Here is a 57671-nt window from a genome sequence, read left to right as displayed (position 1 = left end):
AAGGATCCAACGTAAAAAGACCAGACAGGGAACCGATGTGGCCATTAAATTTCTTAAAGAAGGGCAGCGTTTGCGTGAAGGTGATATTCTTTTCGAAGATACAGAAAAAGTAATAGTTGTCAATGTACTGGAAACAGAAGCTATTGTAATGGTACCAGGCTCTTTATTGGAAATGGGAACGGTATGCTACGAAATAGGAAACAAACATATTCCTCTTTTTATCCAGGAAGATAAAGTATTGCTTCCTTTCGAAATGCCCATGTTCAGATGGCTGGAGGCAAGTGGGTTTAAACCGGAAAAGCAATCCGTAAAACTGCTGAACCTTCTTAAATCCAATGTTGAACCTCACGGACACGGAAGTCTGGGTTCAACAATTTTTACCAAAATCTTAAAAATGGCTGCTCCAAAAGATGAATAATATAAACATAAACTTTTTGTCAGGATTGCTTCATCTTGCAGATCCTACACTTCCTATCGGTGGTTATACCCATTCCAACGGACTTGAAACTTATGTGCAGGAAAGGATTGTACATGACCTGCCAACAGCAAAAGAATTTGTACAGAATATGCTTCAGTACAATCTTAAATTCAATGATGGAGCTTTTGTAAAACTGGCATATAAAGCAGCAGAAAATGGAGATTTACAATTGTTGTTACATCTTGATAACGAATGTAATGCGATAAAATGTCCAAAGGAAATCCGTCAGGCCAGCCAAAAACTGGGATTGAGACTGATTAAAATTTTCAAAAGAAGAGAAAGCTTTCCTTTTATGGAAGAATTTGAAAAAGCAATTAAAAATAAAGAGGCCAATTCTCACTACTGTATTGTATTTGGGGTATATGCCTTTTTAATGAAAATTCCTTTATATGAAGCGCTGTTGGGATTCTATTATACTTCAGTAGCCGGAATGATTACCAATGCTGTGAAGCTGGTACCTCTGGGGCAGCTTGACGGGCAGGATATTCTCTTCTCTCTATATCCGGTTATGGAAAAAACAGTCTGGGAAACCATGGAGCTGGATAGAGATATGGTGGGACTGTGTAATACTGCTTTTGATATCAGGTGTATGCAGCATGAGAGACTGTATTCAAGACTTTATATGTCGTAATAAGCTGAAAAAGTAAAGTTAAATGGTTAGCGTGAAACACTTTTGTGATCTTAAAATGTCTCAGTCATAAAACTGTTGCCATTAGCATTAAAAAAACAGAAACAAACAAAGTAAAATTTAAAGAAAATGGAAAATAGAAAATATATAAAAGTAGGAGTGGCAGGACCTGTAGGATCAGGAAAAACTGCATTATTGGAACGTTTGAGCAGAAAATTATTCGGGAAATATGATCTTGGAGTCATTACCAATGATATTTATACCAAAGAAGATGCTGAATTTATGGCTAAAAACAGTCTTCTTCCCCATGAAAGAATTATTGGAGTGGAAACAGGAGGATGTCCTCACACTGCCATCCGTGAAGATGCAAGTATGAACCTTGAAGCAGTAGATGAGCTGGCCGCCCGTTTTCCGGATATCGAACTGGTGCTTATCGAAAGTGGAGGTGATAATCTTTCAGCAACTTTCAGCCCCGATCTTGCAGACGTTACGATTTTCATTATTGACGTTGCTGAAGGTGAAAAAATTCCCAGAAAAGGAGGTCCCGGTATTACAAGATCAGACTTGTTGATCATTAATAAAATTGACCTTGCCCCGCACGTAGGAGCAAGCCTTGAAGTGATGGAAAACGATGCCAGAAGAATGAGAAAAGGAAATCCTTTTGTATTCACGAATCTAAAAACGGATGAAGGTTTGGATAAAGTAATCGGCTGGATAAAAAAATATGCTCTTTTAGAAGAAATTGAAGAACCGAATTTGGTAAGATAAATGGATAGTCGTTTAAATATTATTGCAGGATTCAAGGGAGGGGAATCCTATGTGAAAGATCTTTATGTCTCACTTCCTTTCAGAGTGGTTTCTGTAGGGCAGCGAAAAAGTGACAAAAAGCTCTATCAGATGGTGATGAGCTCTTCTCCGGGAATTCTGGATGGTGACCATTACCATTTGGATGTAGCCCTGGAAAAAGGGGCTTCACTTCAGCTGCAGTCACAGTCGTATCAGAGACTTTTCAATATGAAAGATAAGGCTGTTCAGGAGCTTAATGTCACTATGGGAGATGAAACTTCCTTTGCCTACGTTCCTCATCCTATCGTTCCCCATGAAGATTCCAATTTTAAAAGTAAAGCCAATATTCAGATCGGGAAAAACAGCCAGATTATTATCAGTGAGATTATTACCTGTGGAAGAAAACACTATGGAGAGGTTTTCAAGCTGAAACGTTTTCAAAACCTTATGGAAATCTATCATGAAAATAAACTGGTAGTGAAGGATAATGTTGTGATTCAGCCTGACATGATCCCCATCAGTAGTATAGGAAATCTGGAACAGTATACCCATCAGGGAACTTTGATCTTTTATAGCACAAAGGAGAAGGTAGACAAAAACAGGCTTATTGAGGAGATTGTTGAGGCCGCAGAACAATACCGTGAAGAAATGGAAGTAGGTGTTTCAGCAATGGAAGATCATGGTTTTGTCGTAAGAGCTTTGGGACATGGTGGAGAACGGATGTATAATTTTTTTCTTCATGTTCAGGAAATTCTCTGGTCACTGGAATAAAAATTAAAATAATTCTTATTGAAGTTAGGTAGGTTGATTTTATCAATAGAAGTGGGCTTTAGCCCACGCTAACTAAAGAATATTTTTCAACTGGCTTTAGCCAAAACTTAATAAAAAGAATTAACAATAGATAAACAAAAATGGATAGTACAGTTTGGGCACTTCTTTTAAGTGCCGTTTCAATAAGTTTTATACATACAGCCTCAGGACCGGATCATTATCTGCCTTTTATTGTCCTCTCCAAATCTAAAAAATGGAGTGGAATGAAAACAGCAGTGCTCACTGTAGTCTGCGGATTGGGGCATGTATTGAGCTCTTTAATTTTAGGATTTATCGGAGTGTTTCTCGGTTGGCAGCTGAACAAGATCTCGTGGTTCCAGGATATAAGAGGAAATTTCTCCGGATGGGCACTGCTGGTTTTTGGAGGAGTCTACTTGGTATATGGATTGATCCAGGCCATCAGAAATAAACCTCACAAGCATTTTGATGTGATGGGGGATGATGTGTATGTCTATGAACACAATCACAGTGAAGTGGTCATGCCTCAAACAAGAATAAAAGTAACTCCGCTTGTCCTTTTTATGATTTTTGTAATGGGACCAAGTGAACCTCTGATTCCTTTGTTATTTTATTCAGGAGTAAAACATTCCATGTCAGAAATTGCAGTATTGGTGACTTCATTTACGGTTACAACCGTATTAACAATGCTTGGAATGGTTCTGCTGGGACGTTATGGATATTCAACATTGTTCAATACAGAAAAGCTGGAAAGATATATGGGAGTCGTAAGTGGAGCAGTGGTAACAGTTTGCGGAGTCGGAATGGTCTTTCTTGGTTGGTAGAACTTCTAGCGTACATGAGTCGAGGTAAACCCATGTTTTTGAATGATCAACCTTCCAGGTTTCTCTTCTCAAAGTCTCGTGTCTCTTATCTCCATATCTCGTGTCTCTAATCTGAAATCTAACATCTATTAAAAAATACATTATACAAAACTAACTATGAATAAATTTTTTGAAAAAATCCCTTTTATAGATAATATTTTAAAAGGAATCGGGCAGATCATGCTTCAGGAAAACAGATGGACCGGATTTCTGTTTCTTATAGGTATCTTTATGGGAAGCTGGCAATGTGGGGTTGCAGTATTGCTTTCAACAGCAGCCGGAACTTTTACTGCTATGAAGCTTAACTATAATAAATCTGAGATCAATGCCGGATTATATGGCTTCAGTGCAGCACTGGTAGGAGTAGCATTGGCTTTTCTCTTCGAAACAACAATATTGATTTGGGTTCTTATTGTATTGGGTGGAGCTTTGGCAGCTATTATTCAGCATTTTTTCATTCAAAAGAAAATTCCGGTGTTTACTTTTCCTTTCATCATCATTACATGGGTAATGGTATTTGCACTGCATCATTTTACCCACATTCCACCATCTGTTATGCTGAGTAGTGAAGTAGTACCTACAAAATATGATGATTTTCTTACCTGCACCAATGGTTTTGGAGAAGTGATATTTCAAGGTGGGGTACTTTCGGGAATGATTTTCTTCCTTGCTGTTTTTATCAGTTCACCGATAGCCGCTTTATATGGACTTACAGCCTCTATTCTTGGAGCAGGATTATCACAGTTGAATGGTGAACCTATCAAAGAAATCCATATGGGACTTTTTGGGTTCAATGCAGTACTTTCCGCAATTGTTTTTTCAGGATTCAAAAAAACAGACGGTATCTGGGTGCTTATTGCAGTTCTTTTAACAATTGTCGTCGATGATCTTTTAATAGATAACCATTATCTTGATGCTGTGGGAGGGGTATTTACTTTTCCGTTTGTAGCAGGAACTTGGATTACACTTTTAATTCAAAAGATTTTTTTAGAGTGAGAGCGTAACGTCGGAGAGCTTGATGGTTTTTGGGTGGAAGGCTAAGAACGTTTTAGGGTGGAAGGGTTTGAATGTTGAAGAGTTGCCCATGTTTTTGAATGATCAGTCTTCCAAATCTCCCACCTCAAGGTCTCTTGTCTCAAATCTCTTATCTCCAGTCTCTATGTCTCCAGTCTCAACCATTAATATTATACAACATACTTTTTACAAAAAGATAAAAAATGAAAATAACTAAAATAGCAGCAGCGTTTCTGATAATGGCTTTCAGCGGAAAGTTGGCGGCTCAGGAAGCCGAAAAGCAATTGCTGATCAAAGATGCTGATGACAAATTTCCTATTGCAGATGTTCTGATTAAATATGACCACGGAAACAGCCATACTCATACAGGAACAGACGGTACTTTTGCTATTCCTGTTCAGTCTCTTCCTGATACACTGGTGATCAGCCGTCAGGGATATGATGAGGTAAAATGGGTACTGGCCAACGATGAAGATAAAAACAAAGTTATTTTTTTACAGCATAAACCTTTTCAGATCTCTGAAGTGGCCATTAATCACAGCTCATTTTTATCGGCGATTACCAAAGTTGATTTGAATAAGTTTCCGGTGAATTCAGCACAGGACCTGCTGAGAAAAGTTCCGGGATTGTTTATTGCACAGCATGCAGGAGGAGGAAAGGCTGAGCAGCTTTTTTTAAGAGGTTTTGATGCTGATCATGGTACCGATGTAAGCGTAAATGTAGACGGAATGCCTGTGAATATTGTGTCACATGCCCATGGACAGGGGTATTCTGATCTTCATTTTGTGATTCCTGAAACGGTTAATAATATTGATTTCGGAAAAGGAGCGTATTATATGGATCGTGGAGATTTTAATACAGCGGGGTATGTTGATTTTCAAACTTATAATGGGTTGAAAAATAGTATGATCAAGCTGGAAGGAGGTTCATTTAATTCAAAAAGAGTACTGGGAATGTTCAATATTCTGCATGATGATTTGGGACGTAAAAATGCCTATGTAGCAGCAGAGTATAATTATACTGACGGTCCTTTTGATGTAAAACAAAACTTTAACAGAGTCAATATTTTTGGAAAATATAACCAATGGCTTACGGATAATGATTATTTCAATATCCAGTTTTCAACGTTCAATTCTTCATGGAATGCTTCCGGGCAGATTCCGGAGCGGGCTGTAGATGAAGGAATCATTGGAAGATGGGGCAGCATAGACCCTACTGAAGGAGGAAAAACATCCAGAACAAATCTTCAGATGAATTTTAAGCATATTATTTCTCCTTCTGAGCAGATTGATGCCATGGCTTTTTATTCCAGGTATAATTTTAATCTGTATTCTGATTTTACCTTTTATTTAAAAGATAAAGACCTTGGTGATGAAATTCAGCAGACAGACGGAAGAAATATATATGGAGCGGAAGTAAAATATACCAAAACCTTTTCTCTTGCCAACAGCTCATTAAACTGGATTTCAGGAATAGGGGTAAGAAACGATGATATTACTACTCTTCAGCTGAATCATGTGTATCACAGAGATCTGTTATTGAACAGAATGTCTGATGTAACGGGTACGGAAACCAACCTTCATGCCTATTCAGGATTACTGTGGAAAACAGGAAAATGGACCATTAATCCGGCTTTAAGAGTAGATCATTTTATCTTCAATATGCATAATTTGCTGGATGCCGAACAATTGCCATCCGGACAATCAAAAGAAGCAACAAGGCTAAGCCCTAAATTAAATTTCTCCTATGCTCAAAATGATAACGTCATGTGGTTTCTGAAAATGGGTATGGGATTCCATTCCAATGACCTGAGAGTTGTTGTTCCGACTAACGGTCAAAAAACACTGCCATATTCTATCGGTGGAGATTTCGGACTTAGGCTGCACCCTTTTAAGTCCCTTATCATTACACCGGCTATTTGGTTTATGGATCTACAGCAGGAATTTGTATACGTAGGAGATGATGCCGTAGTAGAACCTTCCGGGAAATCAAGACGTTTCGGGGCAGATCTGGGTATCCGTTTTCAGCCCTTGGAAAACTTTTACCTGAATGCGGATATCAATTATTCCCACGCAAGGTTTATTGAAGAGGAAAAAGGACAGGATTATATCCCGTTAGCGCCTGTTGTCACCAGTACCGGATCGGTAAACTGGGATTTCCTGAACGGCTTTTCTTTAGGACTCCAATATCGTTATCTTGGTACAAGACCGGCTGTAGAAGACAACAGTATCAGAACAAAATCCTATTTTGTAAATGATCTGGTATTGGCTTACAACCGCCAGAAATGGGGAGCTAACCTTCAGGTCAACAATCTTTTCAATGTACAATGGAACGAAGCGCAATTCGCTACAGAAACTCAGTTAAAAGGAGAAGCAGAACCAACTACAGACCTTACTTATACACCCGGAAGTCCTTTTGGGATAAGAGTGGGAGTGTATTATAAGTTTTGATGTACAAAGTATAATGTATAATGTCGGATGTATAAAGTATAATGTATAAAGTATAATGTATAATGTATAATGTATAATGTATAATGTATAATGTCGGATGTATAAAGTATAATGTATAATGTATAATGTATAATGTATAATGTATAATGTATAATGTGGAGAGGTATAGCTCTGTGTTAGAGCAAAGAGTTATACATTAATAATACAATTATCTTAACCATTACCCTACATTATACTTTATACATCCGACATTATACAAAAATATCCAAGTACTCAATAATGCAATGAGGGTTGTATTTCAGGCATTACCCTACATTATACTTTATACATCCGGCATTGTACAAAAATATCCAAATATTCAATTTCAGCACTAAATTTGTAATAACAATTCATTATGGAAGTATTATCCAATTTTCAATATAAAAAGCTCTTTTTACCCCAGATAACGGATAAGATATTGGCGAATAATGCTGATATACAGCTTTATAGGATAGAGAATTATCTTAAGGGGATTTTGATGCCGGTGATTCCATACCGTACCACCTTTAATTTCATTATTTTCATTACCAACGGCCATATTAAGCAGTATCTTGAAAATAAAGAGTATCATGCCGAAAAAGGTGGAGTTATCTTTATCAAGCAGGGAACAATTACGGCTACCGTAGAATTGTCAGACGATATTGAAGGTTTTTTTCTGGCTTATGAAAATAATATTCTCTCCGAACAGGAATTACCCAAACATAAAAGCAGCATCTTTTTCATGACTCCTTTTCTGAATCTGGACAGTCTGACCTATGGAACCATAACCCAGCTTCTCCCGATTATGGAGCAGGAATTGTGGTTGAATAATCTCAATGTAAATGATGTAGTGGTGACCATGCTCCACCTTATCCTGATCAAAATGTTGAGTACAGATTCTGATACCCATCATAAATCAGCAACACGCCCTATGGAGTTGTCTCTTCAGTTCAGGGACCTGCTGTTTAAATATCATGTTGGGGAAAAAAGAGTGGCTTTCTATGCTGATAAGCTGTCTGTGACAGAAAGTTATCTCAATAAATGCGTAAAAGGGGTAACCCAGAAATCTCCGAAACAATGGATCAATGAAATTGATATCAATTACAGCAAAGCATTGCTTCATTCCAGTAAAGATATTGCAGAAATAGCCTATGAGCTTAATTTTCATACAGCATCACATTTCACACAGCTTTTTAAAAAGATTGCAGGCATCACTCCAAAAGAGTACAGAATACAGTTTTTGAATAACAGAGTTCCGGTTTGATGAGTAAGATTATTTACATACCATAATGTCAATGGTCCATTTTGCTATGCAAGTCGATAAATTGACAATATTCATGTCTCCATATGTGAACCTATCAGAAAACTGTAATGAAGCTAAATTAGGAGCTAATGTACTGCAAAGCAAACTTACCATTCACCATTGACATATTTCCTTTACATCTTTTCATTTTCCAGGATTTTAAGAACAAGTTTTTCTTCCTGGGTAAGACCTGCTTTTCCATCATTCTCTTCAATGACATCTAACTCATCAAGATATTTTTTTATAGTATTGTTTTCGTAAAGATTGATGACCAAAGGATGTACGTAATACTTTCTGCAGACAGCGACAGTATTTCCCAAATGTTTGGCAACGATATCCAGCGCTTCTTTTACCATTTTTTTATATTGAGAATCATTTTCAGCATATCCTATTTCCTTAAAAGCAATTAATGCACTTACCGTTCCGGACCATGTTCTGAAGTCCTTTGCCGTAAAATCTTCACCACTTATTTCTTTGATATATTCGTTGACCATTCCGGAGTCTATAGAGTGACGGGTACCTTCATCATCAAAATATTGAAAAAGTTCCTTTCCCGGAATATCTTTACATTTTTGGACGAGTCTTGCCAGTTTTTTGCTCCTAAGGTCAATATGATGCTGAATACCTTTTTTTCCTTTAAATGAAAAACTGATTTTTTGCCCTTTTATTTCCACATGTTTATCCTTCAATGTGGTAAGTCCGAAAGACCCATATAGTTTTTCATATACATTATTGCCGATACGGATATTGGTCCGCTGCATTAGGCTGACAATTAATGCCAGGACCTTCCGCTTTTCAAAATTCCTTAAAGCCAGATCTTGTTCCAGCTGAAGACGGATATCCGGCAATGCATAGCCAAACTGAAGCATTCTATAGAATTTTGTGTGATTTCTTAAAGCACTCCAAAGAGGGTGGTAGCGGTATTGTTTTCTTTTTTTTACATCAAAACCGGTGGCCTGAAGATGACCATTGTCCAGCGCACAGATCCAAACGTTTTCCCAGGCAGGCGGAATAACCAGCTTATTAATTCTGGTAATCTCCTCTTTATCTTTGATTTTTTCTCCGTCTATATAATAAGAGTACTTCTTTCCTGTCTTTTTACGTGTAATTCCGGCAGTTTCTGCATCGGTGGTATATATAAGATGTACCGCCTTTGCAGATGCTTCCGGATCCTTCATGATTTTAACAATCTTTGAAGGCCTAAGGTGAGAAATGATTTCTAAATCTGTATTCTTCTCCATAAAACATGGTTAAGAGTTTTTACCCTTCGAAAAAATCAGTAAAAGAATCACTACTATTGCACAGACTAAGATAATTCCCCACCACATTCCTGCCTTAAAAATTGTTTCTACTGCTTCACAACTTGTGAGTGTTAACAAGCTTAATATCGCTATACTGTAAATGCTCCATTTTTTCATAAGTATATATTTTGGGGTGTTAGATTCTGAGAAGATCAGCTCTCCATCTTTTTATAGATCTTTTAATTTCATCACCAGAAATATTTTCCTGGAGAGCTTTTTCTAAAAGTTCTTTAAATTCATCATCATAAGTGAATCTTAATGCCGCGATTTGATCAAACTTTAATTGGTCAACAATTTCATCGGATCTTTTATTGAAAATTTCAAAATACCGCTGCTTAAACTCCAGAATAACCATTCTGTTCTGAAGTCCCAAGGCATAATGCTGTCTTGTCATAAATGCAAGATAGAAAAGCAGGAAAATTACAATGGAAAATAAAATCCAGGTCAGCTGATTTCCCGGATCATCTGTTATTTTATAAATTCCAAAAATCTCCAATACAATTAATATTGGAAGATAAATAAAATGATGAGGTGGATAAAATTTCCTGTGATTCCTGTAGTTCTGTTCTTTCATATAGGGAATACAGCAATAATCTTTCCAAAAAATTATATTATTAATAATAAATGACGTTTTGTGGTATGAAAATAATATTATAAACAAATTATAATAAATGTTTTAATGTGTCATTCCTGTTGAAAATTAGAACTTTATTGTTGAATTATCAGTTTCATCAATTTTTCTGGTAGATGGTTTCCATTAAAAAATCCTTAACTTTGAACTTCAATTTTAGAAATGGAAAATTTAGTTCAAGACACTACCGTTCAAAAACCAAAATGGATCCGCGTAAAACTTCCTACCGGAAAGAACTACCGGGAACTTAGAACTTTGGTTGATAAATATAAACTCAACACAATTTGCCAAAGCGGAAGCTGTCCCAATATGGGAGAATGCTGGGGAGAAGGTACCGCTACTTTCATGATTTTGGGAAATATTTGTACCAGAAGCTGCGGATTTTGTGGAGTAAAAACAGGAAAACCACTTGATGTAAACTGGGATGAACCTGAAAAAGTTGCCCGTTCCATCAAATTAATGAAAATCAAACACGCTGTTCTTACCTCTGTAGACCGTGACGATTTGAAAGATATGGGATCAATCCTTTGGGGTGAAACTGTAAATGCCGTAAGAAGAATTTCTCCGGGAACCACAATGGAAACATTAATTCCGGACTTCCAGGGACTTACCAAGCATCTTGACAGATTAGTGGATGTAGCTCCTGAAGTAATTTCTCATAATATGGAAACCGTAAAACGTTTAACCCGAGAAGTGAGAATTCAGGCAAAATATGAAAGAAGTCTTGAGGTTTTAAGATATCTGAAGGAAGCAGGACAGAGAAGAACCAAAACCGGTGTAATGCTTGGGTTGGGAGAAACCAGAGACGAGGTTTTTCAAACGATTGAAGACATCAGAAATGCAAATGTAGATGTCATTACTCTTGGACAATACCTGCAGCCTACTAAGAAACACCTTCCTGTAAAAAAATTCATTACTCCGGAAGAGTTTGATGAGTTTGGAGATTTTGCAAGAAGCTTAGGGTTCAGACACGTTGAAAGTTCACCTCTTGTAAGAAGTTCTTATCACGCAGAAAAACATATTCACTAGACAATATACAGCCGCTCAGAAATGAGCGGTTTTTTTATAGAGAAGGTGGCAGATAATAGGGAGTAGATTTTAGGCTACCCGGGGTGAATAATATGGGTTATTTATTTTTTTTAGAATAAAGAATAAAGAATGAACATGTTGTTATTAAAATTCAATAGGAACGGGCTTTAGCCCGTTTTTAAAAAGATTACCAGCCAATTCGGCTTTAGCCGAAACCTAAAAATCCGCGGGATTATTTATTACATGAAGATTCCTTGGTAATAATTCCGATCCTTCCATTAATTTCAATAGGTTTAAATTGTTTTTTCTTAAACTCAGACGGTGTTTCTCCGGTATGCTGTTTAAATAATTTATTAAAATAGGAAAGGCTCTCAAACCCTACCTGAAAACAAACTTCCGTTACAGAATAATCTTTCAGCAGAAATATTTTGGCCTGGTTGATTCTGTAATTATTCACAAAATCCGTGAAGGTCATGTTTGTTTGCTTTTTAAAATAACGACAGAAAGCAGGGGTGCTCAGGCTTACTATTTTTGCAATTTCATTCACATTAGGTTTCCTGTCATGGTTTTCATGGATGTAATCGTAAATGGTTCCCATTCTGATCTTGTCATTCAAAAACCATTTGATTCTGGTATCTTCTTTATTGAGTTCTTTTACATCTGTAGAATCTGCAAGGATCTGTAGAATTTCTATCAACCCGATAAGCGATGAAAAAGAATTTTTTTCTTTCATGGCCTGAAGTTTTTCTACGATTATTTTCTTCGTTTCCCCTGAAAAGGATAATCCAAGATAAGATCTCTCCAACAGATTTCTGATACTTTCAAATTCAGGAACAGGCAGAATAATATCCTGAAGAAAATTTTCGCGCATTTGCAGTACCAGCTGCTTGCATTCTGTCTGAATACCGTAATCAAAATTAAGATGAGGTACATTGGAACCTATCAACAGTAAATCACTTTCTGTAAAGGCGGAAATATCCTTTCCCACATGTCGGATTCCATTGTTTGCTTCTACATAAACAAGCTCTATTTCAGGATGATAATGCCAGAAAAAACAATTTTTCAAAGAAGGTGAAAAAAGCTTGAAAGATTTCCCTTTATCAAACGCTATAATTTCTTTCTGGATTTTCATTTTGTTCTGATTTGATTGTTTCTCGATTTAAAATTAAACAAAAAGGTTAATATGGAGCAAATTTTTATCATTTCAAGAGAGGTAAAATTCAATATTTCTTTCGATTTTTGCACTTTCATAAGTAAAGATGGAATACCATTTTTAATTTCTAAAAAATAATTTCAGAAAAAAGAACATATAATGAAGATTGATAAAAGGATAATCCCGTTAGCGATTGGTGGATTAGGAATAGGAACGACGGAGTTTACCGTGATGGGATTACTGCCGGATATTGCAAAGACATTGGAAATTACGATTCCTCAGGCGGGACATTTAATTTCTGCCTATGCAATGGGTGTGGTTATTGGTGCCCCTATTCTTATTGGATATTCGGTGAAATTCCCCCCGAAAAAGGTATTGATGGCCTTTATGATTCTGTTTACTTTATTCAACGGACTTTCTGCTATAGCTCCAAACTATACTACCATGCTGATTATAAGATTCATGTCCGGACTTCCGCATGGAGCATTCTTCGGAGTGGGAACAGTAGTGGCAGCTAAAATGGCTGGGAAGGGCAAAGAAGCATTTTATATATCGATGATGTTTACGGGCCTTACCGTAGCGAATCTCGTCATGGTTCCTCTGGTGACGTATATTGGACATACATTCCATTGGAGGCTGTATTTTGCTATTGTAGCTGTGATCGGGCTTTTTGCCATATTATTTTTAAAACTGTGGCTTCCCGCAATGGAATCCAATCAGAATACCCATTTCCTGGAGGAATTAAAATTCCTTAAGAATAAACAGTCGTGGTTGGTCCTTACCATTACAGCGATTGGATTTGGAGGGCTTTTCACATGGCTTAGCTACATTACTCCTTTAATGACGGTTGTTTCGGGGATCCAAAGCAGTCAGATGGCTTATGTAATGGTCCTTGCCGGAGCCGGAATGGTAGTGGGTAACCTTGTGGGCGGTGTAGTTTCAGATAAGCTTGGTCCGGAGAAAACCTGTGCATTATTGATTTTCCTGATGATGATCTCTTTAACAGGAGTCTTTTTCCTTTCAGAGCATCAGAATATAGCTCTTGTACTGACTTTCATGTGTGGAGCGTTGTCAATGTCTATTGCTTCACCCATCAATATTATGATGATGAAAGCGGCACCCAATAGTGAAATGATGGCTGCAGCTTTTATGCAGGCCGGTTTTAATATTGCCAATGCTATGGGCGCTTTCTTTGGAGGAATTCCATTAGAATATGGCTTACCTTTCAATTATCCTGCCCTGGTAGGAGTGGGAATGACCTTTATAGGTGTTGTCGTAAGCGTAAGATATATGTATTTGTACGGTAGGACACCTGCTGAAGAAGAAGCCGTCACAGAATGCGTTTCATGTGACAAATAAAAAGAAAAGATTTTATTCTTTATACAAAAAAAGCTGTTTCCAGATGGAAACAGCTTTTTGTTTACAATAGGTTTATACCTCTACCTCATCTCCGTTTTTACACCAGTAGAGCGCATTGTATAAGTTTTCTTTTGGAAAAGATTTAAATTCTCCCGGCATAACGACACTGAAAATGTCTGTAAAGTTCTGTACGCCTTCCTTGTCTGTGACAATAGCTGTACGGTTCCATTTGGTGAGGTTTTTTAATCCTAAAAGAACATCTTCAAGCCATGCCCCTATGGTAAATTTATCCAGATCAGTATCCAGGTACAGTAAATAATTAAGCTCGCCAAATTGATCTACTTTCTCTTTGACACGCGGAATTACCAGTCTTTCAAAATCCTCTCTCGTCACTTCTCCCGTTGCATTGAATGCCGCAACATTCTCCGGAGCTTCTGGAATAATTGTTATCATAGTAAAATATTTTATGGTGGTTTGATTTTAAGTGAAAGAACAATAATTAAACCATAAGTTGCCAATAAGTTGTTAAAATTCGCACAAATATTGTTATTTTTAATGTAAAATATTAATATGGATCTCAAATCAAATGAGCCTTTTTGGCTTTTAAAGAATGGATTAATGACATCATATCCTTCTCTGAAATCAGATGAAAAATGTGATGTTCTTATTATTGGTGGTGGAATTACGGGAAGCCTTATAGCCCATCAGATGGTAAGAGACGGATACGATACTCTTCTTATTGATAAGCGGGAGCTGTGTAACGGCAGTACTTCAGCTACTACTTCAATGCTGCAGTATGAAATAGATGTACCTCTTTTTGAATTAATAGACAAGATAGGAGAAAAGGGGGCCGTTTTAAGTTACAAAGCTTGCTCTGATGCTATTGATACTCTTGAGATGCTTTCCTCATTAATAAAATCAGATGCAGGATTCAAACGGAAAAAATCACTGTATTTTGCTTCCAGAAAGAAAGATGTCGAATGGCTGCAAAAAGAGTATAAAACCAGAAAAAAGGCCGGTTTTGAAGTGAAATGGGTAAGCGGAGCCCAGGTATTGGAAGAATTTGGATTTGAAAATACCTTTGGAGGAATTGTATCAAAACAAGGAGCCAGCATCGATGCTTTTCACTTTGCCCATGAATTATTCAGCCACAATGTAAAGAAAGGACTGAAAATATTTGATAAAACTGAAATGGTAAAAGTAGACTGTCATAAAGGGTTTAACCTGGTTACTGTCGATAGCGGATGTCAGATCAAAGCAAAGAAAATCATCTACTGTATTGGTTATGAAAGCAAAAGTATGATAAAGGAAAATTTTGTAAACCTGAAAAGTACATATGCCGTGGTTTCAGAAGTTGACACAGATAAATTTAAAAATATCAGCAATACATTAGTCTGGAATACTGATGATCCTTATCTGTATATGAGGACTACTGATGACGGGAGACTCTTAATAGGAGGTGGGGATGAAGATTTTTATGATGCCGGAAAAAGAGATGCAATATTGAATAAAAAAGAAAAAGAAATACTGAAAACCCTAAAGAAAATAAAACCGGATTATCATTTTTATACGGATTTCGTTTGGGCCGGAACTTTTGGGGAAACCAAAGACGGACTTCCCTATATTGGGGAACATAAAAAGTTCAGGAACTCCTATTTTGTTCTGGGATTTGGTGGAAATGGAATCACCTTTTCTGTAACAGGAATGGAAATGGCTTCTCTGTTTATGAAAAATAAAAAACATGCCTTATCGCGCTATTTTAAATTTGGAAGGTAATAAGGGAGGTCAATTGTTGTAAGACCACCCCGTCAAAAATTCTTTGAATTTTTGCCACCCCTCCGGAAGAGGGCAATATCACGTCTCCCATCGTAATATTCATCATAATCTCCATGAAAATTGCAGATTTTCAGAACTTAAGTGTACTTCTTATACGCAAGGCCTATCACTTAAAATAACTTAAGTGTTCAAGAAGCTTTTATACCTTTTGACTACGTTGAAATAACATTCATCGACTGAAAGGAGATAATCTTCGATTTGTGGTCGTAATAAAGTAAGCTGTTTCATAATAAAAAACCGATGACTACAATTTAGTCATCGGTTTTAAAATTACCTGCTGTAATATTGGATTTGCATATCTTTCGGATACTTTACTTCATAAGAGAAGTTAATTTTTTCTGAACCTCCCGAGCTGATGTTTTTGTTCCAGAGAATACTTCCTGTTTTTTCATCAAGATTTCCGCCTCCGGTATCTATTGCCTTAACAGAAATTTTAGAATTCTCACTGATCGGTAGCTGATCCAGAATTTCCAGTTCAATACTTTCTTTGGTATTGTTTCGGATATTGATCTGATAAGATTCTGTTTCCCATTTATTGGAATTCATTGCTTTTTGTGATGTCTTATCTTCCAGTTTAATCCTTTTTACTGTGATTCTTTCATCTACTCCCAGGGAAATAGGGAATTCATCTTTTACATAATTGCTGGTGATGGTTGTTTTCCCAATATAATTATCTTCAAAATAGATGTTCGCTTCTCCTGTAATAAGGTTGAGATGTTGCCAGTTTTTTATAAAAGCCATCAGGAATACCTGGTTATTAACTTTCGGAACTGTATGGTATTTGTAAGTGGCCTCAATCTGCTTTTTATCAAGGATAACATACTGTTCTTTTTCCTGACTTACAATGGTCTGATTGTAATTAAGTTCATAAATCACATTCATTTGGCTGTCAGAGACGGAAGCTATAGGGACCTGGCTTGGGGTTATTGCTTTATCTTCTCTCATCTGATAGGCATTTACTGCTGCTGCTTCTTTTTTAATTTGATAACCGGCTACTTCTATCTGAGGATTGTAAGGCGTATATTCAGCAACATACAATGGAGATAAAATAGGCCTGTTTTGGTTATAGGAAGGTCTATACGTGGAAACAAACAGTTTGATGTTTTTCCAGTCCTGACCTGTTTTCTGATAGATTTTTCCTTTATAAATCATTTCAAGCGGCTTCTTTACAGATTCTGCACGCAAATCATAAGAAGGAATCCAGCCGGCATCAGAAACAATATAGCTTACCCCTAAATTCAGGCTGGTCTCATGATCAGCAAGAATTTCAAGCAGGAGCTCTTTTCTGTTGGTATTTTTGTGTGTTTGTTCCTCAGCAGACTGTTTATTAAGTTTGGCAATACTTTCATCAAGAACCTCTTTCTGCTCATTCAGTAAAAAGACCTGGTTGTCAATTTCCAGCATTCGCTTTCTGTAAAATTCAGTGAGCTTAATAAGCTGTTCCTGAGGAGTAGATTTATCATTGGCCGATACCTTTAGATTATCATTGATGATGTGCTGCTCTCCCGTAAGGTTCTTCACCTGAATATTCAAAAGGTTAACCTGTCGCTGAAGTTTTTTTCGGTCATCTTCCAGCTTCTTTTCACCTTCAGACAGCTCATCATCTTTCAAAAAATTATTTTGAGGGGTGATAGAAAGCAGTGTCGTATTTTTTTCAAGATTGATTTTATAGGTATTCTCATCCAGATTATTGGGAAGATTGATAATTCTCACCTTATTTATTCCCTTTTGAAGACTCACATTAGTATTTCCAAAGACTTTGGCACCTTGCAGAAATACGGTAGCCTGTTTTACATCTATTTCTTTCTTGATTTCCTGTGCTTTTAAAAAAACAACTGAAAATGTCATTAATAGTAAAAAGTAATGTTTCATCGTTTATTATTTTGAATTTCTAGTGTAAAATTATCCCTATTTAAGACTGAAATTTGGGAGACTTGGTGAAGTGCAGGTTTCACTTGGTCAATTTGAAAGTGCATAAAAAAGAAAAACAGCCCTTTTGAGGCTGTCTTCTTAAATCTGTTATTTCTAAAGGATTTCGTATCTTGTTTTGATACTGTATTTCAGTTTGATATTTTCGATATTGTCAAAAGAATAATCTACTGCAGCGTCTGCCATTTCCAGTTGTACACTGTTCATTCTGCCTTTGTAAGCAACAGGCATTATAGTATCACTGGTATAATCTTCTATTTCTATGATTTCAATAGCATTTCCAGTTTTTTTACCCATGCTTTCCAACAGGTAATCTGCCTTTTCTTTGGCTGCTTTTAAAGCATTGATTTTTACTGTTTTTCTGAAGTCTGCAATCTTGGTATTCTTTACCTCTGCAATATTCAGGTTGCTTACCCATTTCTGATTAAGGTCCTCAAAAATCTTACTGATGTTTGATTTTGTATTGGCTTTAAACTGATAGTTTTTAGTAAACTTGGCCGTTTTAGAGTATATATTCTGGTACATCGATTTAAATTTGATGTCTTCATTCTTTACCCCGGCATTCTTTAAGCTTTCAAACAATTTCTTTTCATTGTCTGCCAGTTCATTTTTGTTGTCTGCCTTTATTCCGATACTGAAAATGATTTCATCGGGTTCTATTTCCATTTCGGCAACACCGGTTACTTCAATTGCATTTTTCTTTACTTCCTGAGCGTTTACAAAGCTCCCCAAAGTTAAAATTCCGATTAATAAAAAATGTTTCAATTTCATAATTTCCTGTTTTTTTAATTGTAAATAATTTTAAATTCTGAAGTAAAATTAGGGAGATCTGAAACTGAAAAACGGGAGACTTGGTGAAAAGGAACTTTCACTTGGTGAACGGTTACAAAAAAGCAATCTCTCCATAAGATTGCTTTAAATTACTAGACTGTTAAGTTATTATATCAGCGTATAAAAAGAGAGAAAACGAGATTAATACAGAAAATAAACCTTTGCTATTTTATTATTTTTGATCTCGTAAATAGCGGTAGCTTCTATCTTTTTATCCGGTTTCACCCCGGAAACACTTTCTCTATCAATAATGGTATTTAGGTTGGTGATTCTCTGTCTGACTTCACAATGAAGGTCAGGATGATCGGCAAAAAACTTCTCATAGCTCTTTCTCATAGCTTCTTTTCCTTTACTTAATAATTTAGAAGGGAATGAATACAGCTCCACATCTTCTGCATAAGGCTCCAGAAAGGCATCTATATTTCTGGCATTATAACCATTTACCTGTTGCTGAACCAGCGTTTCATTTGTTGTTTCCGGAATTGTATTGGGATTAAGAGGCTGCCCGTTTTTTATAACGGTATCAATCTGGGTAAGGTTTTCCAGATTTTCAATAGGGTTGGCATTCAACAGAACAAGATCTGCAACCTTTCCTTCTTCTATGCTGCCATATTGTGCTTCTTTGTTCAGAATTTTAGCTGGGTTGATAGTTGCAGACTGTAGAAGTTGCCAGCCGTTCATACCACTTTCTTTCATAGCTTTAAGTTCTGTGATAAAAGAAGTGCCATGCTGAGTTCCAATATTTCCGGCATCTGTGCCGGCAGCGATCGTTACTCCACCATCGGTCAGTTTTTTGAGATTAATTCGCCTGATAGAATCAGTTTTTGAAGTATAGGCTTTTATCTGAGGAGAATTGAATCTTAGTTTATATTTCTTTATCATTGCAGAATCTGAGGTGTCTTCCAGATGCTTTAAATCATACATAGAACCAATACTTTTCGGATTGGAATGCTCAAGCTCATAGGTATTGTAATGTTTCTTCTGTGCATAGGTGTCATAATAATTGTCCATTACGGTCAGGGTAGGGCATAAGATCACTTTTTTAGACTGCAAAAGTTTTACAAAATCATCTGAAACCACTTCGTCTTCTATATTGTGTACAAGATAATTAGCACCATTCATCACAGCTGTTTCTGCTGTAAAACGTTCCGTAGCATGTACTGCTACTTTAAGATTGTTTTTGTGGGCTTCTTCAATAGTAGCCTTTATTACAGGTTCAAGTTTTTGAGCTTCCTCTTTCTTTTTTTTGGCATCTCCCAAAACAATATACCATATCTTGATAAAGTCCGGTTTATAAGGAAGCTGTTCCTGTACCCATTTTCTGGCTTCTTCTGCCGTTAGCGCCAGCTTGAAAGGTTCATCTTTGTTGAGGTTTTTAAAAACTTCAGGCTCATAGGTGGTAATAAGAGGTCCGGACATATAGACAGAAGGTAATCTTTCATTCCTTTTTAAAGAATCCCTGAGAAGAAGAAAATGATAGGTGGCCCCGGGATCAATCACAGAAGTTATTCCGGCTTTAAGATAATACTGAAGAAGATTTTCCATATTATGATGCCCCCAGCTGATCTCTTCCTCATACGGAACATGCTTTCTCAAATCGAGTGCATCAGGTCTTGTATATAACCCTCCACTTTGAAAAAAATGAATATGGGAGTCCGTCATTCCCGGGATCAGATACTTCCCTTCACCGTTGATGACGTGAGAATTCTGAGGTATCTTGATCTGTTTGCTGGGCTTTATTTTGGTAATCTTTCCGTTATTTATAATGATCGTCTGAGCGGGAATCATTTTCTTATGAATGACATCTGCGATGGTAACATTTTGAATATAGACCTGGGCCCGAATACCATTGAAACACAGGATAATGGCTAATGCTATTTGAAATTTTTTCATGATCTTTATATGGTGAGGTGATGATGCAAATATAATAAAGCCTTATTGAATTGAATGATAATGTTTTGTGTTTTTTAATGAACGCTGTATCGCTTGATGGTTAAACATGTTTTACCACTACTGAGTGTCTTTTTTGTTTATTTTTTAAGATCATATTTTACACTTTGATTCATAATATACTGTATTCATCGGGATCAGCATTATTAATAACTTAATCTGGTCATGTGGCCATAGAAAGCTCAACTTGGTGAATGGGCAGTTTCGCTTGGTGAATAGTTTTTGAGCAGACTGTATATATGTATATCTTTGTTTTATGAAAATACTTAAACTTTTTACGATCCTTTTACTCATGATTTTGGGAAATATCACCTATTCTCAAAACAGTACTAAGGCTGTGGAAGAAGTTCAGGTAGAAACCAAGAAGCTGAAAAAAGCTATTGATACCAAAAACGAATCTGCTCAGGCCGATTCTTACTATAATATTGGGGAAACGTTTTTCAATGACGGGAACTTTCCGAAAAGCGAGGAATATTATACAAAAGCTAAAAAGATCTATGAAAAGGTCAATGATAAACCCAATATTGAAAAAGTAACCCGAAGATTGGCCCAATCTCAGGAAAAGCAGAATAAAATATCACCTGCCATCAGCAATTACAGTATGGCAGCCCAAGTGGGGTATTCTGAAAAAAGCAGGGCCGTCAATTCCAATGATGTAGCCAGGCTTTCTTCTCCTACACCTGAGCAGAAAACTGAAGCCATCCAGAGTAATATTAATATCATTAGAAAAGAAAAAGAACAGACCGGTTTAGCAGAGGGCTATAGCCAGTTGGCAGATGTCAATATACAACAGAATGAGGTCTCTAAAGCAGAAGATAACCTGAATGCTGCCTACAAAATTTCAAAAAAAGAAGCCCCACAGCAGGCATTGGAAATTAATCAGAGATTGGCGAATCTGTATGTTGAAAATAAAAAATTCGATAAAGCGATAGAAGCCAAAAAGAAGGTGATGAAAGAAGACTTTGTAAAAGATGATTCTCAGGAGAAAGTCAATCAGATTCAGGAGCTGGCAGATATTTATATAAAAAAGAACGATAAAGAGGAAGCTGTAACCTTATTAAAAAATGCCTATGGAATTGCTTTAGATAAAGGACATACACTGGAAGCACAGAGAAGTGTGAAAAAGCTGGACAGCCTTTACAATATATCAGGAAATACAGATGCTTCAGTGTCATTGTACAGGGATTTTTTAGGAAAACTGCCTGATCTGGTTTCCAAAGACAGAAGTCTGGTAGACAATAAAATTCTGGAAGATACGGAACAGCGAATTTCTCAGCTTGAAAAAGAAAGAGAACTGAAAGATGAGCTGATCCGCAAGAAAAATGTATTCAATTATGGACTGATTGGAGCTTTAATCCTGTTGACAGGCCTCATCATTTTTATTTTCAGAACCCTGAAAAAAGTTCAGACAAAAAATAAAAAAATTGCCCTTCAGTCACTCAGAAGAGAGATGAATCCTCATTTTATTTTTAACAGTCTGAATAGCGTAAACCATTTTATAGCCACCAATAATGAACTGGAAGCCAATCAGTATCTGACAAAATTCTCTAAGCTGATGCGGGGGGTAATGGAAAACTCTACAGAAGATTTTATCCCTTTTCAACAGGAGCTAGATCTTCTTCAGAACTATCTTGCGCTTGAAAAAACACGGTTTGCAGACAAATTTGATTATGAAGTGGATGTAGATGAAAACCTCAATGTACATAGTCAGCAGGTACCTGGAATGCTGGTGCAGCCATTCCTTGAAAATGCGATCTGGCACGGATTGCGCTACAGAACTGAAAAAGGATTTTTAAAACTGAGTTTTGAAAAAGAAGAGCAGTATTTAAAGGTAACCATCGAAGATAATGGAATAGGAATTGAAGAAAGTAAAAAACAGAAAACTCAGCATCAAAAGACAAGAGAGGGCAGAGGAATGAAAAATACACTGGAGAGAATACAGTTGCTGAATGATCTGTATAAAAAAAATATAACCTGTACTGTCAAAGACAAAGAAAACAATAGTGGAGTGCTGGTGATTATAAAAATTAATCTGTTTTAAAAACAGTTGAGCGGTTGTGATATTCAAACGATCATCTGCCACCTATTACCCAAAAACATATCCTATGAAAATAAAAGCCGTAATCGTAGACGATGAACTTATAGCTAGAGAAGTACTGAGAAATTATATCACGAAATATTGTCCGCAGGTGGAAATTCTTGGCGAAGCAGAAAATATAAAACAAGCTGTTCCCCTGATTGCTGAGAAACAGCCCGAATTGGTATTTTTAGACGTAGAAATGCCTTTTGGAAATGCTTTTGATGTTCTGGAAGCAACTAAAGAATTTTCCTATGAAACCATTTTTATTACGGCATTCTCACAATATTCATTACAGGCTTTAAATAAGTCAGCAAGTTATTACATTTTAAAACCTATTGATATTCAGGAACTCATTCTGGCGGTAAACAAAGTTGTTGAGAGCCTTGAGAAAAAAGATGAGCTCAACAGGAATAAGATTCTGCTTGAAAATTTAAAACTGAAACCCGAGAAGCAGCAGCTCATACTTCCAACTTTACAGGGGTTTGATGTGGTGAAAACTGAGGATATTGTCCGGCTTCAGGCAGATGGCAATTTTACTCAGGTGTATCTTACCGATGGTTCCAAAAAAATGGTTTGCCGTTTTTTAAAACACTTTGATGACTTGTTGGAAAACCCTTTTGTAAGAGTACACCGTTCCCATATTATCAATACTGCTTTTGTGAAATCTTATCATAAAAGTGGAACAGTAATGCTTTCTGATGATACAGAGATTGAAGTTTCTGGTAGTTTTAAAGATGGTTTTCTGAAAGTTTTTTCATAGAATTTACCACTCTTTAACAACGTAAAGGCATTATTTTTGAAGTTTTTATAAGAACCACACAAAATTTCTGTTATGAAAACTCTTCACAAAATTATACTTCCCGTTTCGCTGGGAGCACTTGGATTGATCATGTTCAATTCCTATTCAGTAGGAGTTCCCAAAGGAGCTAAAGTTGTAAAGAATTTTGATGTCAAAAAATATCTCGGAAGATGGTATGAAATAGCCCGTTTTGATTACCGTTTCGAGAAGAATATGGATAATGTCACCGCAGAATATTCAGAAAACCTGGATGGAACAGTAAGGGTCAATAATAAGGGCTATAATTACGTGAAAAAAGAATGGAAAGAAGCCATTGGTGAAGCCAGATTTGTAAAAGATAAAACAGAAGCCAGGCTGAAAGTGGCATTTTTCAAGCCGTTTTGGGCAGGTTATAATGTGATTGATATTGATGAAGAATATCAGTATGCCCTGGTAGCAGGAAGCAGCTTAAAATACCTCTGGATTTTATCCCGAACTCCCAATATTCCCGAAAGTATGCGCCAGCGATTTATAGAAAAAGCAAAGAAACTCGGATATAATACCGAAGAACTTATCTGGGTAAAACATAATCAATAAAATAAAAAGAGGCTATCAAGTGATGGCCTCTTTTCTCTTTATTTTTTAGAATAGTCTTTCCATTCTTCAAAACGATGATCAATAACCTGTCTCATCAGGTCGTAGTTTTCATAAGTATCTTCAATGTGATAGAACGTTTCATATTCATAATCACTCTCTTCAGCCTTCGCATCAAAAATATTAACATAGTCATCAGCAAATGAGCTGAACCTGTTTCCGAAATCGGTATCATCTGCATAATAATCTTTTGCAAATTTATTTCCTAAATCATTCAGGTCATACTCAGAAAATTTGCCATCACAGGAATCCATAATAAACTCGGCACCTGTAATTTCCCGCTGTTTTAGTTTTTCAATTTCTTCCTTACCATCTTCTTTTAAATCATCAGAAATAAGATCATTGTTAATACACCAGTTCAGGAACATTCCCGTATGGGTAGCTCCATTTTTTTCAGGAAGCCCTTCAGGAAAATCACCGCCATAATGCCATGAGGCGTCATCGTATTTAGACATAATTTTAATTATAGTTTTAAATAATCGACATCAAAAATAGAAAAAATCATTTTATGTTGCCGCAGCCATAGATTTTTCCGTCATTTGCAGGAGAATTTTTTTCAACAAACTGATCTATGGAAAAAGCTGTTCTGATTACTATTGGTGATGAAATCCTTTCCGGAAATACAATAGATACCAATTCTAATTTTATTGCCTCCGAACTTAAAAATATAGGCATTAAAGTTTCTCAGATATTCACGATTTCGGACGAAATTGAAACCATTAAAAATACACTTGCCACCGCTTTTGAGCTGGGAGATTTAATCATTACAACCGGAGGGCTGGGACCCACCAGAGATGACAAAACCAAAAAAGCACTGGCTGAATTTTTTGATGATGAAATTGCCCTGGATGAGGTTACTTTTAACCATCTGAAGGGATATATGGAAAGAAGAGGAAGACAGGATATCCTTGAAAGGAATAGAGAACAGGCCTTTGTTCCCACAAAATCTGTCGTATTCCAAAATCATTACGGGACAGCACCCTGCATGATGATGGAACAGAACGGAAAACTATGCTACAGCCTTCCAGGTGTTCCTTATGAAGTGAAACCCCTGATCAAAGACCAGATTGTTCCTTATTTACAGGAAAAATTTAACCTTAATTATATCCATAGCCGCATTGTTTCCGTGGTCGGAATCCCTGAAAGTATCCTGGCTGACACCATTGAAAACTGGGAACTGGCTCTTCCTGAGAATATAGCCCTGTCTTACCTTCCGGTAGGAACACGTGTTAAACTTAGGCTTACAGCATCCGGTGATAACGAAGAGCTTTTAAAACAACAGACCGAAGAAGAAATCCAAAAACTTTTGCCGTTCATAAAAGATCATGTCATTGCAACCTCTGAAGATAAAATTGAAAATATCCTGGCGGAAATGCTTACTGATAGAAAGCTGACGATTTCTACTGCAGAGAGCTGTACAGGAGGCGGACTTGCTAAAATGATTACCTCTGTTTCCGGAAGTTCAAGATATTTTCTTGGTGGGGTCGTAGCATATGCCACAGAGAAAAAAGTGAAGATTTTAAATGTTTCTCAGGAAACGATAGACCAATATACTGTGGTCAGTGAAGAGGTAGCACAGGAAATGGCAGAAGGTGTTCAAAAATTATTTGACAGCCATATTTCTCTTTCTACAACTGGTGTTGCAGGGCCGGGAAAAGGTGAGGATGGTAAAGAAGTGGGAACCGTTTTCTATACAATCAGGATCAATGATCAGGAAGTAACCTTTAAATTATATATGCCCCATCTGGAGAGAGTGGATTTTATGGATTTCGTTTCTCAAAAGATTATTCAGGATGTAGTAAGTCTTTTAGTAAATTCTTAATAGATCACCTTCTTTTTTAATTTTTTTTTAATTAATTCTGGTATACTTTTTCACGCTTTTTGAGATCATTCCATAAATTTCATAAACGTGGAAAACTCAAAACAGATTTTTCAAACTAATAGCAAAAAACGCTGGAAAAGTGTACAGTGGAGTAGCCGTATATTTATTTTTATTGCGGCGCTGCTGCTGCTTGCTTTAGGTCTGATGATGACCCTGGATAAAAATCCAAAAATTCCCTTTAAAGAAGACTATAAAGCTGTTATTACTGCTAGCAAACCCTATCTTCAGGAGAATAAAATTTCTAAAGAATATAAGGGATTCAGAAGCTTTATTTCTGAAAAGACAATGCATACGAGTCTTTCTAAGATTGAAGAGGCAAGAGCCGAAAGACTGAAGAATCAAAACAGAAACTGGGCGCAGTTTCCGGGAGGAATCCGTTCCGCATTTTATGTGGCCTGGGATCCACAATCGCTGATGTCTTTAAAAAGAAATATCAGACATATTAATCTTGTTTTTCCGGAATGGTTTTTTCTCGATCCCAAAACAGGAGATCTGAAAACCAATATCGACCCTGAAGGATATAAAATTCTTAAAAGAACGGGTGTTGCTGCAATGCCGATCCTGAGTAATAATTCCGACAGGGAATTCCGTTCTGAAGGATTAGGAAAAGTCCTTAACGATCCACAGAAAAGAACACATCTTATCCAAAAAATCACTCAGCAATGTATAAAATATCATTTCAAAGGAATTAATATTGACTTTGAGGATATGAATCTTGATTCCGATGAGAACCTGATCGCTTTTATGAAAGAGCTTTCGGAAACATTTAAAAAGAACCAATTGCTGGTGACCATGGATATCATGACGGATAATGATGATTATAATATCCAGAGATTAGATCCATATGTAGATTACTTTGTACTAATGGCCTATGATGAATATTCCGCAAGCGGCGATGCCGGGCCCATTTCATCTCAAAAATGGATAGAGGAACAAACCGGGAAAATTGTAAAAAAGACGGCTCCCAACAAGATTATTCTGGGGTTAGGAGCTTATGGCTATGACTGGAGTTCCAATTCAGATGACAATACTTCGGTTACCTATATGCAGGCGATTACAAAAGCCAGTGCCAGTAAAGCGGTCATTGATTATAATGACAATACCTTTAATCTGAATTACTCCTATACAGATTCTAAAAATCTTACCCATACCGTATTTTTCAATGATGCTGCTTCTATTTTCAATACCATGCGTTTTTCATCCGAATATCCATTGGCAGGAACGGCACTTTGGAGATTGGGAAGTGAAGACAGCAGAGTCTGGAACTTCTATGATAAGGATCTTACATTTGCCGGTCTTTCCAAGCTGAATCTAAAGACGCTGGAGAATGTAAAAGGCCAGACAATGGTAGATTATATAGGAGATGGTGAAGTTTTAGATGTACTGAATACCCCTCATGACGGAAAAATAGCATTGGAAATTGATCCCAAAGAAAAAATTATAACAGATGAAAATTATATTACGTATCCGAGCTCTTATGAAGTGAAGAAATATGGAAGTGCCCCTCAAAAAGAACTGGTGCTGACATTTGATGACGGTCCCGATGAAACATATACCCCTCAGGTATTGGATATATTATCGAAATATCATGTTCCGGCAGCTTTCTTTTTAGTGGGATTAAATGCTGAAAAAAACCTCCCGCTTGTCAAAAGAATTTATCGGGAAGGACATGAAATAGGAAACCACACCTTTACCCATGAGAATGTTGCTAAAGTAAGCCCGGAAAGAGCTTTATTAGAGTTAAAACTAACAAGGCTGCTTATAGAATGTGTTACAGGGCACAGTACAATTCTGTTCAGAGCACCTTATAATGCCGATTCAGAGCCTACTACTTCAGAAGAAATTATTCCTGTAGCGCTGGCAAGACAGCAGAATTATCTGGATATCGGAGAGAATATAGACCCGGAAGACTGGCAGCCGGGCATAAAAGCTGATGAAATTGTAAAGCGTGTATTAGCAGGAGTAAAACAGGAGAGAGGAAATATTATCCTGCTTCATGATGCCGGAGGAGACACCAGAGAAGAAACTGTAAAAGCATTGAAAGTTTTAATTCCAACACTTCAGAAACAAGGATACCATTTTACGAATCTTACCAACCTGCTGCATAAAAGCAGAAGTGAGCTGATGCCGGAAATCCCTAAAACAAGATCTTATTACATCATGCAACTTAATCTGGTATTGGCTACTGTAATTTATGGAATAAGTCATTTTCTGGTTGCCCTATTTACAATCTTTATTATATTAGGATTGATCAGATTATTACTGATGGCTTATTGGGCATTTAAAGAAAAAAGAAAAGAGAAAAATCTGAGTGAATTTCCGGTTCTGGAATCCTATCCTAAAGTGTCCATTATTGTTCCGGCGTATAATGAGGAAGTCAATATTGTTTCTTCTTTACAGAATTTGCTGAAACAGACCTATCCGAATTTTAATATTATTATGGTGGATGACGGAAGTAAGGATTCAACCTATGAGAAGGCAAAAGAAGCATTTCCAGATAATCCGAAGCTGAAAATTTTCACAAAAACAAATGGTGGAAAAGCGACAGCCTTAAATTTGGGGATTTCGCAAACAGATGCTGAATATGTAGTATGTATTGATGCAGATACTCAACTACAGAAGGATGCTGTAAAATATCTGATTGCAAGATTTCTAAACGCGAGTTCTGAAGAAAAGATTGCTGCTGTGGCAGGAAATGTTAAAGTAGGAAATACCGTAAACTGGCTTACAAAATGGCAGGCCATAGAATATACCACAAGCCAGAATTTTGACAGACTTGCTTATGCCCACATCAATGCAATTACGGTGATTCCCGGTGCTATTGGGGCGTTTAAAAGATCTGTGATCATGGAAGCGGGAGGGTATTCTTCCGATACCCTGGCAGAAGACTGTGATATTACGGTGAAGATTTTGAAAGCAGGTTACACGGTAGCGAATGAAAACAGAGCGATAGCCGTTACTGAAGCTCCCGAAACCGTAAAACAGTTTCTGAAACAGCGCTTCCGCTGGACTTACGGAATTATGCAGATGTTCTGGAAGCAGAAACAGACCTTTCTTAATCCCCAATATAAAGGGTTGGGACTTTGGGCGATGCCTAATATCCTCTTATTCCAATACATTATACCGTTTTTCTCACCACTGGCCGACGTCATCATGTTTTTTGGAATTTTATCCGGAAATGGCAGTAAAATATTTAGCTATTACCTGATATTCCTTTTGGTGGATGCTTCTTTAGCTTTGATCGCCTTTATTATGCAGCGTGAAAGATTAACCAATCTGCTGTATGTTATCCCGCAGAGATTTGGATACCGATGGCTGATGTATATCGTACTGTTTAAGAGTTTAAGAAAAGCTCTGAAAGGCGAAATACAGACCTGGGGATTCCTGAAAAGAACAGGAAATGTAAAAGAGATAGCAACTTCTTAATATTTGTTTAAATTTGTTTTTATAAAAAAGTAACAAATAGTAAATAAATCATACATATTGTATAAATTGTTATCATAATGAAAAAACTAACGCTTTCTTTGTTTTTATTAGCAGGAATATGTTCACAAAATACAGTGAATGCCCAGGCTAAAGTAACTAAAACAGTTGTAAACAGCACAGATACAGGCTTGGATATTAGCCTTATGGATACTTCTGTACGTCCGCAGGATGATTTTTATAACTACGTGAGTGGAACATGGATGAAAACTGCCAAAATTCCTTCTGATAAGCCAACTTGGGGAAGTTTCAACAAATTAGCTGAAGACACGGATAACAACTCCATGACGATCCTGAACTCGCTTTTGAAGGATAAATTTGCTGATGGAAGCGAAGGTAAAAAAATCCAGGATCTGTATGCTACATATATGAACATGCAGAAGAGAAATGCAGACGGAATCAAACCTATTCAGGGAAATCTGACTAAAATTGATGCCATCAAAAATGTTGCTGATCTTCAGAATTATCTTGCTTCTGTAACTAAGGAAGGCGAAAATAATTTCTATGGATGGGGCGTATATGCAGATCTGAAAGACTCTAAAATGAACGCTGTTTACTTAGGGGAAGCATCTCTTGGTTTAGGAAGAGATTATTATCAGAAAGTAAACGAAAAAAATACAGAAGCTATTGCTGAATATCAGAAATATGTAGCTTCAATGCTTAAAGAATTAGGATACAAAAATGCGGATGAAGCAGCAAAAGGTATCGTTGATTACGAGAAAAGCATCGCTAAAACCTATCTGACAAATGAACAGAGCCGTGATAATACTCTTCAGTATAACCCTCAGACAATGGCTGAGCTTTCTGCTTTGGTAAAAGGAGTTGACCTTCCTGCTTATCTTAAAAAAGTAGGGGTGAATTCTGATAAAGTAATCATCGGAGAATTAGGGTATTATAAAAACTTTGATCAACTGGTGAATGCTAAAAACCTTCCTATCATCAAAGACTATTTAAAATTCCACCTGATCAACGGAAGTGCTTCTTACTTAAGTGAGAACCTTGGAAATATGAGATTTGCTTTCTATGGTAAATATCTTAGAGGTCAGCAGGAACAGAGAGCTTTAAACAAAAGAGGTTTTGAATTGATCAATGGTTCTTTGGGAGAAGCTTTCGGAAAATTATATGTTGAAAAATACTTCCCTGCAGAAGCTAAGGCTCAAATGGTAGAATTGATCGACTATTTAAAGAAAAGCTTTGCCGTTCACATCAACAATTTAGCGTGGATGTCTGCTACAACAAAGGCAAAAGCAATGACGAAACTGAACAAATTTACAGTGAAAGTTGCTTATCCGGACAAATGGAAAGATTATTCAAAATTAGAAATCACTCCAGAATCTAAAGACGGAACATTATACAAAAACCTTCAGAATATTGCTGAATGGCAGTACAATAAAGATTTAGCTAAAATTGGTAAGCCGGTTGATAAATCAGAATGGGGAATGACTCCACAAACGGTAAATGCTTACTATAACCCGGTAAACAACGAAATCGTATTCCCTGCTGCAATCCTTCAGCCGCCATTCTTCAATCCGAAAGCTGATGCTGCTGTAAACTTCGGTGGAATTGGTGCTGTTATCGGTCACGAAATGAGCCACGGATTTGATGATTCAGGTGCCCAGTTTGATGCAGACGGTAACTTAGTAGACTGGTGGACTCCGGAAGATAAAGCCAACTTCGAGAAAGCTACAAAAGCTCTTGCTTCTCAATATGACAAATATGAGCCTGTAAAAGGAACTTTTGTAAACGGTACTTTCACAAATGGTGAAAATATCGCTGACTTAGGAGGTGTAAATATTGCATATGACGCTCTTCAAATGTACTTAAAAGATAAAGGAAACCCAGGAAAAATCAGTGGATTCTCTCAGGATCAGAGATTCTTCTTAAGCTGGGCAACTGTTTGGAGAACATTATCAAGTGAGAAATACATGATCAATCAGGTGAAGACAGATCCGCACTCTCCGGGGTACTTCAGAAGCTTCGGCCCACTGATCAATGTTGATTCATTCTACAAAGCATTCGACGTGAAAAAAGGAGATAAGCTATACAAAGCTCCTGAAGACAGAATTAAAATCTGGTAATCATACAAACCGTTCAGCAATGAACGGTTTTTTTATAGGTAATAGGTAGTAGAGATTTAATAAGAAGTTAGAAGTGTCGATGCATTACTCATAATTTGTAAATGAAAGACCTCCATCATTCCCCTCCTCTGGAGGGGTGTCGAAAATTCAAAGAATTTTTGACGGGGTGGTTTATAACCGGTTTACTTATAAAGCAAATATCATCCATCAATAGAAGCGGACTTTAGTCCGCTTTCTTCATAAATACCCATCATCAGGCTTTAGCCAAAGCCTAACATAAACCCATCTGAATTTAAAACCCACATTACCCCCGAAATTCAACCCCCGTATTCCCAATTCCCTGAACTAAACATACTCTATCATTTTCCAATTATCCCTCAACTATTATCATTAAAGTTTGTATATTTGATAAGTTTGTGTAAAATCAAAAATATCTTTAATGAAAAAGCTAAATATTGGAATACTTGCCCTTTCAGGTCTTGTATTTCTTAATTCTTGTGGTACAGCAAAGACTGCAGGGACAGATACAAAAACTGAAGCTACGGCAGTCGTTGCCGAGACAGTAAAAGGAGAAGTAAAAGATGAGGGAATTAATGTATCATATATGGATACAAATGTGCGTCCACAGGATGACTTTTTTAGCTATGTAAACGGAAATTGGGTGAAGAACACTCAGATTCCGTCTGATAAAGCAAATTGGGGGTCTTTCAATGCATTGAGGGAAAATGTGGATGATGCTTCTCTGGACATCTTAAACAAAATTTTGTCTGAAAAATATGCTGAAGGAACTGAAGGTCAGAAAATTCAGAATCTATACGCTTCTTTTATGGATACCAGCAAAAGAAATGCAGATGGTTTATCACCTATAAAAAGTGATTTGACAAAAATTGATGCCATTAAAAACCTTAATGATCTTCAGAAGTACCTTTTGGAAGCAACAAGATTAGGAGATAATTCATTCTACGGCTGGCGAGTAAGCGCAGATATGAAGAATTCTAAAATGAATGCTGTATATCTGGGAGGTCCGGATCTTGGTCTGGGAAGAGATTATTATCAGAAAGTAAACGACGCAAATACTAAAACTTTAGCAGAATATCAGGCTTATGTTGGAAAACTATTCGGGGTTTTAGGATATAAGAATTCAGCTCAGGCAGGGCAGAATGTGGTTGATTTTGAGAAACAGCTTGCCAATTATTTATTGACTCTTGAGCAGAACAGAGATGCTAACCTGAGATACAATCCTAAAAATGTATCTGAGCTTTCAGGGCTTGTTAAAAATATAGACCTTGCAAAATATTTGAAAGATGCAGGGGTGAATACAGACAGAGTAATCATCGGAGAACTGAAATATTACCAGAATATGGATCAGTTTGTGACGCAAAAAAACCTTCCGTTGTTAAAAGACTATCTGAAGTATCACCTGATTAACGGTAATGCAAGTAATTTAGATGAAAGTTTAGAGCAAATCAGATTTGATTTCTATGCAAAATATCTTCAGGGACAGAAAGAGCAGCGTCCAATGAACAAGAGAGGTCTTACCATGGTTAATGGGGTTCTTGGTGAAGCTTTCGGTAAATTATATGTTGAGAAATATTTTACTCCGGAAGCAAAACAGCAGATGGAAACTTATATTGACTACCTTTTAAAATCATTTAAAACGCACATTGCCAATATAGACTGGATGTCTCCGGAAACAAAAGTAAAAGCTCAGGAGAAACTGTCTAAATTTACAGTAAAGATTGCTTATCCGGATAAATGGAAAGATTATACCCAATTGAAAGTGGAATCTACCAATCAGGGAGCAACATTATATTCTAACCTTCAGAATGTAGCGGCATGGCAGTATCAGAGAAGTTTAGATAAAGTAGGAAAACCTGTTGATAAAACAGAATGGGGAATGTCTCCACAGACTGTCAATGCCTACTACAGCGGATCAAATAACGAAATTGTATTCCCGGCAGCAATCCTTCAGCCTCCTTTCTATAATCCTAAAGCAGATGCAGCGGTGAATTTTGGTGGTATTGGAGCGGTTATCGGGCATGAAATCTCTCACGGATTTGATGACAGTGGTTCCCGTTTCGATGGTGACGGAAACCTTAATAACTGGTGGACAGATGCTGACCGCAAGAACTTTGATGCAAAAGTAGGACAGCTTGCAGCTCAATACAATGCTTATGAACCTGTAAAAGGAAGTTTTGTAAACGGTAAATTTACAAGCGGAGAAAATATCGGTGACTTAGGTGGTGTATCTGTGGCTTATGATGCCCTTCAAATGTATTTAAAAGATAAAGGAAATCCAGGTAAAATCAGTGGATTTACTCAGGATCAGAGATTTTTCTTAAGCTGGGCAACAGTTTGGAGAACAAAAGCTACAGATCAGTATATGATCAATCAGGTAAAAACAGATCCTCACTCTCCGGGAGTGTACAGAGCATTTGGACCATTAGTTAATCAGGATGCATTTATCAAAGCATTTGATATTAAGCCTGGTGATAAAATGTATAAAGCTCCTCAGGACAGAATAAAAATCTGGTAGTAATACCAAAAATTGTTAGAAAAGAAAGAATCCGTCTCAATTCAATGTGAGATGGATTCTCTTTTTAATACGCTTTCTTATAATTTCGGATAACGAACTTTATTCCGGTTTCTATAATATCTCCCATCGTTTGACAGTACTTGAAATTCACATCGTAAGTGAGTTTTTGCAAAGCTGTTTTTAGCTCTGTAACATTGGCCTCAGGGGCAATGTTTTCTTTTTTCATAATAGAAAGGAGTTCATCGAATCTGCTTTTGCTACTGGTCACTCTTTTTACAATTTGTGAACGTACCTCTTTACGATATTGCTCTATGGAATTAGGTTTCAATTTTTCTAATACCATATTAACCATCAGGTTGTTTTCTTTGAAATACTGAGGGAGATACACTTTCAAATTCCCCTCGTAGCTTTGCTGATCAAAATCGATGGGACGAATTCTGTAAATAACCTGATCAAAATCGTGTATAGGAATGATAACATAATTATAAGAGCGCATGTCTCCAAGTAGCCCAATAAGGCAGCGTTCATTGAATTTTACAAATTCCTTGGAAATTTGCGCTTTTTCCGATTCTGTACAATTGGGTAGGTATTTCTGAATAAAAACATCCCCGGGAATTCCTAAGATATGTTCTTCTATTAAGGTGTTTTTGTAAATTAGAAAGTTAACCCGGTTGGGAGAAAGAAGGTCTTCAATTTCCAATCCGTATATGCGTGAGGCATCGGCTTGCTTAATATAAAAATTGGTATAATTGTCATTCAGAATATTTCTCACCCGAATTCGGAAAGGTTTAGAATTTCCGAAAGTACAGAAGTCGATCGTATCTACTTTCAGATAGGGTAAAGTAGCTTCATCTCCGTCGGAATGAAGAAGGGTATAAATCTTATTTAGATTAGCCTCTATTTCTTTAAACTCATATTCAGAATACAATACCCCGAGCCACAAAGTATCTTTGCCTTCCTTATCCAGAATATTCACACTGTCGCTGAATCTTAGCAGGTCTTCATATAGAAACTGGATCTTGGTAGTTCTGTTGTGTTTTTCCAAATACTGCTCTAGTGCTTCTGAAACAGGATATATTGGTTTTCGAAAAGCAATCTTTACATCTTTCATTATTGTGTTTACTTTATTTAAATATAAAGAATATTTTTTCCTTACGTTGGAGGATTTTTTATTTTAACATATGTTTGATCAAAGTAGGCCAAAATTTTATTTTATCTTTCTATGGTTTACTTTTGTTTATTTTTCATAGCTTAGTGATATCGTAAGATGGTGATTGTATGATAAGTAATAATAGCTAAATTTAAATAAATCAAGAAAAATCTTGACAAAATTTTGTATGTTACAGTTTTTTTTTAAATTTAAACATTGGATTGGTAATTTATTTGATACGTCTGTAAATTACTCAGAAACAGATCCAAACCAAAATAGTAAATCTCAAAATAATAATAATATGGCAATGTTTAATTATGGTGTTGGCGGAAACGAGGTAAAAGTAGACGCTAATGAAGCTATTCAGGAAATACAGGAAAATAAATCACTGATAGTAAGCCAGCTTACAACAGAAGAATCTTATACCCCTGAAATTGTAACAGGATTAAAAACCGTAGAAGATGTTTTCAGACATTTTCAGCCTTCTGTAGCTGTACAGCATGAAACAGAAGATGGAAGTGTGGTAGAAGAAGAATTCCGCTTTCAAAATCTTGGTGACTTTACTCCTAAAAGCCTTACTCAGAAATCAGATTATCTGCAGCAGCTGAGCATGGAGCAGGAGCAGTACAACAAAATCGTACGTCAGCTGAAAACAAATAAAATACTACGAAATATGCTGGAGAATGATCAGACAAGAGCTGCGTTCATCGAAGTATTGAAAGACGTAGCACAAGAACTTGAAAAATAATTAAAGACTTTACATTAAATCATGGATAGCAAATTACAGGCGCAAGAAAGCCAGCAGCAAGGGCAGCAGCAACACGCAGGGCAACCGAAAGGGAACCCACTTGCAGAGCTCAATAAAATGGGAGGTTTTGGCTTTGTTGAATCCGTTGTAGACGGAGTCGCCAATATGAACCCTACAAGAAAGGCAAGAAAGGAAATCTTCCTTACCGATAGCAATAAAGCAGATGAAAGAAAAGAGCTTCTTCAGAAAATCAACCTTTGGGTGAGTCTGTTGGAGGGAAATGAATCTGCAGATAAAATGGCTGAAACGTGCAAAAGTAAAGCACAGCAGGCCGATCAGAATTTAAAGACAAACTTAAAAAATACACTTGATGCAGTTCGTCTGTTGGAAACCAACTACAGAACGGTAGCGCAATTCTATAAAAATACAGAATTGGACAAAGTAGACAACGTAAGCATTGTCAATGCAAGTATCGATCAGGTTTCGGATTTAGATAATCCTTTATTTATCGATGCAATTTCTGAAGAATTCAAAAATTATTATGACCGTTTAGACCTTAGAGATAACTATTCAATTCTTGCAATACCAGGATATTTAGGATCAAATAAGGTAATTGAAAAATGGGCGAAAATCTGTAACGAGAATAAAGTAATGATGGTTACAGATTTTGCTAATCTTGATAAGCCGGATGACGTGGTAGATTTATTCCACTCGGCAAACCTTACAGGAGGTGAACTTCACAGAAGTAATGTGATTATGACTTGTAACTGGCTGGTAGGACGTGGAAAAGCTGAAGAAGTAGGTGAAGAGGAAAACGTAGAACTTCCACCTTCCACTTCATTGGCAGGAAAAATCCACAAGACTTTAATGTCTCAGGTAGCAGCCGGTAAAAAACACGGTAATATCAACGAAGTAGACGCTGTAAAATTCGAATTGAAGAAAAGTGAAATTTCTCAGTTAGAAAAAATGGGTCTTGTACCGATGGTAAATGAATATGGAAAAATCATGGCATTCTCTGCAAAAACATTGTTTACAGGAGATAACATCGGTCTTCAGACATATTCCGTAGTTCGTGTATTCGACTACGTAACTAAAGTACTACTTGACTTCCTGAACAGAAGAGCTTTTGAAAACTGGAACGCTAAGAACGAAGATGATTTGAGAAGACAGATCGTAACATTCTTAGACAATATCAAAGGACCGGATAAATTAATTGAAAAATTCAAGATTGTTCGTTTTGAACAGGACAGAGTGAACAAAGACAGAGTATGGCTTGATATCCGTATGACTCCTTATTTCCCTACAAAAAGTTTCGTTATTAAACTGGACGGACACAAAGGAGATGATGGTAACGAATGGGATGCAGAATATACTCAGGAATAAAAAAACTTATTTTAAATAATAAAAAACCGATGCAATTTTTTTCATCGGTTTTTTTCTACCAACACCTATAAATAGTAAGATGAATAAAAAACTGAACTTGGTACTTCTGCCTGTCTTATTACTGGCAGTTTTGGTAAGCTGTGAAAAAAAATACCAAAGCCCGGGGAATTATGAAAACGATATGTTTGCCAATGAACGCCAGGAAGGGACAGCCTATATTATGAATGAAGATGAATGTTTCGATGGTAGTGAAATGGTGATTGCAAGCTCAGAAGTAAAGCTGATAGATAGTTCAAAAGGCCGTGGAAAACCCTTTTTTATCTATAAAGTAAGATCCGGAAAAGTACTGAAAACAATAAGAGATTCTGTTATGGAATATCCATTTCAGTTTCTTTCACCACAGAGACTCAAGCTGAAAAATAATGATTCCATGTATGTTTACCTGAAAAGTCTTCAGGGGTACCGGTTTATTGCAAAAGACAGGAACCTTAAATATCAGTGGCTGAAAGCAGCTCCGGTATATTCTGTGAAGAAAAAATAAAATAAACCTATCTTTGCAGCTTCGAAATAATGTTCATCAGAAGAGCTCTCGCTTCTTCCGTGGTATAAATAGATTAAGGTTTTTGGAAAATATTAGAACAGGCTCAGACTTTCTTCATGTAGGAAACAGGCTTTTGGAGTGGTATAAAAATAATGCAAGAGATCTGCCTTTCAGACAGACGAAAGACCCTTATAAAATATGGATCTGTGAGATTGTATTTCAACAGACAAGAATTAATCAGGGGTTAAATCACTATAATAATTTTATCAAAAGATTTCCCGATGTAAAAACATTGGCAGAAGCTGACGAAAACGAGGTTTTATTATACTGGAAGGGATTAGGCTATTACTCAAGGGCAATTAATATTCATAAAGCTGCCAGGCAGATTATGGAGGACTATCAGGGGATATTTCCAGCTCAGTATCAAGATATTTTAACCTTAAAAGGGATTGGTAAATATACTGCGGCTGCGGTTTCAAGCATCTGTTTCGGAGGAAAAATGCCTGCGGTTGACGGAAACTTTTATAGGGTGCTAAGCCGTCTTTTTGCTGATGATTTTGATATTTCAAACTCCAGAGCTTTTACCTATTTTTCAGAATTGGCGTCTTTGGTGATGCCTGACAATGTAGGCGATTTTAATCAGGCGATGATGGATCTGGGTTCTGAGATCTGTAAGCCGAAAAATCCCCTTTGCGGAGAATGCCCAATTAATGAAGACTGTCTTGCGTTTTCTTTACAGAAAGTTACCAATTATCCGGTGAAAACGAAGAAGGTAAAGACAGAAGATCTTGCTTTAACCTATTATTTCGTTCATAGAAACGGACAATTTCTGATCCGTCAGAGAAAAGATGATTTTATCTGGAAAAAATTATTTGAGTTTCCTTCAGCTATTCCTGAAGAAATGGAACCATTTATTACCCAATCAAAAACCATTACCCATAAACTGACTCACAAGAATTTAAGTATTGAAATATTCAATGTGGCAGTATCTTCAGAGAAGGAATGGAATACTTTTATAGCTGAAAATCAATACCTCATTACGGATATTCAGGGATCTCATGAAAAATCCTTTCCTAAGCCTTTGGAAAATTACATTCAAAACTCTCTGAAAGACTGAAATTTGTCTTCTGAAATCTGAAATCTAATTTGTACTTTTGCAAAATGATTAAAAAAGTCATTTTTATTTTTGTATCACTGCTTTTACTTTCATGTGGAAAAGACACTACTCCGAAACCTTACGGAGAATTGCGTCTGGAATATCCAACTCCGAAATACCAAAAGTTTGAAAACAATTGTGCCTATACTTTTGAATATTCTGATTTTGCTTCCATTACGGCAGCTAAAAAACCGTGTTGGTACTATCTTAATTATCCAAAAATGAAAGCCAAAATCTTTGTTACTTATTATCCGATACAAAATGATTTTGCTGAACATATCAAGGAAGCCGAGAAAATGGTTTACGAACATACCATTAAAGCCAGTTCTATAGATACAAAATCTTTTGAGTATCCTGAAAAAAAGGTCTACGGAAACTTTTATGAGCTTAAAGGGCAGAGTGCTTCCAATCTTCAATTTTACATCACAGACAGTACAAAACATTTTGTGACTGCTTATTTATACTTTGATACGAGACCGAAACCGGATTCTCTGGCTCCTGCAGTGAACTATATCAAAAACGATATGAAGCACCTGCTGGACTCTTTTGAATGGAAAAAATAATTACTTTTAATATACATTGAAAAATATATGAAACTTTTAGTTGTAGGAAGTGTTGCATTTGATGCAATCGAAACACCATTTGGTAAAACGGATAAAATTTTAGGTGGAGCAGCCACTTATATTGGGATCACTTCATCTATTTTAGGCGTTAAATCGGGTATCGTTTCTGTAGTAGGAGGAGATTTTCCACAAGAACATCTGGATATGTTTACAGACAGAGACGTAAACATCGAAGGAATTGAAATTGTAAAAGAAGGAAAAACTTTCTTCTGGTCAGGAAAATATCATAATGATTTAAATACCAGAGACACTTTAGCTACAGAGGTGAATGTGTTGGAAAATTTTGATCCGAAAATTCCGGATTCTATGCAGGATTCAGAAATTTTATTACTTGGAAACCTACACCCTGGAGTTCAGTTGTCCGTACTTGAAAAAATGAATAAGCGTCCTAAACTTGTTATCCTTGATACCATGAATTTCTGGATGGACAGCGCTTGGGATATTCTGATGGATATGATTGCTAAAACAGATGTAATCACAATCAATGATGAAGAAGCAAGACAGCTTTCAGGAGAATATTCTCTGGTAAAAGCAGCTAAGAAAATTCATACCATGGGTCCTGAATATGTAATCATCAAAAAAGGAGAGCACGGAGCTTTACTTTTCCATGATAATAAAGTATTTGCTATTCCTGCACTTCCGTTAGAAGATGTTTTCGATCCAACAGGGGCAGGAGATACTTTTGCAGGAGGTTTTGCCGCTTATCTTGCTAAAAAAGGAAAACTGGATTTCGAAACCATGAAATCTGCTTTAATTGTAGGTTCTGCAATGGCTTCATTTACCGTAGAAAAATTCGGAACAGAAAGAATTCAGGAAGTTGGAGAAGCGGATATGTTCGAGAGATTGAGGCAATTTAAAGAATTAACAACATTTGATGTTGAACTGCAGTAAATAAGTCTTTTTAAGAAATATTTATAATAAAAAATTGAGTGAAATTCGTTAAGAATTCTAAATTTGCAACTTGTTTAAAATAGTAAAATGACAAATAGACTAAAAATCACTTTTCTCCTTGGGATTTTCATAATGATATTCTCTTCAAATATGATGAATGCCCAGCTAAAACAAGGAGATTTAGTGGATGGTATTGCTGCTGTTATCGGTGATGAGATTGTTTTGGAATCTGATGTAACTGAGCAAATGAATTATGGAAAGCAGCAGGGAGCTTCTAATACAGATAAATGTGAGTTCCTGGAAAACCTTATCAGCAATAAGCTTCTTGTATACGAGGCAAAAAAAGATACGTTGATTGAAAACCGTTCTGCAGCGATCAAGGAGCAAGCTAATGGAAAATACCGTCAGTTGCTTTCTCAATTTCCAGATGAAAAAACAATGCTTGCAGCTTATAAGTTCAGAAATGCTTATGAGATGAAGAATGCTATCGAAAAAATTGATATAGACCAATACTACGGGCAGGCAAAATATCAGAGAATTACTGAAAAAGCCGATGTAACACCTAATGAGGTTACCGACTTTTATAACCTGTACAAAATGCAGTTGCCGCAGATAAAAGATGAAGTAACCTTAGCTCAGATTATGATTTATCCGCCATTGACGGAAGCTCATAAACAAGATCTGATCAACAGACTGAAAAAAGTTAAGCAGGATATCTTAGGTGGAGAAACTTTCGAAAGTCAGGCTAGAATTTATTCTGAAGATGAAGGATCTGCTTCCAACGGAGGATTATACAAGAATATCAATAAAGGTCAGATGGTGAAGCAGTTTGAAGCTACAGCATTAAACCTTCAGGAAAATGAAATTTCAGATCCTATCGAATCTGAATTCGGATACCACATTATTCAGTTGTTAAAAAAATCCGGAAAAGTGTATGACGCAAGACATATACTATTAAAGGCTACTCCTACAGATGAAGAACTAAAAACGGCAAAAGCAAAATTAGATAGTATCAGAGGTCTTATTATAGATGGTAAGATGACATTTAAAGATGCTGCGTTTAAGTTTTCTGATGATAAAAGAACCAAATTTAATGCTGGAGTTATTCCGGGAGGAGACGGTTCTGATAAAATTGAAAGAGAAAGTATCCCGGGAACAATCAGCTATGAGTTAGCCGGATTAAACAAAGGTGATATTACTACTGCTTTTGAAGACGAAGAAAACAAAAGAAAAACGGTTAAGATCATTAAATTGGAAGATGCTATACCTGCACACCAGATTACACTGGAAACAGACTTTAGCAGAATAAAACAAATGGCACTGAATAAGAAGAAGAATGAAATGATTGAAAAATTTGTTAGTTCTAAATTACCAAACATTTTCATCTCCATCAACGGACGTTATGATAGCTGTAATTTTAAATCCAATTGGAAAAAAGCAACAGTTAAAAAATAAAACAAAAACCTTCAGAATCTCTGGAGGTTTTTTTTATCGGTACACCTTAGCCCTTGAAACAGGTGAATAGAAAATCTTATTTACCTTTCTTTATATACTTGCATCGTAACATTGAATATCTTTACATAAACTAAACGTATGGACTTTGCCTTTTATCTTCAACAATTCCATTGGGCTGCAGGGGAAATTCCAGAAATAAAACTTGATCGTAAGGGATTGAAACTATCGGTAGATATTGTTCTGGAATCCGTAGCTCTTAAAGTATATAAACCGGAGTGGTCTGGAGATCAGCAGTCACCATTAGATGCAGTGGGCAGGATTTTCTTTTCGGTATGGGTAAATGATAAGGCGATCCAAGAGGATAGAATATATTATAATATCCATGCCCTAAAGGTAAGAGAATTAAAAAACTATAGGATTTCCGGTAGAAGTTTTGCGCAGGATTTTAGAACTGAATTTTTGAAGTATCATAAAGACTGGCCTAATGTAAGTGTAGAGTATGGACCACTTACCTTAATGCAAGGCTGGATACCATTAAAAAATGATAGGATACAAAAAGATGTATATGAACTGGTTCAGAATTTTTTAAAGATAAGTTCTATTATAGATCATATTTTGGATTCACATAGGAAATGAGAATATTTCGTTTTCTACCACTTTTTTAATAATTGAGATACTTGGTAATCGTTGTTTTTAGTATTTTTACGCATGAGCAATTTTATAGATTTCAACTCTGCAAAAAAACTTCATGACATGCAGGCTAGCCAAAATAGAATTACAGAGCTTTTTAATATAAAATATCCAATTATTCAGGCTGGTATGATCTGGCATTCCGGATGGAAGCTGGCTTCTGCCGTTTCCAATTGTGGAGGATTGGGGTTAATAGGTGCAGGAAGTATGTATCCCGATATCCTGAGAGAAAATATCAGGAAATGCAAAGAAGCCACAGACAAGCCTTTTGGGGTGAATGTTCCGATGTTATATCCTAATATTGAAGAGATCATCCAGATTATCCTTGAAGAAGGTGTGAAAATTGTCTTTACATCAGCAGGAAACCCGAAAACGTATACAGAAACACTTCAGAAAGAAGGATTAAAAGTAGCTCACGTAGTTTCCTCTACCAAATTTGCAGTAAAATGTGAAGATGCAGGAGTAGATGCTATTGTTGCGGAAGGTTTTGAAGCTGGAGGGCATAACGGAAGAGATGAAACGACAACGTTCTGTCTGATTCCTAATGTGAGGAAACATATCTCTAAGCCATTAATCGCTGCCGGAGGTATTGCTTTAGGATCGCAAATGAAAGCCGCCATGATTTTAGGAGCAGATGGAGTACAGATCGGATCGCGCTTTGCTGCTACTACTGAGGCCAGTGCACATGAAAACTGGAAAAAGAAAATTACCGAACTGCAGGAAGGAGATACACATCTTACTTTAAAAGAATTAGCCCCTGTAAGAATGGTTAAAAATAAGTTCTTTGGTGAGTTGGAAACTATTTACCAAAGTGGAAGAGATAAAGAAGCTTTAATTGCTTCATTAGGAAGAGCCAGAGCAAAAAAAGGAATGTTTGAAGGAGATATGGAAGATGGAGAATTAGAAATAGGACAGGTTTCCGCATTAATCGACGATATATTGCCGGTAGAAACCGTTTTTAATCATCTGTTGGAGGAATTTGAAAATGTCAAAATACCTGTATTATAGTTAGCTGTACTATATTTCAGTATTTATTTTAAAATAATAAAAGAGATTGCCTCCTATGAAGGCAATCTCTTTTTATAGAGAGGTGTTAATTGTTTATCTCATAAATATCAGTGATCTCTACAACTGCCATTTCATGTCTTTCAGAGTTGTTACCTTCCAGAATAAAAGTTGCGTAATATCTGATTCCTCCAAATATCTGATCCTTCTTCTTAATAATTTGTATTTTAAATTGTGGATTAGATACGTTTCCTGCATTAGTGTTGGTAGCCCATAAAGAGTTTGAAGCAATATAAGGGGTATTTTTATACAATACCAGATTTCCATCTCCCTGAGCAGACAAATAAGGATTGTTACTTCCGGACTGTACCGTATTAGATGCCCATCTCGCTGGGTTTGGATGAAGACCTACCCAATGAATAGGACTTGCATACAATACTAGGTTACAATCGTGCTGAAGATCAAGATGAAGATTTACATTTCCATAATTAAGAACCAAAGAACCTCCTGCTGCCATTCCATAAGATCTGCTGCTTTCAGCTAGAACTGTGGTTTTGGTCGTTGACAGTCTTTCCGTAGACTTGGTTACCGATGATTTTGCCATTGCTGTTTGCTGTGTTTCTGTGGCAATGTCATTCTCTGTAGAACAGGAAAAGGTTACCAATGCCAATAAAGCTAACGATGAAATCTTTACTGCGTTTTTCATGTTTGTTGTTATTAATTTTTTACAGCGGCAAATATAAAATAAGTATAATAATCTCGTTTTTGTGATATATGTATCTTTTTTAGCTTATTGATGTAGCTGTTTTAAATATATTCCCGGCTTTATAAAATATTTAACACACTAAATAGTGTCTTTTTTGATTTGTTATTATTTTTATGTTTTATATTAAATTTTTAATAAATAGGTAAGTATTTGAATAAAAGCGCATTTAAAAATTAAAATCAGACTTCTAAATTGGATTATTTCGAATATCCGGAGCTTTTCTGTCATATTATTCTGTTATTTGGTAATTTTGCAAGAAATAATAGTATTTTACACGTTAAAAGAGATTTGATGTTGTAAAAAGAATTGGCGAAAGAATATGATACAGAATACGATAATAAATGTTGGTGATAAAAATCTTTATATAGAATACAATAACTCCTTTGAAAATAGACCAACTATTGTCTTTCTTCATGATTCTCTGGGATCAGTAGTGCTTTGGAGAGATTTACCTGCTAAATTGTCTGAAACTACCCAATCTAATGTCCTTGTGTATGACCGTCTTGGCTATGGCAAATCATATCCTATGATTACCCATGAAAGAGCAGTTAATTATATGGAACAGGAAGCAGACCTGCTTAATGATTTGTTGGTGCAGCTCAATATCGACAAAGCGATCCTGTTCGGGCATAGTGACGGTGGAACAATTGCTTTAATTGCTGCCGCAAAATATCACGAAAGAGTAGAAGCGGTAATTTGTGAAGCAGGACATATTTTTGTTGAAGATATTACCTTAAAAGGGGTTTATGATGCATGGGAAGCCTATAAAACGACAAATCTTCCGGAACGTTTGAAGAAATACCATGGTGATAAAGTAGAAATGCTTTTTAAAGCATGGACAGAAACCTGGACACGTGATGATTACAGAAACTGGAATATTGAATATCTCTTAAAAGATATAATTTGCCCATTATTATTTATCCAGGGAGAATCCGATGAATATGGTACACTGAACCAGGTAGAGAAAACTATTTCCCAGGTAAGCGGAAGTAGCGAGAAATACATTATTCCGGGTATTGGACATACTCCACATAAGGAAGTTCCTGAGCTGGTTCTTGAAAAATCTGCTGAATATATCCGTAAGCTTTTTTAAAGCTTAAAAAATTACAGTAGCTGAATTTCTGCGGTGATATTTTTTTTGGACTGTATTTCGTATTGGCCTTTAAAATAATCAGTTTTAAAGATGTCTTCAAGTTCCAGAAAATGTTGAAGAACTTTTTTTCGCCCGGGTTTATAGAGAAAATCCGGGTAGATAGAATATTCTTTTCGGATCATTTTGGTATAGGCCAGGTAAGTGGCAAGATCTTTTCCAAGGATAGAAAGATCAGCATCCAATAGGTAATGGGTATCTTCATCTTCAGATCTTTGATGGGATTTAGTGGCCAGGATCTGTTTTGAAATCTTCAGAATTGTGTCATGGGGTACACCGATTTCCTTAAGCCTTTTTTCAGCTGTACCAGCACTTTTTTCCTCATTAGACCTGGAGGTTGCATCATAAATAATATCGTGATAGAAAACAGAAAAAGAAACTGTGGTAAAGTCAGAGATATGGGGTTTTACCGTTTCAAGTTCCTGAAACATATTTTCAAGGTGAGACAGATTGTGATAATATCTGCCTTTCTCAGAGTGCTTTTTTTCAATTTCTTTCCATAGACTTTGGATTAAAGTCTGATCGTCAGTAAATAAAATACAAAGTTGTAGAAAGCGGTCTTGCAGAATCATGATCCGTAAAAGGTATAAAAAAAAGGAACTTTAAAAAGTTCCCTGATTTGCTTCAAGAACAGCCTTAAGCTCAGCCCAGCCTCCGCCGTTATAGCCATCCTTTAATCCTTGAGTGTTAAGATATTCTAATGCTTTTCCACTTCTGTTTCCACTTCTGCAGAATATGATTACTGGTTTTTCGATAGATAAAACCTCATCCTGTCTATCTTCTACTTCACCTAGAGGAATATTTTTAGCCCCATCTATATTTCCGTCCATTTCAAGCTCCATAGGCTCGCGAACGTCGATCAACTCATAATTTCCGGATTGTATTACTTCTATTAAAGACATAGTTGTTTATTTTAAACATTAAATTATAAACGAAAATACGTATTTTTTTTTTGAAAAAAATCTTAATTAAAACATAATTTTTTCAGAACAGAGCTAGACCAGGGTTTATAGCTGAAGCTTTCTGAAAACTGAAAGATTGATAAAATAATCTTAGTTTTGCAATGTGATAAGTATGAATGCCGGAGCCGAAAAATATTCCCAACTGATAAAAACCAAAGCCAAAAGTTTTGGGTTTCAGAATTGTGGCATTTCTAAAGCTGATTTTTTAGAGGAAGATGCCGCACATCTCGAAAAATGGCTTAAGAATAACTTCAATGGGGAAATGAAGTATATGGAAAATCATTTCGATAAGAGATTAGATCCAAGGCTTTTGGTAGAAGGCTCTAAATCTGTAATTTCACTTTCTTATAATTATTTTCCCGAAGAAAAAATTTCGGTGCTGGAGAATTATAAGATTTCAAAATATGCATATGCAGAGGATTATCACGAAGTCATCAAAGAAATTCTTCGTGAACTGGTGGCAGAATTGCAGGAAGAGATCGGTGAATTCGGATTCAGGGTCTTTGTAGATTCAGCACCGGTTATGGAAAGAAGCTGGGCCAGAAAATCAGGAATAGGATGGGTAGGGAAAAATGCTAATCTGATCACCAAACAAAATGGTTCTTTCTATTTTCTTGCAGAAATTATCTGCGACCTGGAGCTTGTTTCCGATCATGAAACAACCGATCATTGCGGAACCTGCCGGAAATGTATTGATGCATGTCCTACAGATGCTATTGTTTCCGAAAAGATCATTGACGGAAGCCGCTGTATTTCCTATGCTACCATAGAGCTGAAAAATGAAATTCCGGATTACTTTCAGGATAAAATGGAAAACTGGATGTTCGGTTGTGATATCTGCCAGGATGTGTGTCCCTGGAACCGGTTCTCAGCACCCAATAAACAAAGTAGATTTACCCCTAATGAAGCCCTGAAGAATTTTAAAAAAGGGGAATGGAAAGAATTAACTCAGGAAATTTTCTCTGAGATCTTTAAAAAATCACCGGTGAAAAGAACCAAATTTGCCGGTTTAAAGAGAAATATTGAGTTTTTGGAGAGGTCTTCAGATCTATTTTAGCTGGAACTTTTGGTGACAACTCCTTCTTTGGAATTTTTTGGAGTTCCAAACTAAAGCTGATAATCGACCATTCCTTAAAATTTCCGCTTTAAGGAGGTTAAGATTTGGTAGAATAAGTTTCTTAAAAACCTTTCCTAAAAAGAAAAATTGACTCTCAGGAGATTAAATCTCACCGAAAATCAACGTTTTTTTTGTATTCTTTTTGGAGCTGTTTTTACTCTTACTTTAAATCTTTTCTGAGACTTGGTATTTTTACGCATATTTGTGAATATTTCGTAACTAAATATAGTCATTTTTTCGATTAAAACAAATACTTTTACTAAAAATTACAGATTAAATTTTATTAAAACATGACCGTGAAAATTATAGTATTATATATCTTAAAAGTGTTGGGAATAATTTTAGGAATCGTGATCATATATGTCCTTCTTGGCTTATTGATCCCCTTTATCCCTGTCTCAGCAAAAGATGATGGTGAAAAGAAAGATATTCCCATTTATATTTATACCAACGGAGTGCACACAGATATTGTAATGCCCGTAAAAAATGATCTGCAGGATTGGAGCCTGAAGATTCCTTTTGCCAATCTGAAATCAAAGAAAACAGACTATAATTATATCGGTATAGGATGGGGAGATAAAGGTTTTTACCTGGATACCCCCACATGGGCTGACCTGAAGTTTTCTACTGCTGTGAAAGCCGCGTTCTGGTTAAGCGATTCAGCAATGCACTGTACTTATTACACCACAATGAAAGAAGGGGACGACTGTAAAATGATTATGATCAGCAGAAGCCAATATACAAGGCTGGTGAAATTTGTAGAAGATAAATTCGACAGAGATCAGAATGGCAATTTTATGGTGATTCCTACCAATGCTGTGTATGGAGATAATGATGCTTTCTATGATGCCAGAGGTACATACAGTTTCCTGTATACCTGCAATACCTGGACTAATGACGCTTTAAAAGCTGCCGGACAAAAAGCTGCCCTGTGGACTCCTTCTGATTTTGGAATTTTCCAACACTATAAATAAAATGAGAAGGTTTTTTCTTTTCTTTTTATTACCTGTGCTTTCTTCCTGTGTCAAGGAGAAGGAAATACATACTTATAAGGCAGAAAATATTGTGGTATCAGGTGAGAAAAGACAGGAAGAAGATCTTTCTAAAATAAAAATAAAAGCTGAAGAAGCTTTAGCGTTCTGTGCCTCAAGAAATCTCAGTACCGATTTTTGTATCCTTATAGACATGAGTCTTCATTCAGGAATTAAACGTTTCTTTGTCTGGGATTTTAAAAACAAAACTATTTCAGGGAAATATCTCGTAGGGCATGGTTGTGGTATAAATGCATGGAGTAAAGATGATTCAAGGGACCGCCCGGAATTCAGCAATGAAGATGGAAGCCATCTTTCATCTCTAGGGAAATACAGGTTGGAAGGAAGAGGATACAGCGAATGGGGTGTCAACATAAAATACCTGATGCATGGCCTCGAGGATACTAATACTAATGCATTGAAAAGGTTTATCGTTTTTCATTCCTGGAATCTGATGAGCGATGAAGAAGTTTTTCCTAAAGGATCACCGGAAGGATGGGGCTGTCCCACCATTTCAAATAATGCTATGAGAAAAATTGATCCAATGATTCAGAACACTAAGAAACCTGTTCTGATGTGGATTTATAATTAAAAGAAGTAAGATGAAATATAGACTTTTCCGAGAACAGCAATTAAACTGCGATCTAGAAACGGCATGGAAATTCTTTTCCTCAGCCAATAACCTTTCCGAAATCACTCCAAAAGATATGGGATTTACTGTCCTGACAGAACTGGAAGATGATGAAATTTATAAAGGAATGCTCATAGATTACTATGTTTCCCCATTATTTGGGATTAAGATGAAATGGCAGACAGAGATTATCCATGTGGATTTTCAGAAAAGCTTTACTGATTTTCAGAAAAAGGGACCGTATAGATTATGGAATCACCATCATGAGTTTATTCCGAATGATGAAGGTGTTTTAATGAGGGATACGATAGATTATGAACTTCCTGCAGGATTTCTTGGAGAAATAGCCCACCGTCTTTTTGTCAGAAAGAAACTGGAGTATATTTTTGATTACCGTTTCCGGGTACTGAGCAGACTGTTTTAAAATATCCGCAAGATCTTTGATTGGATATCGGAAAGTGGCCTGTGGAATGGCAGGCAGAAAAACGGAGCTATAAGTACCCTTTGCCATTCCGAAGGAATCTCGATATCATGGTTGAAAACATTCATTTTTCTTGATTGTTTAAGTTTTTTTAACATTTGAAACGGCCTGAACTCCATCTAAAATTCGTACTTTTGCGCCACTATCGTTTTTACTAAAAAACAAAGCGTTCTCTTTGACATGGCAGGTCTGAAGTCATTTATCATTTTTTATATTATGCTGGTTTTTACCCTTTTCAATTCGAATTGGGTAGAAAATTCCTTGCAAAATATTCCTCATGTACCCCATGTCAGTAATATCTATCTATTAGATGTTTTTGAGGATGCTGATATGAATACCCACGCATTAGCTGCTGCCTCGAAAATCATAAAACATTCAGCACCTAAAAATGACTGCACGGCAGGTGACTTTTCAGCCATCTTAAAACTGAGCCCGAAAATTACACTTCCCAATATTGCAGTCTCTATTATCTGTGGGGTTAAGTCTTTTCTCCATCTCCTCCAATTGTATTAATGTAAGTTATTGAAATTCAGTTTATTTATCGGAATTTTTATAACTAAAACATGTTTAAATGTATTTTAAAAACGTAATAATTTGCACTTTTGCAACATTATTCGCTGTGTCATGCAGTAAAGACAAGAAAAAAAACAACCAAAACGAGAAGGAAGTTCCTGTTCTTGAAATCAAAGAAAAAGATACCCTGGTGAGCAATCAGTTTGTCACCGATATCCAAGCTAAGAAGAATGTAGAAATGCGTTCCAGGATTGGAGGGATCATACAGCATATATATGTCAATGAAGGACAGTTTGTGCACCAGGGACAGGCTTTATTCAAAATCAATGATGCCGAACTTCAGATGGAGCTTTTAAAGGCAAATGCGGCCTTAAAACAAACCGAAGCCGATGTTCGTATTGTGGAAGTGGAACTGAAACAGATCCAGAGTCTGTATGCTAAGAAATTTGTGGCCAGCAACGAGCTGGAGATGGTAAAGGCAAAATTATCATCCGCTAAAGCTAAGCATGCCTTTGCTGATGCTGAAAAAAGGACTGTTCTGCAAAAAATAAGCTTTACAAAAATCACAGCCCCTTTTGACGGAGTCATTGATGTTATTCCCCTTAAAGATGGAAGCCTCGTGGAAAATGGGACTTTATTAACCACTTTATCCCAGCTTAATGAGGTGTATGCTTACTTTTCAATCCCTGAAAACTTATATTTTGAGCTTTTAGCTAATGATAAGATAGGAAGCCATCAGAAAATTGAACTGACACTGCCTAATGGCGTTAATTACCAGTTTAACGGAGCACTAAAAACTGCCGAAGGAGAAATAGACAGAACGACAGGTTCCATACGGTATAAAGTATTATTTCCCAATCCTGACCGCTTGATCAAACATGGTACTTCCGGAAAGCTGATTATTTCCGAACATCAGGGAAATGCTGTTTTGATTCCTCAAAAATCAACATTCTCCATTCAGGATAAGATGTATGTTTTTGTGGTGGATAAACACAATAAAGTAAAGATGACCAATATTAAGATTGGAACTACCCTGAGAGATTCTTATTTGGTAGAAAATGGTCTTAAAAAGGGTGATTTAATTATTTATGAGGGTACACAGTCTTTAAAAGACGGTGATATAATCAAAATTAAAAAGAAGTATTAACCTTTCGTAATCTTTAAATCAACTAACAATGGTAGAAATGTTTATAAGACGAAAGGTTCTTTCGTTGGTTATTTCCATATTATTTGTCCTCCTGGGAATTATGGCCCTGATGAAAATGCCCATTACCCAGTTTCCGGATATTGTACCTCCTTCTGTTACTGTAACCGCGAAATATACCGGGGCTAACGCAGAGGTATCAGCCAATGCTGTTGCTCTTCCGCTGGAACGTGCCATCAACGGAGTTCCGGGAATGACGTATATGTCTACAGTAACATCCAATGATGGTCTTACCCTGATCCAGGTATTCTTTGAAGTGGGAACAGATCCCGATGTGGCTGCAGTGAATGTTCAGAACAGGGTGACAACAATTCTCGATGAACTTCCTGAAGAGGTGATCAGAGCTGGTGTAACCACTGAAAAAGAAGTGAACAGTATGCTGATGTACCTCAACATTACAAGTACAGATCCAAGCCAGGACGAGCAGTTTATCTACAACTTTACAGATATCAATGTTCTTCAGGAATTGAAACGTATTGATGGAGTAGGGCGTGCAGAGATTATGGGACAGAAAGAATATTCGATGAGAGTATGGCTGGATCCGCAAAAGATGGCAGCGTACAGTATTTCAGCAGATGAAGTGATAAATTCATTACAGAAACAGAATATTTCTGCGGCTCCCGGAAAAGTGGGGGAAACGTCAGGAAAAACGTCCAGCCAGCTTCAGTATGTAATTAAGTATAAAGGTAAATTTTTTGAACCTAAGCAATACGAAGAAGTTCCTATCAGATCTGATGTAGACGGAACTATTTTGAAGCTTAAAGATATTGCTAAAGTAGAGTTTGGGGCCATGAATTACGGAATGGTTTCCAAAACAGACGGAAGACCTTCGGCCTCTATTATGATGAAGCAGCGTCCCGGTTCCAATGCCTCTGAAGTCATTGAGAGTGTAAAGGCCAAAATGGAAGAACTGAAAGTTTCCTCTTTCCCTCCGGGAATGGAATATAATATGGCATATGATGTTTCCAGATTCCTGGATGCCTCCATTAGTGCGGTACTGACAACCCTTATTGAAGCCTTTATTCTGGTAGGAATTGTTGTATTTATTTTCCTTCAGGACTGGCGTTCAACACTGATTCCGGTATTAGCCGTTCCTGTAGCACTTGTAGGAACTTTTGCGTTCATGAATATGCTGGATTTCTCGGTAAACCTGCTGACGCTATTTGCTTTGGTTCTTGCGATTGGTATTGTGGTGGATAATGCAATCGTCGTCGTAGAAGCTGTCCATGTTAAAATGGAGGAGGGAATGAATGCCATGGATGCTACGGTAAGTGCTACAAAAGAAATTGCGGGAGCAGTAGTTGCGATTACAATTGTAATGTCTGCCGTATTTATTCCTGTTGCATTTCTTGACGGTCCGGTTGGTGTATTCTACCGCCAGTTTTCATTAACTCTGGCCATCAGTATTGTTATTTCTGGGGTGAATGCACTAACGCTTACTCCGGCACTTTGTGCTATTATTTTGAAACCACATGACCATAATAAGAAAAAAAACGTAATTGACAGGCTTTTCCAAAGCTTTAATACAGGTTTTGACCGGTTGACAAACGGTTATGTAGGCATTTTATCAAAATTTGCAACAAGAACCACAGTAACCTTTGGATTATTATTCCTGTTCATCGGGCTTACCTTTGTAACCAGTAAGTTTCTTCCCACCGGTTTTATCCCTATGGAAGACCAGGGAATGGTGTATGTGAGTGTTACCACTCCCCAGGGTGCAACAGTAGAAAGAACGGAAAAAGTATTGGATGAAGTAACGGTTATTGCAAAGAAAATAAAAGGTGTAGAAAACGTAACAACGCTTGCCGGATACAGTATTGTAACGGAAATTGCCGGTTCATCCTACGGAATGGCGATGATTAACCTTAAAGACTGGAAAGAAAGAGATATTTCAGTGAATGATCTGATCACGGAGCTTTCTGAAAAAACAAAGTCTATTGCAGATGCACAGATTGAAATCTTTGCACCACCTACAGTTCCCGGATTTGGAAATACAAGCGGTTTTGAATTGCGTTTACTGGACAGAACCGGCGGAACTATTGAGAATACAGATAAAATTACGAAAGATTTTGTCAAAAAACTGAATACTGCCCCGGAACTACAAAATAGCTTTACCAGCTTTGATGCTACTTTCCCGCAATATATGATCAATATCGATTATGATATGGCAGCTAAAAAAGGAATTTCCGTAGATAATGCTATGTCCACTTTACAGACGATGCTTGGCTCTTATTATGCCACCAATTTTATCCGCTTCAGTCAGATGTATAAAGTGATGGTGCAGGCAAGCCCGGAACATAGGGATACTCCTGAAAGTATTCTGAATCTCTATCTGAAGAATGATAAAGGTGAAATGGTTCCTTTTTCAACATTTATTACCATGGAAAAAGTATATGGTCCCGAAGTGTTGACAAGGTATAATATGTATATGTCTGCAATGATTAACGGAGAACCTGCAGATGGCTACAGCTCAGGAGATGCAATTGCAGCTGTAGAACGGGTGGCTAAAGAAAGCCTTCCGAGAGGATTTGATATAGAATGGTCGGGGATGACAAGAGAAGAAATATTGTCCGGAAACCAAACCGTGTATATCTTCCTGATCTGTCTGTTGTTTGTATATCTTCTCTTAGCTGCACAATATGAAAGTTTCCTTCTTCCGATGCCGGTGCTGTTAAGCTTGCCTACAGGGATTTTTGGATCTTATTTCGCATTGGTACTGGCTGGGCTGGATAATAATATTTATGCCCAGGTGGCCTTGGTCATGCTGATCGGGCTTTTAGCTAAAAATGCAATTCTTATCGTAGAATTTGCGGTGGCAAGAAATAAACAGGGCTTTGATATTATCCCGGCTGCTATTGAAGGAGCAAGACAGCGTTTGAGGCCTATTCTGATGACTTCCTTTGCTTTTGTAGCAGGACTTATTCCGCTTTGTATTGCTTCCGGAGCAGGGGCAATAGGAAACCGTTCCATTGGTACGGCTGCGGCAGGAGGAATGCTGATCGGAACTATTTTCGGATTGGTTGTTATTCCGGGGCTGTATATATTCTTTGCAAAACTTGAAAATAAGAAGAAAGATGAGAAGATTAAACCATAGAAATATATTTTACGGAATTACTTTATTGAGCATGGTTTCATGTGCGGTTCCAAAAGTTGCCACGTTGAAAAAGGCAAAGACACTGCCTGAAGAAGTAATAAAGACAGGAAAAAAAGAAAATGTAGATGAATTCCAGCAGATTAATCTGAAAGCTTATTTTTCAGATCCCCTTTTGTTGGAACTTTTTGATCAAGTAGTACAGGCTAATCCTGATTTTCAGATTGCCCAGCAAAGGGTAGAAATTGCAAACAGTTTTCTGCAGCGGTCCAAGATGGATCTTTTACCTTCTCTTGATGTAGGTGCTGAAGCTTCGGGGAACCGCTATGGAAAATACACAATGGAGGGAGTAGGAAATTACGATACCAATCTTTCTCCCAATATTACTGAAGAGCAGAAAATTAATAGAAACTTCACTCCTAACTATTGGCTGGGAGCAAGAAGCAGCTGGGAAATTGATGCCTGGGGAAAGCTTAAAAACAGAAAAATTGCTGCCCAAAAGAAATACCTGGCTTCTACAGAAGGGCTCAGGCTGCTGCAGGTAGAGCTTTTTACAGATATTGCCAACCTGTATTATCAGCTGGTGACCTTAGACAATCGTCTGGCTATCTATCAAAAAAACTATAAGCTCCAGCAGAGGGCCTTTGAAATTGTTTTGGCACAAAGGGAAGTGGGAAAGGCTACAGAACTTGCGGTACAGCAATTTAAAGCTCAGAATAACAACTGGCTGGCAGAAATAGAACATATAAGAGTAGAGATTGTAACTGTGGAACAGGCCATTACCACACTGACAGGGAGCTATGGAGGAGATGTGAAGCGGGGAAAAATGCTGATGCCTACCAATATGGAGATTTTAAATAAAACCATTAATGTGGAAGGTGTAGTTCATTCCAGACCGGATGTAGCTGCCAATTATTATGTATTGGAAGCTTCTCAGGCAGATGCCAAGGCAGCAAGAGCCGCTTTTTATCCTAAAATTGATCTCGGAGCAGGTTTCGGACTGAACTCTTTTTCTGTAGAGACTTTATTTAAACCAAGTTCATTAGCCGGACAATTGCTGGGAGGCTTAATGGTTCCTGTTTTTAATAAAGGACAGTTGAAATATGAATTTAAAATAGCCAATACAGAGCAGGAAATAGCCTTTCTTAACTATCAGAAGAGTATTACTACTGCATTTAACGAACTTCAGTCTATTTTAAAGCAAACAAAAATCTACGAAAGGGTTTTGAAACTGAAGTCAGAAGAAGTTGGATTTCTGGACAGAGGGGTGGAAGTCTCCAATGACCTGTATTTAACAGGATATGCCAACTATTTTGAACTGATCAATTCCCAGAAAAGTAAATTGACCGCAGAGCTTGACCTGCTGCAGTTTCAGCATCAGAATACCAGAAATAATGTTTTACTGTTTAAAGCATTAGGAGGTAAACTGGACTGATTTTATAATAGTAACCATTAAGAGGCAATGCTGTTCTCCTTATAGTATCTTTTGAAGATCTTATTTTTTAGCAGCCCTGTTTCTTAATGGTTTTAAAAAAAAACAATTTTGCCGGTTTGAAAAACTGGCCCATTTTTATTTTTTGCGATGAAGAAAGCCACCTTTTTGAGGTGGCTTTTATTTTTATAAGATCGTTGTAATTATTTGATCACTTGGATATTGACTGCAGAAAAACCTTTTGGCGATTTTTCTTTTTCAAAAGATACTTTGTTTCCTTTTTTTACAAGCTCTGTACAGTTGTTGTTGTGGAAGAAAATATTTTCTTTTGAATTGTCTTCAGTAATGAAGCCATATCCTTTTTCACTGTGGAATGTGATGATTCCTGTTTTACGGATATCTTCTTCAATAATCGGAGCTGCCCCTAGCTGAATTTCTTCAAGGTTTACCTCCTGTCTTTCTTCAGGTGGAGTAGAAGTTAATCTTCCGAATTCATCTACATACATGAATACATCCTCCATATCCTTTCCTTTGTTGTTGTTCGTTTTACGCTCTTCGCGTCTCAACGCTTTTTCTTTTTGCTTTTGAATTTTTTTCTTGAAATTTTCCTTTTTAGAAAAAGAATCTGCCATAAATTATTTTTAGTATTTAGTTTCTAATATATTGTTATTGATTCAGTGTATTTAGCTTTATATTTATAGAGCCTACTGATGCTTCCTGTCTTGGATTCTCCCTATCATACAGAGCTTTAAAATTCCGATAAGTTGTTCTTAGTAGAAGAATTAAAGTTAAAAATATGGTTGCTTTAAAAGCAAAGGCTGAATAAAATGATATTCGGCCGTGGCAGAAAACAAGTAGTAATTTAGCTATTAATATGCAAATATACAACAATAAAATGAATAATACGGTTTTAAATAATTGATTATCAGAAATAGATTCCATGGAAACAGCTGTATGCATGGTATAAAAGACAGGTTTCAATCTTTTTCCGGAACAGAATAGTAACAAATCCCCAGCAAGCTGAGGATTATGAAACTATATTATAGAAATGAAGTGGTGATAATATGGATGGGTGAATATCAAATGCTATGCCTAAAACTCACTGTTGAAGGAGATCTGCAGCGATTCATAAGGTTGAAAATAGAAAGAATTATTTGTATCTGTCTGAGAAATAATAAAGTATTCATGAAATTTTTTTTTTGAAATAATTAAATATTTTTTTATTCCGCATCAGGTGTTATGTCCAATTGACAGGATGAAACATAAATACCGAAAAATTCACCATACTGAGATGACTTTTATTTTTCACCTTTGTTTCATTAACATTTAAATAATAAGAATAATGTCAGCACAAGATGTAAAAGGAAAAGTTGTTTTAATTGCCGGAGGAGGGAAAAACCTTGGTGGATTATTAAGTAAAGGTTTTGCCGCCAAAGGAGCAAAATTAGCAATACACTACAATAGTGAAAGTTCTAAAGCTGAGAGCGAAAAAACACTTGCTGAAGTTCAGTCTTTAGGAGCAGAAGCATTTTTGTTTCAGGCTGATCTGACGAAAGTAGAAAATGTAACTAAGTTTTTTGACGAAACCATTTCAAAGTTTGGAGGAATTGATATTGCAATCAATACAGTGGGGATGGTACTGAAAAAACCATTTGCAGAAACTACAGAAGAAGAATATGATAGAATGTTCAACGTCAATTCAAAATCTGCTTATTTCTTCCTGCAGGAAGCCGGGAAAAAACTGAATGATAACGGTAAGATTTGTACGATCGTCACTTCATTACTTGCCGCTTATACAGGATTGTATTCCAC

General features: G+C 36.7%; 52 protein-coding genes (2 of these 52 cut by a window edge). 37 read left to right on the top strand and 15 right to left on the bottom strand.

Translation table 11 applies throughout. The features are described 5' to 3' along the window. The 7 genes from ureE to JML65_RS15260 all read left to right on the top strand — a co-directional run. Window positions 1-418 carry the 3' portion of an urease accessory protein UreE gene (gene ureE / locus JML65_RS15290; RefSeq protein WP_084086224.1) on the top strand. Its footprint begins 92 nt before the window's first position, so the window shows 418 of its 510 coding nt (coding positions 93-510); the start codon falls outside the window, past its left edge; its stop codon occupies window positions 416-418. A 1-nt stretch (window position 419) separates the two neighbouring features. After that, the gene (locus JML65_RS15285) at window positions 420-1109 is read left to right on the top strand and encodes an urease accessory protein UreF (protein ID WP_202271358.1); all 690 of its coding nucleotides are present in this window, start codon (window positions 420-422) and stop codon (window positions 1107-1109) included. A 126-nt stretch (window positions 1110-1235) separates the two neighbouring features. Beyond that, a complete protein-coding gene (ureG, locus tag JML65_RS15280) occupies window positions 1236-1874 on the top strand; it encodes an urease accessory protein UreG (protein WP_047487517.1) in 639 nt (212 codons plus the stop codon). After that, window positions 1875-2663: an urease accessory protein UreD gene (locus JML65_RS15275; RefSeq protein ID WP_202271340.1), complete on the top strand. Its 789-nt coding sequence runs from the start codon at window positions 1875-1877 to the stop codon at window positions 2661-2663. Between the two features lie 140 nt (window positions 2664-2803). Next, window positions 2804-3505 (top strand): hypothetical protein, encoded by a 702-nt coding sequence (locus tag JML65_RS15270; protein WP_202271339.1) that lies wholly within the window; start codon window positions 2804-2806, stop codon window positions 3503-3505. A 156-nt stretch (window positions 3506-3661) separates the two neighbouring features. Further along, window positions 3662-4540 carry an urea transporter gene (locus tag JML65_RS15265; RefSeq protein WP_202271338.1) on the top strand — a complete coding sequence of 293 codons (879 nt, stop codon included), beginning with the start codon at window positions 3662-3664 and terminating at the stop codon, window positions 4538-4540. A 221-nt stretch (window positions 4541-4761) separates the two neighbouring features. Continuing rightward, window positions 4762-7008: a TonB-dependent receptor gene (locus tag JML65_RS15260; protein ID WP_202271337.1), complete on the top strand. Its 2247-nt coding sequence runs from the start codon at window positions 4762-4764 to the stop codon at window positions 7006-7008. A gap of 433 nt (window positions 7009-7441) precedes the next feature. Here the strand turns inward: JML65_RS15260 and JML65_RS24135 are convergent, their stop codons facing one another. After that, complete coding sequence (locus tag JML65_RS24135) at window positions 7442-7585, bottom strand: hypothetical protein (RefSeq protein WP_374726276.1); 144 nt, start codon at window positions 7583-7585, stop codon at window positions 7442-7444. Here JML65_RS24135 and JML65_RS15255 point away from each other — a divergent pair. Further along, window positions 7526-8290, top strand: a complete 765-nt coding sequence (locus tag JML65_RS15255) for an AraC family transcriptional regulator (RefSeq protein ID WP_374709599.1) — start codon at window positions 7526-7528, stop codon at window positions 8288-8290. The genes JML65_RS24135 and JML65_RS15255 overlap by 60 nt on opposite strands. Before the next feature lie 173 nt (window positions 8291-8463). Here JML65_RS15255 and JML65_RS15250 read toward each other — a convergent pair whose 3' ends face one another. The 3 genes from JML65_RS15250 to JML65_RS15245 are packed head-to-tail and all read right to left on the bottom strand — an operon-like array spanning window position 8464 to window position 10204. Next, window positions 8464-9570 (bottom strand): DNA topoisomerase IB, encoded by a 1107-nt coding sequence (locus JML65_RS15250; protein WP_047487533.1) that lies wholly within the window; start codon window positions 9568-9570, stop codon window positions 8464-8466. A 9-nt stretch (window positions 9571-9579) separates the two neighbouring features. Continuing rightward, the gene (locus JML65_RS23865; RefSeq protein WP_081988964.1) at window positions 9580-9747 is read right to left on the bottom strand and encodes a phosphatidate cytidylyltransferase; all 168 of its coding nucleotides are present in this window, start codon (window positions 9745-9747) and stop codon (window positions 9580-9582) included. 19 nt (window positions 9748-9766) lie between these two features. Continuing rightward, entirely contained in the window at window positions 9767-10204 is a 438-nt protein-coding gene (locus tag JML65_RS15245) for a DUF6526 family protein (RefSeq protein ID WP_084086218.1), read from the bottom strand. A gap of 219 nt (window positions 10205-10423) precedes the next feature. On the opposite strand from JML65_RS15245, the gene lipA reads away from it, so the two are divergent. Beyond that, on the top strand, window positions 10424-11290 hold the full coding sequence (lipA, locus tag JML65_RS15240; RefSeq protein WP_047487538.1) for a lipoyl synthase: 867 nt from the start codon (window positions 10424-10426) through the stop codon (window positions 11288-11290). A 232-nt stretch (window positions 11291-11522) separates the two neighbouring features. On the opposite strand, the gene JML65_RS15235 is transcribed toward lipA, so the two are convergent. Beyond that, a complete protein-coding gene (locus JML65_RS15235) occupies window positions 11523-12422 on the bottom strand; it encodes an AraC family transcriptional regulator (protein ID WP_047487541.1) in 900 nt (299 codons plus the stop codon). A gap of 180 nt (window positions 12423-12602) precedes the next feature. Here JML65_RS15235 and JML65_RS15230 point away from each other — a divergent pair, with 180 nt between their 5' ends. After that, on the top strand, window positions 12603-13802 hold the full coding sequence (locus JML65_RS15230; RefSeq protein WP_052188571.1) for an MFS transporter: 1200 nt from the start codon (window positions 12603-12605) through the stop codon (window positions 13800-13802). Window positions 13803-13874: 72 nt separating this feature from the next. On the opposite strand, the gene JML65_RS15225 is transcribed toward JML65_RS15230, so the two are convergent. After that, window positions 13875-14255, bottom strand: coding sequence for an STAS/SEC14 domain-containing protein (locus tag JML65_RS15225; protein ID WP_047487543.1), 381 nt, complete (start codon window positions 14253-14255; stop codon window positions 13875-13877). Between the two features lie 117 nt (window positions 14256-14372). Here JML65_RS15225 and JML65_RS15220 point away from each other — a divergent pair, with 117 nt between their 5' ends. Continuing rightward, window positions 14373-15578, top strand: a complete 1206-nt coding sequence (locus JML65_RS15220) for an NAD(P)/FAD-dependent oxidoreductase (protein WP_202271336.1) — start codon at window positions 14373-14375, stop codon at window positions 15576-15578. Window positions 15579-15908: 330 nt separating this feature from the next. Here the strand turns inward: JML65_RS15220 and JML65_RS15215 are convergent, their stop codons facing one another. From JML65_RS15215 to JML65_RS15205, 3 genes are all read right to left on the bottom strand, one after another. Further along, complete coding sequence (locus JML65_RS15215; RefSeq protein ID WP_202271335.1) at window positions 15909-17510, bottom strand: DUF4139 domain-containing protein; 1602 nt, start codon at window positions 17508-17510, stop codon at window positions 15909-15911. 153 nt (window positions 17511-17663) lie between these two features. After that, the gene (locus JML65_RS15210; RefSeq protein WP_202271334.1) at window positions 17664-18338 is read right to left on the bottom strand and encodes an SIMPL domain-containing protein; all 675 of its coding nucleotides are present in this window, start codon (window positions 18336-18338) and stop codon (window positions 17664-17666) included. A 201-nt stretch (window positions 18339-18539) separates the two neighbouring features. Beyond that, window positions 18540-20291, bottom strand: coding sequence for an amidohydrolase family protein (locus tag JML65_RS15205; RefSeq protein WP_202271333.1), 1752 nt, complete (start codon window positions 20289-20291; stop codon window positions 18540-18542). Window positions 20292-20604: 313 nt separating this feature from the next. Here JML65_RS15205 and JML65_RS15200 point away from each other — a divergent pair, with 313 nt between their 5' ends. The 3 genes from JML65_RS15200 to JML65_RS15190 all read left to right on the top strand — a co-directional run bounded on the left by JML65_RS15200 (window position 20605) and on the right by JML65_RS15190 (window position 23803). Continuing rightward, complete coding sequence (locus tag JML65_RS15200; protein WP_202271332.1) at window positions 20605-22389, top strand: histidine kinase; 1785 nt, start codon at window positions 20605-20607, stop codon at window positions 22387-22389. Between the two features lie 64 nt (window positions 22390-22453). Beyond that, window positions 22454-23188: a LytR/AlgR family response regulator transcription factor gene (locus JML65_RS15195; RefSeq protein ID WP_202271331.1), complete on the top strand. Its 735-nt coding sequence runs from the start codon at window positions 22454-22456 to the stop codon at window positions 23186-23188. Window positions 23189-23260: 72 nt separating this feature from the next. Then, the gene (locus JML65_RS15190) at window positions 23261-23803 is read left to right on the top strand and encodes a lipocalin family protein (RefSeq protein ID WP_202271330.1); all 543 of its coding nucleotides are present in this window, start codon (window positions 23261-23263) and stop codon (window positions 23801-23803) included. Window positions 23804-23841: 38 nt separating this feature from the next. Here the strand turns inward: JML65_RS15190 and JML65_RS15185 are convergent, their stop codons facing one another. Then, window positions 23842-24315: a hypothetical protein gene (locus tag JML65_RS15185; protein WP_202271329.1), complete on the bottom strand. Its 474-nt coding sequence runs from the start codon at window positions 24313-24315 to the stop codon at window positions 23842-23844. A gap of 116 nt (window positions 24316-24431) precedes the next feature. Here JML65_RS15185 and JML65_RS15180 point away from each other — a divergent pair, with 116 nt between their 5' ends. The 4 genes from JML65_RS15180 to JML65_RS15165 all read left to right on the top strand — a co-directional run bounded on the left by JML65_RS15180 (window position 24432) and on the right by JML65_RS15165 (window position 33839). Continuing rightward, window positions 24432-25682 carry a CinA family nicotinamide mononucleotide deamidase-related protein gene (locus JML65_RS15180; protein ID WP_202271328.1) on the top strand — a complete coding sequence of 417 codons (1251 nt, stop codon included), beginning with the start codon at window positions 24432-24434 and terminating at the stop codon, window positions 25680-25682. Window positions 25683-25769: 87 nt separating this feature from the next. After that, window positions 25770-29168, top strand: a complete 3399-nt coding sequence (locus tag JML65_RS15175) for a polysaccharide deacetylase family protein (protein WP_202271327.1) — start codon at window positions 25770-25772, stop codon at window positions 29166-29168. Between the two features lie 77 nt (window positions 29169-29245). Then, window positions 29246-31303: a M13 family metallopeptidase gene (locus JML65_RS15170; protein WP_202271326.1), complete on the top strand. Its 2058-nt coding sequence runs from the start codon at window positions 29246-29248 to the stop codon at window positions 31301-31303. A gap of 439 nt (window positions 31304-31742) precedes the next feature. Then, entirely contained in the window at window positions 31743-33839 is a 2097-nt protein-coding gene (locus JML65_RS15165; RefSeq protein ID WP_084086208.1) for a M13 family metallopeptidase, read from the top strand. A gap of 64 nt (window positions 33840-33903) precedes the next feature. Here JML65_RS15165 and JML65_RS15160 read toward each other — a convergent pair whose 3' ends face one another. Continuing rightward, a complete protein-coding gene (locus JML65_RS15160) occupies window positions 33904-34950 on the bottom strand; it encodes a hypothetical protein (protein ID WP_202271325.1) in 1047 nt (348 codons plus the stop codon). 340 nt (window positions 34951-35290) lie between these two features. Between JML65_RS15160 and JML65_RS15155 the strand changes: the two genes are divergently transcribed. The 9 genes from JML65_RS15155 to JML65_RS15115 all read left to right on the top strand — a co-directional run bounded on the left by JML65_RS15155 (window position 35291) and on the right by JML65_RS15115 (window position 43484). Continuing rightward, window positions 35291-35737 (top strand): type VI secretion system contractile sheath small subunit, encoded by a 447-nt coding sequence (locus JML65_RS15155; protein ID WP_047487911.1) that lies wholly within the window; start codon window positions 35291-35293, stop codon window positions 35735-35737. A 21-nt stretch (window positions 35738-35758) separates the two neighbouring features. Beyond that, window positions 35759-37120 (top strand): DUF5458 family protein, encoded by a 1362-nt coding sequence (locus JML65_RS15150; protein ID WP_047487587.1) that lies wholly within the window; start codon window positions 35759-35761, stop codon window positions 37118-37120. Between the two features lie 79 nt (window positions 37121-37199). Next, a complete protein-coding gene (locus JML65_RS15145) occupies window positions 37200-37661 on the top strand; it encodes a hypothetical protein (protein WP_052188573.1) in 462 nt (153 codons plus the stop codon). 82 nt (window positions 37662-37743) lie between these two features. Continuing rightward, complete coding sequence (mutY, locus tag JML65_RS15140) at window positions 37744-38778, top strand: A/G-specific adenine glycosylase (RefSeq protein WP_237390898.1); 1035 nt, start codon at window positions 37744-37746, stop codon at window positions 38776-38778. A gap of 44 nt (window positions 38779-38822) precedes the next feature. Further along, a complete protein-coding gene (gene gldD / locus JML65_RS15135) occupies window positions 38823-39380 on the top strand; it encodes a gliding motility lipoprotein GldD (RefSeq protein ID WP_047487595.1) in 558 nt (185 codons plus the stop codon). 27 nt (window positions 39381-39407) lie between these two features. Then, window positions 39408-40331, top strand: a complete 924-nt coding sequence (locus JML65_RS15130; protein ID WP_047487598.1) for a PfkB family carbohydrate kinase — start codon at window positions 39408-39410, stop codon at window positions 40329-40331. A gap of 87 nt (window positions 40332-40418) precedes the next feature. Next, a complete protein-coding gene (locus JML65_RS15125) occupies window positions 40419-41786 on the top strand; it encodes a peptidylprolyl isomerase (RefSeq protein WP_202271324.1) in 1368 nt (455 codons plus the stop codon). 138 nt (window positions 41787-41924) lie between these two features. Further along, a complete protein-coding gene (locus JML65_RS15120; protein WP_202271323.1) occupies window positions 41925-42422 on the top strand; it encodes a hypothetical protein in 498 nt (165 codons plus the stop codon). Between the two features lie 72 nt (window positions 42423-42494). Continuing rightward, window positions 42495-43484: an NAD(P)H-dependent flavin oxidoreductase gene (locus JML65_RS15115; RefSeq protein WP_237390897.1), complete on the top strand. Its 990-nt coding sequence runs from the start codon at window positions 42495-42497 to the stop codon at window positions 43482-43484. Window positions 43485-43569: 85 nt separating this feature from the next. Here the strand turns inward: JML65_RS15115 and JML65_RS15110 are convergent, their stop codons facing one another. Continuing rightward, a complete protein-coding gene (locus JML65_RS15110; RefSeq protein ID WP_084086202.1) occupies window positions 43570-44187 on the bottom strand; it encodes a hypothetical protein in 618 nt (205 codons plus the stop codon). A 379-nt stretch (window positions 44188-44566) separates the two neighbouring features. Between JML65_RS15110 and JML65_RS15105 the strand changes: the two genes are divergently transcribed. Then, window positions 44567-45340 (top strand): alpha/beta fold hydrolase, encoded by a 774-nt coding sequence (locus JML65_RS15105; protein ID WP_202271322.1) that lies wholly within the window; start codon window positions 44567-44569, stop codon window positions 45338-45340. An 11-nt stretch (window positions 45341-45351) separates the two neighbouring features. Here the strand turns inward: JML65_RS15105 and JML65_RS15100 are convergent, their stop codons facing one another. Together JML65_RS15100 and JML65_RS15095 are read right to left on the bottom strand one after the other, a co-directional pair. Then, complete coding sequence (locus JML65_RS15100; protein WP_202271321.1) at window positions 45352-45969, bottom strand: hypothetical protein; 618 nt, start codon at window positions 45967-45969, stop codon at window positions 45352-45354. A 30-nt stretch (window positions 45970-45999) separates the two neighbouring features. Next, on the bottom strand, window positions 46000-46299 hold the full coding sequence (locus tag JML65_RS15095; RefSeq protein WP_047487614.1) for a rhodanese-like domain-containing protein: 300 nt from the start codon (window positions 46297-46299) through the stop codon (window positions 46000-46002). Window positions 46300-46471: 172 nt separating this feature from the next. Here JML65_RS15095 and queG point away from each other — a divergent pair, with 172 nt between their 5' ends. The 8 genes from queG to JML65_RS15055 all read left to right on the top strand — a co-directional run bounded on the left by queG (window position 46472) and on the right by JML65_RS15055 (window position 55862). After that, a complete protein-coding gene (gene queG / locus JML65_RS15090) occupies window positions 46472-47416 on the top strand; it encodes a tRNA epoxyqueuosine(34) reductase QueG (protein ID WP_202271320.1) in 945 nt (314 codons plus the stop codon). 350 nt (window positions 47417-47766) lie between these two features. Then, a complete protein-coding gene (locus tag JML65_RS15085; protein WP_202271319.1) occupies window positions 47767-48450 on the top strand; it encodes a TIGR02117 family protein in 684 nt (227 codons plus the stop codon). Window position 48451: 1 nt separating this feature from the next. Then, window positions 48452-49099, top strand: coding sequence for a murein L,D-transpeptidase catalytic domain-containing protein (locus JML65_RS15080; protein WP_202271318.1), 648 nt, complete (start codon window positions 48452-48454; stop codon window positions 49097-49099). Window positions 49100-49109: 10 nt separating this feature from the next. Next, on the top strand, window positions 49110-49562 hold the full coding sequence (locus tag JML65_RS15075) for an SRPBCC family protein (protein ID WP_202271317.1): 453 nt from the start codon (window positions 49110-49112) through the stop codon (window positions 49560-49562). A 237-nt stretch (window positions 49563-49799) separates the two neighbouring features. Beyond that, window positions 49800-50132: a hypothetical protein gene (locus tag JML65_RS15070; RefSeq protein ID WP_047487635.1), complete on the top strand. Its 333-nt coding sequence runs from the start codon at window positions 49800-49802 to the stop codon at window positions 50130-50132. 58 nt (window positions 50133-50190) lie between these two features. Beyond that, entirely contained in the window at window positions 50191-51279 is a 1089-nt protein-coding gene (locus tag JML65_RS15065) for an efflux RND transporter periplasmic adaptor subunit (protein ID WP_047487638.1), read from the top strand. Window positions 51280-51307: 28 nt separating this feature from the next. Next, the gene (locus tag JML65_RS15060; protein WP_202271316.1) at window positions 51308-54430 is read left to right on the top strand and encodes an efflux RND transporter permease subunit; all 3123 of its coding nucleotides are present in this window, start codon (window positions 51308-51310) and stop codon (window positions 54428-54430) included. Continuing rightward, window positions 54411-55862, top strand: a complete 1452-nt coding sequence (locus JML65_RS15055) for a TolC family protein (RefSeq protein WP_202271315.1) — start codon at window positions 54411-54413, stop codon at window positions 55860-55862. The genes JML65_RS15060 and JML65_RS15055 overlap by 20 nt, the downstream gene beginning before the upstream one ends. 200 nt (window positions 55863-56062) lie before the next feature. Here JML65_RS15055 and JML65_RS15050 read toward each other — a convergent pair whose 3' ends face one another. Continuing rightward, window positions 56063-56491, bottom strand: a complete 429-nt coding sequence (locus JML65_RS15050; RefSeq protein WP_047487645.1) for a cold shock domain-containing protein — start codon at window positions 56489-56491, stop codon at window positions 56063-56065. Between the two features lie 710 nt (window positions 56492-57201). Between JML65_RS15050 and JML65_RS15045 the strand changes: the two genes are divergently transcribed. Further along, window positions 57202-57671 carry the 5' portion of an SDR family oxidoreductase gene (locus JML65_RS15045; protein WP_047487648.1) on the top strand. 286 nt of this gene lie beyond the right edge of the window, so only the first 470 of its 756 coding nucleotides appear in the window; its start codon is at window positions 57202-57204; its stop codon lies beyond the right edge, outside the window.

Source organism: Chryseobacterium sp. KMC2, assembly GCF_016756935.1.
In the GTDB taxonomy this organism is placed as follows: Bacteria; Bacteroidota; Bacteroidia; order Flavobacteriales; family Weeksellaceae; genus Chryseobacterium; species Chryseobacterium rhizosphaerae.
The sequence above is the reverse complement of the archived record's forward strand: the minus strand, read 5'-3'. Positions and strand labels throughout refer to the sequence as shown.

What these genes read in the sequence shown, in the direction of transcription:
- JML65_RS15245 (WP_084086218.1), bottom strand. Translation starts at nt 10,204, where the DNA reads ATGAAAGAACAGAACTACAGGAATCACAGGAAATTTTATCCACCTCAT.
- JML65_RS15205 (WP_202271333.1), bottom strand. Translation starts at nt 20,291, where the DNA reads ATGAAAAAATTTCAAATAGCATTAGCCATTATCCTGTGTTTCAATGGT.
- JML65_RS24135 (WP_374726276.1), bottom strand. Translation starts at nt 7,585, where the DNA reads ATGGCCGTTGGTAATGAAAATAATGAAATTAAAGGTGGTACGGTATGG.
- JML65_RS15075 (WP_202271317.1), top strand. Translation starts at nt 49,110, where the DNA reads ATGAAATATAGACTTTTCCGAGAACAGCAATTAAACTGCGATCTAGAA.
- JML65_RS15120 (WP_202271323.1), top strand. Translation starts at nt 41,925, where the DNA reads ATGGACTTTGCCTTTTATCTTCAACAATTCCATTGGGCTGCAGGGGAA.
- JML65_RS15235 (WP_047487541.1), bottom strand. Translation starts at nt 12,422, where the DNA reads ATGAAAATCCAGAAAGAAATTATAGCGTTTGATAAAGGGAAATCTTTC.
- JML65_RS15065 (WP_047487638.1), top strand. Translation starts at nt 50,191, where the DNA reads ATGTATTTTAAAAACGTAATAATTTGCACTTTTGCAACATTATTCGCT.
- JML65_RS15070 (WP_047487635.1), top strand. Translation starts at nt 49,800, where the DNA reads ATGGCAGGTCTGAAGTCATTTATCATTTTTTATATTATGCTGGTTTTT.
- JML65_RS15200 (WP_202271332.1), top strand. Translation starts at nt 20,605, where the DNA reads ATGAAAATACTTAAACTTTTTACGATCCTTTTACTCATGATTTTGGGA.
- JML65_RS15165 (WP_084086208.1), top strand. Translation starts at nt 31,743, where the DNA reads ATGAAAAAGCTAAATATTGGAATACTTGCCCTTTCAGGTCTTGTATTT.
- JML65_RS15170 (WP_202271326.1), top strand. Translation starts at nt 29,246, where the DNA reads ATGAAAAAACTAACGCTTTCTTTGTTTTTATTAGCAGGAATATGTTCA.
- lipA (WP_047487538.1), top strand. Translation starts at nt 10,424, where the DNA reads ATGGAAAATTTAGTTCAAGACACTACCGTTCAAAAACCAAAATGGATC.
- JML65_RS23865 (WP_081988964.1), bottom strand. Translation starts at nt 9,747, where the DNA reads ATGAAAAAATGGAGCATTTACAGTATAGCGATATTAAGCTTGTTAACA.
- JML65_RS15180 (WP_202271328.1), top strand. Translation starts at nt 24,432, where the DNA reads ATGGAAAAAGCTGTTCTGATTACTATTGGTGATGAAATCCTTTCCGGA.
- JML65_RS15085 (WP_202271319.1), top strand. Translation starts at nt 47,767, where the DNA reads ATGACCGTGAAAATTATAGTATTATATATCTTAAAAGTGTTGGGAATA.
- gldD (WP_047487595.1), top strand. Translation starts at nt 38,823, where the DNA reads ATGATTAAAAAAGTCATTTTTATTTTTGTATCACTGCTTTTACTTTCA.
- JML65_RS15210 (WP_202271334.1), bottom strand. Translation starts at nt 18,338, where the DNA reads ATGAAATTGAAACATTTTTTATTAATCGGAATTTTAACTTTGGGGAGC.
- JML65_RS15250 (WP_047487533.1), bottom strand. Translation starts at nt 9,570, where the DNA reads ATGGAGAAGAATACAGATTTAGAAATCATTTCTCACCTTAGGCCTTCA.
- JML65_RS15160 (WP_202271325.1), bottom strand. Translation starts at nt 34,950, where the DNA reads ATGAAAGATGTAAAGATTGCTTTTCGAAAACCAATATATCCTGTTTCA.
- JML65_RS15190 (WP_202271330.1), top strand. Translation starts at nt 23,261, where the DNA reads ATGAAAACTCTTCACAAAATTATACTTCCCGTTTCGCTGGGAGCACTT.
- JML65_RS15150 (WP_047487587.1), top strand. Translation starts at nt 35,759, where the DNA reads ATGGATAGCAAATTACAGGCGCAAGAAAGCCAGCAGCAAGGGCAGCAG.
- JML65_RS15220 (WP_202271336.1), top strand. Translation starts at nt 14,373, where the DNA reads ATGGATCTCAAATCAAATGAGCCTTTTTGGCTTTTAAAGAATGGATTA.
- JML65_RS15105 (WP_202271322.1), top strand. Translation starts at nt 44,567, where the DNA reads ATGATACAGAATACGATAATAAATGTTGGTGATAAAAATCTTTATATA.
- ureG (WP_047487517.1), top strand. Translation starts at nt 1,236, where the DNA reads ATGGAAAATAGAAAATATATAAAAGTAGGAGTGGCAGGACCTGTAGGA.
- JML65_RS15230 (WP_052188571.1), top strand. Translation starts at nt 12,603, where the DNA reads ATGAAGATTGATAAAAGGATAATCCCGTTAGCGATTGGTGGATTAGGA.
- JML65_RS15095 (WP_047487614.1), bottom strand. Translation starts at nt 46,299, where the DNA reads ATGTCTTTAATAGAAGTAATACAATCCGGAAATTATGAGTTGATCGAC.
- queG (WP_202271320.1), top strand. Translation starts at nt 46,472, where the DNA reads ATGAATGCCGGAGCCGAAAAATATTCCCAACTGATAAAAACCAAAGCC.
- JML65_RS15145 (WP_052188573.1), top strand. Translation starts at nt 37,200, where the DNA reads ATGAATAAAAAACTGAACTTGGTACTTCTGCCTGTCTTATTACTGGCA.
- JML65_RS15195 (WP_202271331.1), top strand. Translation starts at nt 22,454, where the DNA reads ATGAAAATAAAAGCCGTAATCGTAGACGATGAACTTATAGCTAGAGAA.
- JML65_RS15275 (WP_202271340.1), top strand. Translation starts at nt 1,875, where the DNA reads ATGGATAGTCGTTTAAATATTATTGCAGGATTCAAGGGAGGGGAATCC.
- JML65_RS15255 (WP_374709599.1), top strand. Translation starts at nt 7,526, where the DNA reads ATGCCGGTGATTCCATACCGTACCACCTTTAATTTCATTATTTTCATT.
- JML65_RS15060 (WP_202271316.1), top strand. Translation starts at nt 51,308, where the DNA reads ATGGTAGAAATGTTTATAAGACGAAAGGTTCTTTCGTTGGTTATTTCC.
- JML65_RS15225 (WP_047487543.1), bottom strand. Translation starts at nt 14,255, where the DNA reads ATGATAACAATTATTCCAGAAGCTCCGGAGAATGTTGCGGCATTCAAT.
- JML65_RS15080 (WP_202271318.1), top strand. Translation starts at nt 48,452, where the DNA reads ATGAGAAGGTTTTTTCTTTTCTTTTTATTACCTGTGCTTTCTTCCTGT.
- JML65_RS15270 (WP_202271339.1), top strand. Translation starts at nt 2,804, where the DNA reads ATGGATAGTACAGTTTGGGCACTTCTTTTAAGTGCCGTTTCAATAAGT.
- JML65_RS15185 (WP_202271329.1), bottom strand. Translation starts at nt 24,315, where the DNA reads ATGTCTAAATACGATGACGCCTCATGGCATTATGGCGGTGATTTTCCT.
- JML65_RS15215 (WP_202271335.1), bottom strand. Translation starts at nt 17,510, where the DNA reads ATGAAACATTACTTTTTACTATTAATGACATTTTCAGTTGTTTTTTTA.
- JML65_RS15265 (WP_202271338.1), top strand. Translation starts at nt 3,662, where the DNA reads ATGAATAAATTTTTTGAAAAAATCCCTTTTATAGATAATATTTTAAAA.
- JML65_RS15055 (WP_202271315.1), top strand. Translation starts at nt 54,411, where the DNA reads ATGAGAAGATTAAACCATAGAAATATATTTTACGGAATTACTTTATTG.
- JML65_RS15100 (WP_202271321.1), bottom strand. Translation starts at nt 45,969, where the DNA reads ATGATTCTGCAAGACCGCTTTCTACAACTTTGTATTTTATTTACTGAC.
- JML65_RS15110 (WP_084086202.1), bottom strand. Translation starts at nt 44,187, where the DNA reads ATGAAAAACGCAGTAAAGATTTCATCGTTAGCTTTATTGGCATTGGTA.
- JML65_RS15260 (WP_202271337.1), top strand. Translation starts at nt 4,762, where the DNA reads ATGAAAATAACTAAAATAGCAGCAGCGTTTCTGATAATGGCTTTCAGC.
- JML65_RS15125 (WP_202271324.1), top strand. Translation starts at nt 40,419, where the DNA reads ATGACAAATAGACTAAAAATCACTTTTCTCCTTGGGATTTTCATAATG.
- JML65_RS15130 (WP_047487598.1), top strand. Translation starts at nt 39,408, where the DNA reads ATGAAACTTTTAGTTGTAGGAAGTGTTGCATTTGATGCAATCGAAACA.
- JML65_RS15155 (WP_047487911.1), top strand. Translation starts at nt 35,291, where the DNA reads ATGGCAATGTTTAATTATGGTGTTGGCGGAAACGAGGTAAAAGTAGAC.
- JML65_RS15115 (WP_237390897.1), top strand. Translation starts at nt 42,495, where the DNA reads ATGAGCAATTTTATAGATTTCAACTCTGCAAAAAAACTTCATGACATG.
- JML65_RS15050 (WP_047487645.1), bottom strand. Translation starts at nt 56,491, where the DNA reads ATGGCAGATTCTTTTTCTAAAAAGGAAAATTTCAAGAAAAAAATTCAA.